At 72.0% G+C, this 56,501-nt stretch carries 53 protein-coding genes, 2 tRNA genes, 1 pseudogene and 1 riboswitch (2 of these 57 only partly in view); of the genes and pseudogenes, 37 read left to right on the top strand and 19 right to left on the bottom strand.

The window, feature by feature from the left end:
• From Saso_RS14800 to Saso_RS14790, 3 genes are all read left to right on the top strand, one after another.
• Positions 1 to 1,224 carry the 3' portion of a HelD family protein gene (locus Saso_RS14800; protein WP_189918360.1) on the top strand. 1,143 nt of this gene lie to the left of the window's left edge, so the window shows 1,224 of its 2,367 coding nt (coding positions 1,144-2,367); its start codon lies beyond the left edge, outside the window; its stop codon occupies positions 1,222 to 1,224.
• A 404-nt stretch (positions 1,225 to 1,628) separates the two neighbouring features.
• Entirely contained in the window at positions 1,629 to 3,047 is a 1,419-nt protein-coding gene (locus Saso_RS14795; protein WP_189918358.1) for an NAD-dependent malic enzyme, read from the top strand.
• Positions 3,048 to 3,341: 294 nt separating this feature from the next.
• On the top strand, positions 3,342 to 3,623 hold the full coding sequence (locus tag Saso_RS14790; protein WP_004000874.1) for an HU family DNA-binding protein: 282 nt from the start codon (positions 3,342 to 3,344) through the stop codon (positions 3,621 to 3,623).
• 176 nt (positions 3,624 to 3,799) lie between these two features.
• Here the strand turns inward: Saso_RS14790 and murA are convergent, their stop codons facing one another.
• Complete coding sequence (gene murA / locus Saso_RS14785; RefSeq protein WP_189918356.1) at positions 3,800 to 5,146, bottom strand: UDP-N-acetylglucosamine 1-carboxyvinyltransferase; 1,347 nt, start codon at positions 5,144 to 5,146, stop codon at positions 3,800 to 3,802.
• 290 nt (positions 5,147 to 5,436) lie between these two features.
• On the opposite strand from murA, the gene Saso_RS14780 reads away from it, so the two are divergent.
• The 10 genes from Saso_RS14780 (at position 5,437) to Saso_RS14735 (ending at position 17,157) form a co-directional block, all read left to right on the top strand.
• Complete coding sequence (locus Saso_RS14780; protein ID WP_189918354.1) at positions 5,437 to 6,009, top strand: YqgE/AlgH family protein; 573 nt, start codon at positions 5,437 to 5,439, stop codon at positions 6,007 to 6,009.
• Positions 6,010 to 6,048: 39 nt separating this feature from the next.
• Entirely contained in the window at positions 6,049 to 6,348 is a 300-nt protein-coding gene (locus Saso_RS14775) for a DUF3039 domain-containing protein (RefSeq protein WP_078616040.1), read from the top strand.
• A gap of 743 nt (positions 6,349 to 7,091) precedes the next feature.
• Positions 7,092 to 8,738 (top strand): beta-N-acetylhexosaminidase, encoded by a 1,647-nt coding sequence (locus tag Saso_RS14770; RefSeq protein ID WP_189918352.1) that lies wholly within the window; start codon positions 7,092 to 7,094, stop codon positions 8,736 to 8,738.
• 237 nt (positions 8,739 to 8,975) lie between these two features.
• Positions 8,976 to 9,869: an FAD binding domain-containing protein gene (locus Saso_RS14765; RefSeq protein ID WP_189918350.1), complete on the top strand. Its 894-nt coding sequence runs from the start codon at positions 8,976 to 8,978 to the stop codon at positions 9,867 to 9,869.
• Positions 9,866 to 11,740 (top strand): (2Fe-2S)-binding protein, encoded by a 1,875-nt coding sequence (locus Saso_RS14760; protein WP_189918348.1) that lies wholly within the window; start codon positions 9,866 to 9,868, stop codon positions 11,738 to 11,740. Before Saso_RS14765 ends, Saso_RS14760 begins: the two co-directional genes overlap by 4 nt.
• The gene (locus Saso_RS14755; protein WP_189918346.1) at positions 11,737 to 14,046 is read left to right on the top strand and encodes a xanthine dehydrogenase family protein molybdopterin-binding subunit; all 2,310 of its coding nucleotides are present in this window, start codon (positions 11,737 to 11,739) and stop codon (positions 14,044 to 14,046) included. Before Saso_RS14760 ends, Saso_RS14755 begins: the two co-directional genes overlap by 4 nt.
• Positions 14,043 to 14,219, top strand: a complete 177-nt coding sequence (locus Saso_RS14750) for a hypothetical protein (protein ID WP_189918344.1) — start codon at positions 14,043 to 14,045, stop codon at positions 14,217 to 14,219. Before Saso_RS14755 ends, Saso_RS14750 begins: the two co-directional genes overlap by 4 nt.
• 207 nt (positions 14,220 to 14,426) lie before the next feature.
• Positions 14,427 to 15,629: an SUKH-4 family immunity protein gene (locus Saso_RS14745; RefSeq protein ID WP_189918342.1), complete on the top strand. Its 1,203-nt coding sequence runs from the start codon at positions 14,427 to 14,429 to the stop codon at positions 15,627 to 15,629.
• A 338-nt stretch (positions 15,630 to 15,967) separates the two neighbouring features.
• Entirely contained in the window at positions 15,968 to 16,645 is a 678-nt protein-coding gene (locus Saso_RS14740) for a hypothetical protein (protein ID WP_189918340.1), read from the top strand.
• Entirely contained in the window at positions 16,642 to 17,157 is a 516-nt protein-coding gene (locus Saso_RS14735; RefSeq protein ID WP_189918338.1) for a hypothetical protein, read from the top strand. Before Saso_RS14740 ends, Saso_RS14735 begins: the two co-directional genes overlap by 4 nt.
• 85 nt (positions 17,158 to 17,242) lie before the next feature.
• On the opposite strand, the gene Saso_RS14730 is transcribed toward Saso_RS14735, so the two are convergent.
• A tRNA-Cys gene (locus Saso_RS14730) sits at positions 17,243 to 17,317 on the bottom strand.
• A gap of 221 nt (positions 17,318 to 17,538) precedes the next feature.
• Between Saso_RS14730 and Saso_RS14725 the strand changes: the two genes are divergently transcribed.
• The 4 genes from Saso_RS14725 to Saso_RS14710 all read left to right on the top strand — a co-directional run bounded on the left by Saso_RS14725 (position 17,539) and on the right by Saso_RS14710 (position 23,310).
• Positions 17,539 to 19,077 carry an MFS transporter gene (locus Saso_RS14725; protein WP_189918336.1) on the top strand — a complete coding sequence of 513 codons (1,539 nt, stop codon included), beginning with the start codon at positions 17,539 to 17,541 and terminating at the stop codon, positions 19,075 to 19,077.
• 595 nt (positions 19,078 to 19,672) lie between these two features.
• Positions 19,673 to 21,475 (top strand): DEAD/DEAH box helicase, encoded by a 1,803-nt coding sequence (locus tag Saso_RS14720; RefSeq protein ID WP_189918334.1) that lies wholly within the window; start codon positions 19,673 to 19,675, stop codon positions 21,473 to 21,475.
• A 345-nt stretch (positions 21,476 to 21,820) separates the two neighbouring features.
• Positions 21,821 to 22,468, top strand: a complete 648-nt coding sequence (locus Saso_RS14715) for an IclR family transcriptional regulator (protein ID WP_189918332.1) — start codon at positions 21,821 to 21,823, stop codon at positions 22,466 to 22,468.
• 50 nt (positions 22,469 to 22,518) lie between these two features.
• Positions 22,519 to 23,310 (top strand): S16 family serine protease, encoded by a 792-nt coding sequence (locus Saso_RS14710; RefSeq protein WP_189918330.1) that lies wholly within the window; start codon positions 22,519 to 22,521, stop codon positions 23,308 to 23,310.
• A gap of 107 nt (positions 23,311 to 23,417) precedes the next feature.
• Here the strand turns inward: Saso_RS14710 and Saso_RS14705 are convergent, their stop codons facing one another.
• From Saso_RS14705 to Saso_RS14685, 5 genes are all read right to left on the bottom strand, one after another.
• Entirely contained in the window at positions 23,418 to 24,389 is a 972-nt protein-coding gene (locus tag Saso_RS14705) for a glycine betaine ABC transporter substrate-binding protein (protein ID WP_189918328.1), read from the bottom strand.
• Positions 24,386 to 25,234 carry an ABC transporter permease gene (locus Saso_RS14700; protein WP_189918326.1) on the bottom strand — a complete coding sequence of 283 codons (849 nt, stop codon included), beginning with the start codon at positions 25,232 to 25,234 and terminating at the stop codon, positions 24,386 to 24,388. The genes Saso_RS14705 and Saso_RS14700 overlap by 4 nt, the downstream gene beginning before the upstream one ends.
• Entirely contained in the window at positions 25,231 to 26,493 is a 1,263-nt protein-coding gene (locus Saso_RS14695) for a betaine/proline/choline family ABC transporter ATP-binding protein (protein ID WP_189918325.1), read from the bottom strand. The genes Saso_RS14700 and Saso_RS14695 overlap by 4 nt, the downstream gene beginning before the upstream one ends.
• A complete protein-coding gene (locus tag Saso_RS14690) occupies positions 26,486 to 27,133 on the bottom strand; it encodes an ABC transporter permease (RefSeq protein ID WP_189918324.1) in 648 nt (215 codons plus the stop codon). The genes Saso_RS14695 and Saso_RS14690 overlap by 8 nt, the downstream gene beginning before the upstream one ends.
• A 68-nt stretch (positions 27,134 to 27,201) precedes the next feature.
• On the bottom strand, positions 27,202 to 27,684 hold the full coding sequence (locus Saso_RS14685) for an Lrp/AsnC family transcriptional regulator (protein WP_189918323.1): 483 nt from the start codon (positions 27,682 to 27,684) through the stop codon (positions 27,202 to 27,204).
• Positions 27,685 to 27,810: 126 nt separating this feature from the next.
• On the opposite strand from Saso_RS14685, the gene hppD reads away from it, so the two are divergent.
• On the top strand, positions 27,811 to 28,956 hold the full coding sequence (gene hppD, locus Saso_RS14680) for a 4-hydroxyphenylpyruvate dioxygenase (protein ID WP_189918322.1): 1,146 nt from the start codon (positions 27,811 to 27,813) through the stop codon (positions 28,954 to 28,956).
• A 33-nt stretch (positions 28,957 to 28,989) separates the two neighbouring features.
• Here the strand turns inward: hppD and Saso_RS14675 are convergent, their stop codons facing one another.
• Positions 28,990 to 30,366 carry a tetratricopeptide repeat protein gene (locus tag Saso_RS14675; RefSeq protein WP_189918576.1) on the bottom strand — a complete coding sequence of 459 codons (1,377 nt, stop codon included), beginning with the start codon at positions 30,364 to 30,366 and terminating at the stop codon, positions 28,990 to 28,992.
• 497 nt (positions 30,367 to 30,863) lie between these two features.
• Here Saso_RS14675 and Saso_RS14670 point away from each other — a divergent pair, with 497 nt between their 5' ends.
• The gene (locus Saso_RS14670) at positions 30,864 to 32,234 is read left to right on the top strand and encodes an FAD-binding oxidoreductase (protein WP_189918321.1); all 1,371 of its coding nucleotides are present in this window, start codon (positions 30,864 to 30,866) and stop codon (positions 32,232 to 32,234) included.
• A gap of 10 nt (positions 32,235 to 32,244) precedes the next feature.
• Here Saso_RS14670 and Saso_RS14665 read toward each other — a convergent pair whose 3' ends face one another.
• Positions 32,245 to 32,721 (bottom strand): SsgA family sporulation/cell division regulator, encoded by a 477-nt coding sequence (locus Saso_RS14665; RefSeq protein WP_189918320.1) that lies wholly within the window; start codon positions 32,719 to 32,721, stop codon positions 32,245 to 32,247.
• A 254-nt stretch (positions 32,722 to 32,975) separates the two neighbouring features.
• Here Saso_RS14665 and Saso_RS14660 point away from each other — a divergent pair, with 254 nt between their 5' ends.
• On the top strand, positions 32,976 to 34,652 hold the full coding sequence (locus Saso_RS14660) for an RDD family protein (protein WP_189918318.1): 1,677 nt from the start codon (positions 32,976 to 32,978) through the stop codon (positions 34,650 to 34,652).
• Positions 34,653 to 34,777: 125 nt separating this feature from the next.
• On the top strand, positions 34,778 to 35,566 hold the full coding sequence (locus Saso_RS14655; protein ID WP_189918316.1) for an RDD family protein: 789 nt from the start codon (positions 34,778 to 34,780) through the stop codon (positions 35,564 to 35,566).
• Between the two features lie 76 nt (positions 35,567 to 35,642).
• On the opposite strand, the gene Saso_RS14650 is transcribed toward Saso_RS14655, so the two are convergent.
• Positions 35,643 to 36,011 carry a hypothetical protein gene (locus tag Saso_RS14650; protein WP_189918314.1) on the bottom strand — a complete coding sequence of 123 codons (369 nt, stop codon included), beginning with the start codon at positions 36,009 to 36,011 and terminating at the stop codon, positions 35,643 to 35,645.
• Between the two features lie 368 nt (positions 36,012 to 36,379).
• Between Saso_RS14650 and Saso_RS14645 the strand changes: the two genes are divergently transcribed.
• Both Saso_RS14645 and Saso_RS14640 read left to right on the top strand, forming a co-directional pair.
• On the top strand, positions 36,380 to 38,728 hold the full coding sequence (locus tag Saso_RS14645; RefSeq protein ID WP_189918312.1) for an immune inhibitor A domain-containing protein: 2,349 nt from the start codon (positions 36,380 to 36,382) through the stop codon (positions 38,726 to 38,728).
• Positions 38,729 to 38,861: 133 nt separating this feature from the next.
• A complete protein-coding gene (locus Saso_RS14640; RefSeq protein ID WP_189918310.1) occupies positions 38,862 to 39,215 on the top strand; it encodes a hypothetical protein in 354 nt (117 codons plus the stop codon).
• Between the two features lie 94 nt (positions 39,216 to 39,309).
• Here the strand turns inward: Saso_RS14640 and Saso_RS14635 are convergent, their stop codons facing one another.
• The 4 genes from Saso_RS14635 to clpS all read right to left on the bottom strand — a co-directional run bounded on the left by Saso_RS14635 (position 39,310) and on the right by clpS (position 42,632).
• Positions 39,310 to 39,738 (bottom strand): M67 family metallopeptidase, encoded by a 429-nt coding sequence (locus Saso_RS14635; RefSeq protein ID WP_189918308.1) that lies wholly within the window; start codon positions 39,736 to 39,738, stop codon positions 39,310 to 39,312.
• 196 nt (positions 39,739 to 39,934) lie between these two features.
• Positions 39,935 to 41,368 carry an amino acid permease gene (locus tag Saso_RS14630; RefSeq protein WP_189918306.1) on the bottom strand — a complete coding sequence of 478 codons (1,434 nt, stop codon included), beginning with the start codon at positions 41,366 to 41,368 and terminating at the stop codon, positions 39,935 to 39,937.
• 335 nt (positions 41,369 to 41,703) lie between these two features.
• The gene (locus Saso_RS14625; protein ID WP_189918304.1) at positions 41,704 to 42,312 is read right to left on the bottom strand and encodes a DUF2017 domain-containing protein; all 609 of its coding nucleotides are present in this window, start codon (positions 42,310 to 42,312) and stop codon (positions 41,704 to 41,706) included.
• A gap of 11 nt (positions 42,313 to 42,323) precedes the next feature.
• Complete coding sequence (gene clpS / locus Saso_RS14620; RefSeq protein WP_020132202.1) at positions 42,324 to 42,632, bottom strand: ATP-dependent Clp protease adapter ClpS; 309 nt, start codon at positions 42,630 to 42,632, stop codon at positions 42,324 to 42,326.
• Between the two features lie 145 nt (positions 42,633 to 42,777).
• Here clpS and Saso_RS14615 point away from each other — a divergent pair.
• From Saso_RS14615 to Saso_RS14595, 6 genes and pseudogenes are all read left to right on the top strand, one after another.
• Positions 42,778 to 44,121: pseudogene (locus Saso_RS14615) on the top strand (nicotinate phosphoribosyltransferase); the annotation flags it as partial.
• Between the two features lie 97 nt (positions 44,122 to 44,218).
• On the top strand, positions 44,219 to 44,806 hold the full coding sequence (locus Saso_RS14610; protein WP_189918299.1) for an isochorismatase family protein: 588 nt from the start codon (positions 44,219 to 44,221) through the stop codon (positions 44,804 to 44,806).
• Between the two features lie 178 nt (positions 44,807 to 44,984).
• Complete coding sequence (locus tag Saso_RS14605; RefSeq protein WP_189918574.1) at positions 44,985 to 46,073, top strand: LacI family DNA-binding transcriptional regulator; 1,089 nt, start codon at positions 44,985 to 44,987, stop codon at positions 46,071 to 46,073.
• 116 nt (positions 46,074 to 46,189) lie between these two features.
• Positions 46,190 to 46,285, top strand: a complete 96-nt coding sequence (locus Saso_RS39060; RefSeq protein WP_020132206.1) for a putative leader peptide — start codon at positions 46,190 to 46,192, stop codon at positions 46,283 to 46,285.
• A gap of 127 nt (positions 46,286 to 46,412) precedes the next feature.
• Positions 46,413 to 46,691 carry a MoaD/ThiS family protein gene (locus Saso_RS14600; protein ID WP_189918298.1) on the top strand — a complete coding sequence of 93 codons (279 nt, stop codon included), beginning with the start codon at positions 46,413 to 46,415 and terminating at the stop codon, positions 46,689 to 46,691.
• 16 nt (positions 46,692 to 46,707) lie between these two features.
• Positions 46,708 to 47,658 (top strand): PLP-dependent cysteine synthase family protein, encoded by a 951-nt coding sequence (locus Saso_RS14595; protein ID WP_189918297.1) that lies wholly within the window; start codon positions 46,708 to 46,710, stop codon positions 47,656 to 47,658.
• Positions 47,659 to 47,698: 40 nt separating this feature from the next.
• Here Saso_RS14595 and Saso_RS14590 read toward each other — a convergent pair whose 3' ends face one another.
• The gene (locus tag Saso_RS14590; protein ID WP_189918296.1) at positions 47,699 to 48,181 is read right to left on the bottom strand and encodes a type II toxin-antitoxin system PemK/MazF family toxin; all 483 of its coding nucleotides are present in this window, start codon (positions 48,179 to 48,181) and stop codon (positions 47,699 to 47,701) included.
• Between the two features lie 276 nt (positions 48,182 to 48,457).
• On the opposite strand from Saso_RS14590, the gene Saso_RS14585 reads away from it, so the two are divergent.
• Positions 48,458 to 49,210: an MBL fold metallo-hydrolase gene (locus Saso_RS14585; RefSeq protein WP_189918295.1), complete on the top strand. Its 753-nt coding sequence runs from the start codon at positions 48,458 to 48,460 to the stop codon at positions 49,208 to 49,210.
• 96 nt (positions 49,211 to 49,306) lie between these two features.
• Here the strand turns inward: Saso_RS14585 and Saso_RS14580 are convergent, their stop codons facing one another.
• A complete protein-coding gene (locus tag Saso_RS14580; protein WP_189918294.1) occupies positions 49,307 to 50,557 on the bottom strand; it encodes a PTS transporter subunit EIIC in 1,251 nt (416 codons plus the stop codon).
• A gap of 185 nt (positions 50,558 to 50,742) precedes the next feature.
• The gene (locus tag Saso_RS14575; protein WP_189918293.1) at positions 50,743 to 52,041 is read right to left on the bottom strand and encodes a PTS transporter subunit EIIC; all 1,299 of its coding nucleotides are present in this window, start codon (positions 52,039 to 52,041) and stop codon (positions 50,743 to 50,745) included.
• A gap of 109 nt (positions 52,042 to 52,150) precedes the next feature.
• Between Saso_RS14575 and Saso_RS14570 the strand changes: the two genes are divergently transcribed.
• The 4 genes from Saso_RS14570 (at position 52,151) to rdgB (ending at position 54,471) form a co-directional block, all read left to right on the top strand.
• Positions 52,151 to 52,459 carry a glucose PTS transporter subunit EIIB gene (locus Saso_RS14570; protein WP_189918292.1) on the top strand — a complete coding sequence of 103 codons (309 nt, stop codon included), beginning with the start codon at positions 52,151 to 52,153 and terminating at the stop codon, positions 52,457 to 52,459.
• Positions 52,460 to 52,566: 107 nt separating this feature from the next.
• Complete coding sequence (gene rph, locus Saso_RS14565) at positions 52,567 to 53,304, top strand: ribonuclease PH (RefSeq protein WP_189918290.1); 738 nt, start codon at positions 52,567 to 52,569, stop codon at positions 53,302 to 53,304.
• A 110-nt stretch (positions 53,305 to 53,414) separates the two neighbouring features.
• Complete coding sequence (locus Saso_RS14560; protein ID WP_189918289.1) at positions 53,415 to 53,831, top strand: hypothetical protein; 417 nt, start codon at positions 53,415 to 53,417, stop codon at positions 53,829 to 53,831.
• A gap of 37 nt (positions 53,832 to 53,868) precedes the next feature.
• Positions 53,869 to 54,471 (top strand): RdgB/HAM1 family non-canonical purine NTP pyrophosphatase, encoded by a 603-nt coding sequence (gene rdgB / locus Saso_RS14555; protein ID WP_189918288.1) that lies wholly within the window; start codon positions 53,869 to 53,871, stop codon positions 54,469 to 54,471.
• A 45-nt stretch (positions 54,472 to 54,516) separates the two neighbouring features.
• On the opposite strand, the gene Saso_RS14550 is transcribed toward rdgB, so the two are convergent.
• A tRNA-Leu gene (locus Saso_RS14550) sits at positions 54,517 to 54,601 on the bottom strand.
• 131 nt (positions 54,602 to 54,732) lie between these two features.
• Complete coding sequence (bcp, locus tag Saso_RS14545) at positions 54,733 to 55,200, bottom strand: thioredoxin-dependent thiol peroxidase (protein WP_189918287.1); 468 nt, start codon at positions 55,198 to 55,200, stop codon at positions 54,733 to 54,735.
• Between the two features lie 94 nt (positions 55,201 to 55,294).
• Here bcp and Saso_RS14540 point away from each other — a divergent pair, with 94 nt between their 5' ends.
• The 3 genes from Saso_RS14540 to sugE all read left to right on the top strand — a co-directional run.
• The gene (locus Saso_RS14540) at positions 55,295 to 55,624 is read left to right on the top strand and encodes a DUF3618 domain-containing protein (protein ID WP_189918286.1); all 330 of its coding nucleotides are present in this window, start codon (positions 55,295 to 55,297) and stop codon (positions 55,622 to 55,624) included.
• Positions 55,625 to 55,744: 120 nt separating this feature from the next.
• Positions 55,745 to 56,047 carry a GroES family chaperonin gene (locus Saso_RS14535; RefSeq protein WP_234482940.1) on the top strand — a complete coding sequence of 101 codons (303 nt, stop codon included), beginning with the start codon at positions 55,745 to 55,747 and terminating at the stop codon, positions 56,045 to 56,047.
• 73 nt (positions 56,048 to 56,120) lie between these two features.
• A riboswitch (guanidine-III (ykkC-III) riboswitch) is annotated at positions 56,121 to 56,188 on the top strand.
• A gap of 37 nt (positions 56,189 to 56,225) precedes the next feature.
• Positions 56,226 to 56,501, top strand: the 5' portion of a protein-coding gene (gene sugE / locus Saso_RS14530) for a quaternary ammonium compound efflux SMR transporter SugE (protein ID WP_189918284.1). The gene runs 45 nt beyond the window's last position; only the first 276 of its 321 coding nucleotides appear in the window; the start codon lies at positions 56,226 to 56,228; the stop codon falls past the right edge of the window.

Below are 56,501 nucleotides of genomic sequence, written 5' to 3'. Positions count from 1 at the left end.
GTCGCCTTCGGCCGCCGCCTGGAACTGGAGGCCGCCGACCTGGACCGCGTCCGCCAGAGCGCCCTCAGCGGCACCGCCCCGGTGAACCTCCTGCGGCCCCGCGCCCGCAAACTCCTCCTGGACGCCCTGTGGGAGCGCTCCGGCGCGGCCGGCCGGCACAGCGACCCCGAACTCGCCGCCGAGCTGCGGTCCTCCTTCGACGAGGACGTGACCACCGAGGACTCGTTCATCGCGTTCCTGGACGCATGGTGGCCCGAGCTGACCCCGCAGGCGGTCCTGACGGCCATGGCCGACGAGCGGCGCCTTGGACGCTGGGCGCGGCGCGTCCTCAGCCCGGGCGAGGTCCGCAGGGTCGCCCGCGCGCTCAGGCGCGAAGGCCACTCGGTGCACGACATCGCCATGCTCGACGAGCTCCAGGCGATCCTGGGCGCCCCGCTGCGCCCGCGCAAACGGCGCGAGTACGACCCGCTGGACCAGCTCACCGGCCTGGAGGAGCTGATGCCGGTGCGCGAGGAGACCCAGCGCGAGCGCGCCGAGCGGCTCGCCCAGGAGCGCACCGAGTACGCGCACGTCATCGTCGACGAGGCCCAGGACCTCACCCCGATGCAGTGGCGCATGGTCGGCCGCCGCGGCAGACACGCCACCTGGACGGTCGTCGGCGACCCGGCCCAGTCCTCCTGGTCGGACCCGGACGAGGCCGCCGAGGCCCGTGACGAGGCACTGGGCACCCGCCCGCGCCGCCGCTTCGAGCTGACCGTGAACTACCGCAACCCCGCCGAGATCGCGGAGCTCGCGGCGAAGGTGCTGGCCCTGGCGATGCCGGGCGCGAAGTCCCCGTCGGCGGTCAGGTCGACGGGTGTCGTGCCCCGCTTCGAGGCCGTCACCGACACGCTGGGCGCCACCGTCCGGGCGGAGGCCGCGCGCCTCCTGGAGCGGGTCGACGGCACGGTCGGCGTCGTGGTCGCCATGAACCGCCGTGAGGAGGCGAGACGCTGGCTGGCCGGCCTCGGCGAGCGCGTGGTGGCCCTCGGCAGCCTGGAGGCGAAGGGCCTGGAGTACGACGCGACGGTCGTCGTCTCGCCCGCGGAGATCGCGGACGAGTCACCGGCCGGCCTGCGGGTGCTGTACGTGGCCCTCACCCGCGCCACCCAGCAGCTGACGGTCGTCTCCGGGGAGCGCGACGAGCCGGACGCGGACGGCGTGCCGGACCTTCTCAGGGACTGAGCCGCAGGTCCGGCCCCGGCGGGGACCGGGCCGCGCGGTCCGCCGGGGGAGCGCGCGGGCGGCCGCGCGGGCGACCGTTTCCTGTGAACCTGGCGGACGGGAATGGCCTTCGGGCATCCGTTTGTTAGCCTGGTCGTGACACCGGCTCGATCCAAGCCCCCGGGCCCAACCTTCGTCGCTACGAGCGACCACTTGCCGCGAGGCGAGCATGGCGGGCCGGTGTCATGAACGTCGGGAGAGGCCCGCACCACACCGTGGTGCGGGCCTCTCGCCGTGCCCGCCCCCTTCGTCGAGATTCATTGAGAACAAAACGATCGCAATCCGGGGCGGCTTTCACGTACTCGTCGGTAGGTGCGACGATCGGACGGCAAACCCGCGACCCAGCAGTGCAGAGGAAGTCGGCCATGGCAACGGCGCCCAGCGTCTCCTACTCGATCACGGTCCGTCTGGAGGTGCCCGCGAGCGGAACGGCGGTCTCCCAGATCACCACGGCCGTGGAGTCCCACGGAGGCTCGGTGACCGGCCTCGACGTCACCGCGTCCGGCCACGAGAAGCTGCGGATCGACGTCACCATCGCCGCCACCTCCACCGCGCACGCCGACGAGATCGTCGAGCAGCTGCGCGGCATCGAGGGCGTCACCCTGGGCAAGGTCTCCGACCGTACGTTCCTGATGCACCTCGGCGGCAAGATCGAGATGGCGTCCAAGCACCCCATCCGCAACCGTGACGACCTCTCCATGATCTACACGCCGGGTGTGGCCCGCGTCTGCATGGCGATCGCCGAGAACCCCGAGGACGCCCGCCGCCTCACCATCAAGCGCAACTCCGTTGCGGTCGTGACGGACGGCTCGGCCGTGCTGGGCCTGGGGAACATCGGTCCGAAGGCCGCGCTGCCGGTCATGGAGGGCAAGGCCGCGCTGTTCAAGCGCTTCGCGGGCATCGACGCCTGGCCGCTGTGCCTGGACACCCAGGACACCGACGCCATCGTCGAGATCGTCAAGGCGATCGCCCCCGGTTTCGCGGGCATCAACCTCGAGGACATCTCCGCGCCCCGCTGCTTCGAGATCGAGGCCCGGCTGCGCGAGGCCCTCGACATCCCCGTCTTCCACGACGACCAGCACGGCACCGCCATCGTCGTCCTCGCCTCCCTCACCAACGCCCTGCGCGTGGTGAACAAGGGCATCGGCGACGTGCGTGTCGTCATGTCCGGCGCCGGCGCGGCCGGCACCGCGATCCTCAAGCTGCTGCTCGCGGCCGGTGTGAAGAACGCGGTCGTCGCCGACATCCACGGCGTCGTCCACGCGGACCGCGAGGACCTGGTCGACGCGGCCCCCGACTCGGCGCTGTGCTGGATCGCCGACAACACCAACCCCGAGGGCCTCACCGGCACCCTGAAGGAGGCCGTGCGCGGCGCGGACGTCTTCATCGGCGTCTCCGCCCCGAACGTCCTCGACGGCGACGACGTGGCCGCCATGACCGACGACGCGATCGTGTTCGCGCTCGCGAACCCGGACCCCGAGGTCGACCCGGCGATCGCCCGTCAGACGGCCGCCGTGGTGGCCACCGGCCGCTCCGACTTCCCGAACCAGATCAACAACGTGCTGGTCTTCCCGGGCGTCTTCCGCGGCCTGCTCGACGCGCAGTCCCGCACGGTCAACACGGAGATGATGCTCGCGGCCGCGAAGGCCCTGGCGGACGTCGTCAGCGACGACGAGCTCAACCCGAACTACATCATCCCCAGCGTCTTCAACGACAAGGTCGCCGGCGCGGTGGCCGGCGCGGTCCGCGAGGCCGCGAAGGCCGCGGGAGTGTCGGCCTCCTAGTTCGGGGCACGCGTGGGGCGGGGGCTGTGAGTATCGCCACGGCGGCCCCCGCAACGGCGCGTCGCGGAACGTCGCGCCGGGAACAGCCCTCTAGGGTTGCGCCCGACCCAACCGCCCTCCGTGTGACTCCCAAGGGTTGTCTCACGGCTCCGTGCGGGTGCCGGATTGGCTTTCGCGCCGCTGGTAGGGGCAGGATGCGTCTCTGGGCGCGTGCACAACGACTTTCGCTGTGCCCAACATGCGGCTCCGCCGCGTGGCACGCCGCAACGGCAAGAAGAACACGGGAGTAACAACATGAACCGCAGTGAGCTGGTGGCCGCGCTGGCCGACCGCGCCGAGGTGACCCGCAAGGACGCCGACGCAGTGCTGGCCGCGTTCGCCGAGGTCGTCGGCGACATCGTCTCCAAGGGCGACGAGAAGGTCACGATCCCCGGCTTCCTGACCTTCGAGCGCACCCACCGTGCCGCTCGCACCGCCCGCAACCCGCAGACCGGCGACCCGATCCAGATCCCGGCCGGCTACAGCGTCAAGGTCTCCGCGGGCTCGAAGCTCAAGGAAGCGGCCAAGGGCAAGTAAGCACTCCCCGGGAGTGCCGTGGGTAGCTGCGGGCCGCCTGTGACCGGCCGCGCAGTTCCCCGCGCCCCTTCGGGGGCACGTCCGCCGCAGGGCGCGCACAACGCCGATGGGGCGGCCACCCGGATCCGGGTGGCCGCCCCATCGGCGTTCTCGCTGCGGCCGCGGGGCCGGGCGGGCTAGCCGAGTGCCTTGCCGGGCAGCTCGACCTTCGCGCCGAGCTCGACGAGCTTCTCCATGAAGTTCTCGTAGCCGCGGTTGATGAGGTCGATGCCGTGGACCCGGGAGGTGCCCTGGGCCGCGAGGGCGGCGATCAGGTACGAGAAGCCGCCGCGCAGGTCGGGGATGACCAGATCGGCGCCCTGGAGCTTCGTGGGGCCCGACACGACCGCGGAGTGCAGGAAGTTGCGCTGCCCGAAGCGGCAGTTCGAGCCGCCGAGGCACTCGCGGTACAGCTGGATGTGGGCGCCCATCTGGTTGAGCGCCGAGGTGAAGCCCAGCCGCGACTCGTACACCGTCTCGTGGATGATCGACAGGCCCGTGGCCTGCGTCAGGGCCACGACGAGCGGCTGCTGCCAGTCGGTCTGGAAGCCGGGGTGGACGTCCGTCTCCAGCGCGATCGACTTCAGCTGGCCGCCGGGGTGCCAGAAGCGGATGCCCTCGTCGTCGATCTCGAAGGCGCCGCCCACCTTCCGGTAGGTGTTCAGGAACGTCATCATCGAGCGCTGCTGGGCGCCGCGGACGTAGATGTTGCCCTCGGTCGCCAGCGCGGCGGACGCCCAGGAGGCGGCCTCCAGGCGGTCCGACAGGGCGGCGTGGTTGTAGCCGCCGAGCTTGTCGACACCGGTGATGCGGATGGTGCGGTCGGTGTCCATCGCGATGATGGCGCCCATCTTCTGGAGCACGCAGATGAGATCCTCGATCTCCGGCTCCACGGCCGCGTTCGAGAGCTCGGTGACGCCCTCGGCGAGCACGGCGGTCAGCAGGACCTGCTCGGTCGCGCCGACGGACGGGTACGGCAGCGTGATCTTCGTGCCGCGCAGCCGCTGCGGTGCCTCCAGGTACTGGCCGTCCTCCCGCTTCTCGATCTTCGCGCCGAACTGGCGCAGCACGTCGAAGTGGAAGTCGATGGGCCGGCCGCCGATGTCGCAGCCGCCCAGACCGGGGATGAACGCGTGCCCGAGGCGGTGCAGCAGGGGCCCGCAGAACAGGATCGGGATCCGGCTCGAGCCCGCGTGGGCATCGATGTCGGCGACGTTGGCGCTCTCCACGTAGGTCGGGTCGAGCACCAGCTCGCCCGGCTCCTCACCCGGACGGACCGTCACCCCGTGCAGTTGCAGCAGGCCGCGTACGACCCGCACGTCACGGATGTCGGGAACGTTGCGCAGCCGACTCGGCTCACTGCCCAGCAGGGCGGCGACCATGGCCTTGGGTACGAGGTTCTTCGCACCGCGGACACGGATCTCGCCCTCGAGCGGGGTGCCGCCGTGGACAAGCAGTACGTCGTCAGAGCCGTTGACGGTCATGTATCTCGCGTTCCATGGATGGTGGATTGGGGCAGGGGCCTTGGTGTCGGAGGCAGGGCCAGAGGAGACAGAGTAATCGCCGTCGCCCCCTGTCCCGTAAGCCCGAGGACCACCCAGGAACGTCATAGCTGTGTCACAACACGAACCGTTTCCCGTCGGGCACATGGGGTCACCGTCGGCCTCCTCGCGGGTGCGTGCGCCCGGACCGCTTCCGTGCGCCCGACCTGCCCTCACCCCGGTACCCCGGATTGCCGTCCCACTGCACGGGAAGATGCGGGATCATGTCAGGCATGACCGAGGTGTCCTCGCTCACAGGGCGGCTGCTCGTGGCAACGCCCGCCCTGGCGGACCCGAACTTCGACCGTGCGGTGGTGCTCCTTCTCGACCACGACGAGGAGGGCTCCCTCGGTGTCGTCCTCAACCGCCCCACGCCGGTGGGTGTCGGCGACATCCTGGAGGGCTGGGCCGACCTCACCGGTGAACCCGGCGTCGTCTTCCAGGGCGGCCCGGTGTCCCTCGACTCGGCCCTCGGGGTCGCCGTCGTCCCGGGCGGCGCGGCCGCGAACGGCACGCCGCTCGGCTGGCGCCGGGTGCACGGCGCGATCGGCCTCGTCGACCTGGAGGCCCCGCCGGAGCTCCTGGCCTCGGCCCTCGGCTCGTTGCGGATCTTCGCCGGATACGCCGGCTGGGGCCCCGGGCAGCTGGAGGACGAGCTGGGGGAGGGCGCCTGGTACGTCGTGGAGTCCGAGCCGGGCGATGTCTCCTCGCCGTCGCCCGAGCGGCTCTGGCGCGAGGTCCTGCGCCGTCAGCGCAACGAGCTGGCGATGGTGGCGACGTACCCGGACGACGCCTCGCTCAACTGACGGACGAGCTTCGCACCGGGTTTCAGTACCCTTGGCGCCATGAGCACTCTTGAGCCTGAGACCCAGCCCCAGCGAGGCACTGGGACGGGAACCCTCGTAGAGCCGACGCCGCAGGTGTCGCACGGCGACGGGGACCACGAGCGCTACGCCCACTACGTCCAGAAGGACAAGATCATGGCGAGCGCCCTCGACGGGACGCCCGTCGTGGCGCTGTGCGGCAAGGTCTGGGTGCCCGGCCGCGACCCGAAGAAGTACCCCGTGTGCCCCATGTGCAAGGAGATCTTCGAGTCCATGGCGGGCGGCGGCGACGACAAGGGCAAGGGCGGCGACAAGAAGTAGCCCCCTGGGATTTTCCGGGGCCCCCGGGACGCGCTGTGCCGCGTCCCGGGGGCTTTTGGCGTCCCGGCCCCTTGCCGGGACGCCCGGGCACTCCTTAGCCTTCGGGGTGTTGTGCGGTGCGAAACGCGCATTGCGCAGGGTGCAACGCCTGGAGGGCCGTGCCGTGGAGCTCCCCGTCCGGCCGGCCGCGCCGCGGGAGGGGGAGCGGTGAATCCTCCGCGGATGCCCGGCGGTCCGACCGCGGACTCCGGCGCCGTGCGGGAATTCCCTCCCCGGTGTTCCGCGGCGGCGCGAATTCGACCGCCCTACCCCCGCCGCCCCCGTGACCGGGGTCGCCGTGACGACCGCCCGGCGCCACCCCCGCGATTCCTCCCGCGGCCGCCGTCACCCCATTCCGGTTCGGCTTCCGGAGAGATCCGCCCGCCGTGTTTGCGGCGTCCCGGAAGGCGCCCGCAAGGGCGCTCGCGATCCGACGTTCTCCGCCTGCCGGACTTCGGCCGGCCGAACGCCCCGCAGGCCCTGATCCCGCCTCACATCGCCTTCTCGCCGCGCTTCACGACCTGGTTCCCGGAACGCGCCGGAAAGCGTTTCCCGGCGGGTCCGTTTCCCGCTCGCGCCGCCGTGTCCGGTACGCGTGAACGCGTTTTCCGTCATCTCCACCAGGAACCGCCCGGATCCCGGTGTTCTTCGTACTCGTACAGCGACGGCCGGTCCGCGACCGGACGGAGCGGTAAAGGACCGGCGTGATTTCCGAAACGGACCTCGTTCCCGCGCCACGCGTCGTGGAAGGCCCCGCGCGGGGTGCGTTCCTCCTCGGTGAGGACACCGTCCTGTGGGCCGCTCCCGGCACGCAGACCACCGAACGCTGGCTGCGCGGCACGCTCGGGGCGGCACTCGGTCTGCCCCTGCGACCGGGCCCGCAGGACGCCCGCCACTCCGTACGGCTGCGTCTGGACGACGCGTTCGGGGCCGAGGCGTACCGGCTGAGCGTCCTGCCCGACCAGGGCGTCGAGATCCGCGGCGGAGGCCCGGCCGGGGTGTTCTGGGGCGCCCAGACGCTGCGGCAGTTCCTCGGCGCCGACGCCTTCCGGCGCGCGCCCGTGCGGCCCGGGGCCGGCCGCGCCGTCCCGTACGGGGTCGTCGAGGACGGCCCCCGGTTCCGCTGGCGGGGCCTCATGCTCGACGTCGCCCGGCACTTCATGCCCAAGGACGGTGTGCTGCGCTACCTGGACCTGATGGCGGCGCACAAACTCAACGTCTTCCACTTTCATCTGACGGACGACCAGGGCTGGCGGATCGAGATCAGGAGGCATCCGCGGCTGACCGAGGTGGGTTCCTGGCGGGCGCGCACGAAATTCGGCCACCGCGCCTCACCCCTGTGGGAGGAGAAGCCGCACGGCGGCTTCTACACGCAGGACGACATCCGGGAGATCGTCGCCTACGCCTCCGAACGGCACATCACCGTCGTCCCCGAAATCGACGTCCCCGGCCACTCGCAGGCCGCGATCACCGCCTATCCGGAACTCGGCAACACCGACCTGGACACCGCCTCCGGCGAGCACGCCGCGGCCCTCTCCGTATGGGACACCTGGGGGATCAGCCCGCACGTACTCGCCCCCACCGACAACACCCTGCGCTTCTACGAAGGAGTCCTCGAAGAAGTACTGGAGCTGTTCCCCTCGGAGTTCGTCCACCTGGGCGGCGACGAATGCCCCAAGGACCAGTGGCGGCGCTCCCCGGCCGCGCAGGCCCGCATCGCGGAACTCGGACTCGCGGACGAGGACGGGCTCCAGTCCTGGTTCATCGGCCACTTCGACCGCTGGCTCACCGCGCGCGGACGCCGGCTCATCGGCTGGGACGAGATCCTCGAGGGCGGGCTCGCCGAGGGCGCGGCCGTGTCGTCCTGGCGCGGCTACGCGGGCGGGATCGCCGCCGCGCGGGCCGGGCACGACGTCGTGATGTGCCCCGAGCAGCACGTCTACCTGGACCACCGGCAGCACGGCGGCGCGGACGAGCCCGTGCCCATCGGGTTCGTGCGCACCCTGGAGGACGTCTACCGCTTCGAACCCGTTCCCGCGGAGCTGACGCACCGGGAGGCGCGGCACGTGCTCGGTACGCAGGCCAACCTCTGGACCGAGGTGATGGAGGACCACACGCGCGTGGACTACCAGGCCTTCCCCCGGCTCGCCGCCTTCGCCGAGGTCGCCTGGAGCGCCCTGCCCGCCCCGCGGGAGCGGGACTTCGCCGGCTTCGAGCGGCGGATGCGGTCCCACTACGGCCGGCTCGACGCGCTGGGCGTCGGCTACCGCCCGCCCGCCGGCCCCCGGCCGTGGCAGCGGCGGCCCGGTGTCCCGGGGCGGCCGATCGACGGCCCGCCTCCCGCGCGGTGACCCCGCGCGGCACGGAGAAATCCAGCCAGGATCACCGAAGAGTGGCAATCCGTACGCACCGGTGATGCCGTGCGAAAACGGACCATCTCCGCGATGAGGTGGGCGAATGCCTCCTAGCGGACCCCCGCGTTCGGGTGTTGCGAAGATGTGCCAGAGTTGCCACGTCCGCCCTGTCAGCACGTACCGTACGGCAGCACAGGTGGGACCAGGTGGGGCAGCGGGAAGGGGCAGCCGGTTTTGACCACGCACGCACCGCAGGCGGGGCAGGCCGTCACGCTGCCCACGACTCTGGACGAGGCCGTGGCGGCGCTGGCCGCCATGCCCGCAGCCGTGCCGGTGGCCGGCGGCACCGATCTGATGGCCGCCGTCAACTCCGGACAGCTCAGGCCCACCGCGCTGGTCGGCCTCGGCCGCATCAGCGAGATCCGCGGCTGGCAGTACCAGGACGGCCACGCGCTGCTCGGCGCCGGACTCACGCACGCGCGCATGGGCCGCCCCGACTTCGCCGCCCTGATCCCGGCGCTCGCCGCGGCCGCGCGCGCCGCCGGCCCGCCGCAGATCCGTAACGCGGGCACCCTCGGCGGCAACATCGCCTCGGCCGCCCCCACGGGCGACGCGCTGCCCGTGCTGGCCGCCCTGGAGGCGACCCTGATCATCGCGGGCCCGGGCGGAGCCCGCCGTGAGATGCCGGTGTCGCACCTGCTCGCCGGCATGGAGATGCTGCGCGGCGGTGAACTCATCGGCTACGTGCGTGTGCCGCTGCTGCACGCCCCGCAGATCTTCCTGAAGGCCACCGGACGCACCGGGCCGGGCCGCGCCGTGGCCTCCGTCGCCCTGGTCCTCGACCCCGCCCGGCGCGGCGTCAGATGCGCCGTCGGGGCCATAGCGCCGATGCCGCTGCGGCCGCTCGACGCCGAGCAGTGGGTCGCCCGGCTCATCGACTGGGACAACAACCGCACGATCGTCCCGGAGGCCCTGCACGCCTTCGGGGAGTACGTCGCCGCCGCCTGCATCCCCGACGCGGTGCCGGACGTGGACGGCTCCGTGCCGGAACTTCCGCCCGCCGTACTGCACCTGCGGCGCACCGTCGCCGCGCTGGCCCGACGAGCACTGGGGAGGGCGCTGTCGTGACCGACGACCAGCACGGACCCGGACACGGACCCGGACAGGAAGAGGGCCGTGGCCGCGGCACGCCGCCCGGCGGCAGCCGCTGGGACCCGCTGCCCCAGGGCGACTACGACGACGGCGCGACCGCCTTCGTCAAGCTGCCCGAGGGCGGCATCGACGCCTTCCTGGCCGCGCGCGGCGACAGCCCGCTCGCCGCGCCCGGACACGGGTACGTGCCGCCGCAGATAGCGGTGACGCCCCCCGCGGACACCGACGCGACCTGGGCCGCCCCGGCCGGCGGCTCCGACTGGCCCGCCCCGCAGGGCACCCCGCAGACGGTCGGCGACGACCGGTTCACGTACCACCCCGGTTCGACCGGCCAGTGGGCCTTCGAGGACACCGCGTCCGCGCAGGGCGCACCGCCGGCCGCCCCCGGGCACGACGTGACGGGCCAGTGGTCGATCCCCGTCGCGGGCGGCGACCTGCCCGACGAGTCCGGCGAGTTCACCACGTCGGCGCTGGTCGAGCAGTGGGGCGGCACGCCCCCGGCCACCCTGCCCGGCGGCGCGGCCGCTCCGTGGGCGACCGGCACCACGGACCACGGCGGCGCCGACCGCGCCTGGGAGACGCCCACCGGCGAGAGCGACGCGCTCGCGCCGCCGGCGACGGACCTGCCCGCCTACGGGCACACCGCGGACCACGGTCCCCTGACCGCGGACCTCGACGCGCGCCACCGGGCCGCGGAGTTCGACACCCGTCACCCCGTCGCGGACCCCGGGGGGAGCCACCCCGCGGGCGAGCACACCGGGCAGTACACCCACCTGACCGGGACGTACGCCCCGGAGGTCTCCGCCGAGGCCTACACCGTCGCCCCCGAAGGACCCGGCTCCGCCCCGGACGACGCCCGGCGGGCCGCTGAGGCCGACGGGACGGCCGCGACGCCCGAGGACCCCGCGCAGGCCCACGAGGCCCCGCAGGAGCCCGCGGAGGCCGCCCACGGCCCCGCGGAGCCCCCCGCCGGCCCCGCCGCCGCGCACGACGGCGCACACGGCCCCGCCGACCCGGACGAGGACCCGTCCGCCGCGCCCCTCGCGGACGCCCCGCACGACCCCGCCGCCGACCCGGCGCCCGCCGACACCGCACCGGAAGGCGCCGCGGACCCCGGGTCCGCCGGCACCGCCGAGCCGGGATCCGAGGAGCCCGCGGCCGAGGAGGCCGCCGGGGAGCCGGACGACGCCCCGGCGCCGCTCCTGGAGGAACACCCCCTCGCCGCCTACACGCTGCGCGTCAACGGCTCCGACCGGCCCGTCACCGACGCCTGGATCGGCGAGTCGCTGCTCTACGTCCTGCGCGAGCGGCTCGGCCTCGCGGGCGCCAAGGACGGCTGCTCGCAGGGCGAGTGCGGCGCCTGCAACGTCCAGGTCGACGGACGGCTCGTCGCCTCCTGCCTCGTCCCGGCCGTCACCACCGCCGGCAGCGAGATCCGCACGGTCGAGGGCCTGGCCGTCGACGGGCAGCCCTCCGACGTGCAGCGGGCGCTCGCCCGGTGCGGGGCCGTGCAGTGCGGCTTCTGCGTGCCCGGCATGGCGATGACCGTGCACGACCTGCTGGAGGGCAACCCGGCGCCTTCGGAGCTGGAGACCCGCCAGGCCCTGTGCGGCAACCTGTGCCGCTGCTCCGGGTACCGCGGCTTCCTGCGCGCCGTCCAGGACGTCGTCGCCGAACGCGAGGCGCACGCGGCCGCCGACGCCGAGGCCGACGGCGACGAGGCCCGCATCCCGCACCAGGCCGGACCCGGCGCCGGAGGCGTCCACGCGTCGGCCTTCGAGAACCCCGCGCAACCCCACCCGCACGACCCGTCGTACGGACAGGGCCAGGACGGAGGCCAGGCGTGAGCAACGAGACAGTCACCACGACGACGTCCGTCGATCCCGTCCCGGCCGCCGAGGCGGTCCCGCACGGCCTCGGCGTCTCCCTCCAGCCCGCCGACGCGCGGGCCAAGACCGAGGGCACCTTCCCGTACGCGGCCGACCTGTGGGCGGAGGGCCTGCTGTGGGCGGCCGTGCTGCGCTCACCGCACCCCCACGCGCGCATCGTGTCCATCGACACGACACACGCGCGTGAGATGCCCGGCGTCCGGGCCGTCGTCACCCACGAGGACGTGCCCGGCCGCGCCCTGCACGGCCGCGGCAAGGCCGACCGCCCGGTCTTCGCCTCCGACGTCGTACGCCACCACGGCGAGCCCCTCGCGGCCGTCGCCGCGGACCACCCGGACACCGCGCGCATGGCGGCGGCGGCCGTCATCGTCGAGTACGAGGTGCTCGACCCGGTCATCGACCCGGAGCAGGCCTTCGAGGCGGAGGCGCTGCACCCCGACGGCAACCTGATCCGGCACATCCCGCTGCACCACGGCGACCCGGCCGCGGCCGGCGAGATCGTCGTCGAGGGCCAGTACCGCATCGGCCGCGCCGACCCCGCCCCGATCGGCGCCGAGGCCGGCCTCGCCGTGCCCCGTCCCGACGGCGGCGTGGAGCTCTACCTCGCCTCCACCGACCCGCACTCCGACCGGGACACGGCCGCCGCCTGCTACGGCCTCGAACCCGAGCGCGTGAAGATCGTCGTCACCGGCGTGCCCGGCGCCACCGCCGACCGCGAGGACCAGGGCTTCCAGCTCCCGCTCGGCCTGCTCGCCCTGAAGACCGGCTGCCCGGTGAAGCTCACGGCCACGCGCGAGGAGTCCTTCCTCGGCCACGCCCACCGCCACCCCACGCTGCTGCGCTACCGCCACCACGCCGACGCCGAGGGGCGGCTGGTGAAGGTCGAGGCGCAGATCCTGCTCGACGCCGGCGCCTACGCCGACACCTCCGCCGAGGCGCTGGCCGCCGCCGTCTCCTTCGCCTGCGGCCCCTACGTCGTCCCCAACGCCTTCATCGAGGGCTGGGCGGTCCGCACGAACAACCCGCCGTCCGGCCATGTCCGCGGCGAGGGAGCGATGCAGGTCTGCGCCGCCTACGAGGCGCAGATGGACAAGCTCGCGAAGAAGCTCGGCGTGGACCCGGCGGAGCTGCGCCTGCGCAACGTCATGGCGACCGGCGACGTGCTGCCGACCGGCCAGACCGTGACCTGCCCGGCCCCCGTGGCCGAACTCCTCCAGGCCGTGCAGGAGTTCCCCCTGCCGCCGCTGCCCAAGGACACCCCCGAGGAGGACTGGCTGCTGCCCGGCGGCCCCGAGGGTGCGGGCGAACCCGGCGCGGTGCGGCGGGGCGTCGGCTACGGCCTGGGCATGGTGCACATGCTGGGCGCGGAGGGCGCCGACGAGGTCTCCACGGCGACCGTGAAGGTCCAGGACGGCATCGCCACGGTCCTGTGCGCGGCCGTCGAGACGGGCCAGGGCTTCACGACGCTGGCCCGCCAGATCGTCCAGGAGACGCTGGGCGTCGACGAGGTGCACGTGGCCCCCGTCGACACCGACCAGCCCCCCGCGGGACCCGGCTGCCGGGGCCGCCACACGTGGGTGTCGGGCGGCGCGGTCGAGCGCGCGGCGAAGATGGTCCGCACCCAGCTGCTCCAGCCCCTGGCGCACAAGTTCGGCATGTCCACGGAGCTGCTCCAGATCACCGACGGCAAGATCACCTCGTACGACGGCGTCCTGTCGACGACCGTCACGGAGGAGATGCACGGCAAGGAACTGTGGGCGACGGCCCAGTGCCGCCCGCACCCCACCGAGCCGCTGGACGCCGCGGGCCAGGGCGACGCCTTCGTCGGCCTCGCCTTCTGCGCGATCCGCGCGGTCGTGGACGTCGACATCGAACTCGGCTCGGTCCGGGTCGTCGAGCTCGCGGTCGCCCAGGACGTCGGCCGGATCCTGAACCCGGCGCAGCTCGCCGCGCGCATCGAGGCGGGCGTCACCCAGGGCGTCGGCATCGCCCTCACGGAGAACCTGCGCACCCCGAGGGGTCTCGTCCGGCACCCCGACCTCACCGGCTACGCGCTGCCCACGGCCCTGGACGCCCCGGACATCCGGATCGTCAAACTGGTCGAGGAACGCGACGTCGTCGCCCCGTTCGGCGCGAAGGCGGCCAGCGCGGTCCCGGTGGTGACCTCGCCGGCGGCCATCGCCTCCGCGGTGCGCGCGGCGACGGGACGTCCGGTGAACCGGCTGCCGATAAGGCCGCAGGCCGCGGTGGTGACGGACCGGTGAGCGACCGGGAGCCGGACCCGGCCGCGGCTCCGGTTGCGTCCGCGGACGGGGGCGTGGCGCCGGGTGTCCGGCAGTACGAACCAGCGCCCGGGGTGGGCAGGCTGCTGATCTGGGTCCTGCTCTTCGTGCTGGCGGCGGTGGCCGTGGTGCTCGGCGGCGTCTACTTCACCTGAGTTCACCTGAGCGGTGAACCCCCCTGCGGGTGATTTCGGCCGGATCCCGGCCCGAGCGGGAACGCACGGGGCCGCCCCGGCGTCTGTCAGTGCGGGACCTGTGTCGCGTGTGCTGGGCGCTGTCGCTGGTCAGAGCCGTTGTCAGTGGTGCCGCATAGGCTGCGGAGCAGTGGGACGGCGCACGCAACTTTCCGCACGGGGGACCCGATGGGCACGACCAGGACCACCACAGCCACGATGACGATCACCTTCACCGGGGACGAGCCGGGCCCGTACGTCACACACGCGCCGACGCGCCGCCCGCGCACCGGCCGCGGCCTGCCCGGACCGGCGGGCGACGGCGTCCGGCCGCCGTTCGCGGCCCTGCGCACGGACCTCTTCCGCACGGACGCCTTGCGCAGGGACGGCCTGCGCACGGACGCCCCGCGCACCCTCGGGGACGCGACCGGCGGCCCCGAAGCCCCCGGCGGCCGGGAGACGGCACCCGCCCCGCTCGGCTCCGTCGCCGGCGCGATCCCCGCGACGTACTTCCTGCACGACCGCCCCGGCCCGGCGGACCTCCGCCCGCTCGCGCCCGCCCTGGAGCTGCTGATGCGTCACGCGAGCGCGGTGGACGAACTGGCGGCACTGCGGGGCCAGTTCGCCTGCTACGCGCGCCGGCTCGGGCCGCGGGCGGTGGCGCAGGCGGCACACGGGCTGCCCGCCGTCCTGGAGGACGCGGGCGGCGACACCGGCGACGCGTCCGGTGCCCTCCGCCTGCTGGCCGCGGTGCTCCGCCCGCCGGCCCTGACGGCGGGCACCACGTCCGGCCTGGCCCTGGACCTGCCGGTCCGTCTGCTGGACGACGCGTTCGGCTTCGGCGCGATCGTCCGCTTCGAGGACATCGACTGCCCGCGGGCGCTCGTTCACGCCCCGACCCGCCGCTTCCTGCGCGAGGTGGGCCTGCCGGAGGAGGCGGTCCGCCTCTCCCTGGAGACGGACGCGCCCCTTCAGACCCTCACCGAGTACCTGGCGGACGACCCCATGGGCGACCTCGCTGGCTGCTCCACGGACGACACCGACGCCGGCGACCGCACGGGAAGGCGGCTGCCCGCCAACGCCGACCGCCTGATCCGTCTGGGCCGGCTCCACGAGGACACCAGCCTGCTCGTCGACGGCGCCACGGGCGCGGTGCTGTGCTGGAGCGAGCAGGACCCGGCCCCGCGCCCGGTCAGCACCGACCTCTCGACGCTGGCGCTCACCCTCTGGCTGATACGTCGTGAGCGCGCACTGGACGCGGTGCACCGACTGACCGAGGCCTGCGACCGCCTGACCGAGAACATGGGCCGCTCCCTGGCCGCGGTGGAGCCGGGCGCCTGCGACCCGACCCCGGCCCCGGGTTTCCCCACGGACGGCGGCCCGAACGCGTAGCCCCGCGCTCGCGGTCGATCAACATAGGTATTTTGCGAAAATCGGATCAATCTCGGTCGATCACTTCATGCAACCCGGATGACTCACCCGCACCAAAAGCGAGCAGTTGGCGAACAAGGTGCATATGCGCCCCCCTCGGAGATATATCCCCTCCAAGGAAACAGGTCGTACCGAGGGGGCCCCGAATGCCGGTCGAACCATGGTCCGTAGCGACGCTGGCAGCGCGCGCCACCCTGACAGCCTATGGTCAGCGGCAGCAAATAGCCTCCACCTGGCAGAAAATCCTCACGAAGATCATGCGCAGGCAGTCCTCGATAGCCATTACCGGCGTAGGAGGCGTGGGAAAGACCGTCCTCTCCGACCATCTGTCCGGAGAGGGGCTGCGGATCGACTACACGCCGCCGGGAAGGTCGGTGAACCAGGAGCGCAAGGAGCTCTACTCCGGCAAGAGGATGACGGCGCTGACCGTCGTTCCCGGCCAGGTGTCACCCCAGAAGGACAAGAGCCTCGACGAACTCTTCGACGGACAGCGCCGGGTGGACGGAGTCATCCACGTCGTCAGCAACGGATTCGTCACCCTGCGCGAGCAGGACGCGCGAGAGCTCGCGCAGGAGCACAACGACCTCGACAAATTCCGTGAGTTCCAGCGGAACAAGGAGGTGGAGGATTTCAAGGAACTCATCGGATACGTCAAGTCCTCGCACCGGAAGGGGAAAGGGCCCGCCTGGCTGCTGCTGGCCGTGAACAAGGTCGACCTGTACTACGAAGACACCAGCCTCAAGGACGCCTATCGGCACTACGCCGCTCCCGGCGGGCAGTTCTTCGCGTCCCTGAACCAACTGGGCGCGTCCCTGGGGCAGACCGACTTCGAGTGGGACGCCCTGCCCGTGTGCGCCGCGCTGGACCATTTCGTCTGGGAGGAGGAAGGCGTCCGGTCCACTCTGCTCCCGGGCCAGCGCAACAAGCTCCTCCTGGGCCTCCTCAAGGCCGTCGACGACCGGATCTCCACATCATGAACGCGGACGACGAGTGGTACGACGTGCAGAAGATGCTCGATCTCGCCGAGGAGATGCAGGAGAAGATCGACCGGAGCAGCCGGCTCTCCACGGTCGGCGAAAGTCTCTTCACGCTTCTGGCGGCCGCGTCGCTCGGCGGAGCCGCGTTCCTGACCTTCAACCCGAAGACGCGCGGGTCGATCGATCCCGCCTACTACGTCGCCTGGACACTCGCCCTGACCGCCTCCCTGTTCCAGTGGCTTCAGCGAAGAAGCATGAACAGGAGGGTCTTCCGCCGCGAGGGGCGGGCGATGGTGCGCGTACTCGACCTCCTGCACGAGGTCGACGCGTCCCTCAACCTGAGCAAACTGCAGAAGGCGGAGCTGCGCATCAGGCTGGCCAGACTGGACATGACGGCCAGCCCCGGCGAGGGGTTGATCAGCCGCACACTCCGCGTACTGCTCCAGACCGTCCCGTCCCCCGGCAGCCCGAGGCAGAGGGACCCCTACGACCGCACGGGCCCCCACCCGTGACCCGGACGGCACCGGAGCCCGGACGCCCGAGAGGGCGGCCCCCCTCTCGGGGTGCCGCCCTCTCGTTCTGCCTGGTCAGGCCAGATGGAGGCCGTGGCGGGAATTGAACCCACGTACCTCGCTTTGCAGGCGAGTCCCTAAGCCACTCGGGCACACGGCCAGGCCGGGAAGCGGGTCGGAGGCCCGTTCCGGACTTGGTACGTCGACCGTACGGGCGGGGTCGGGAGGGCCTCAAGGGCAATCGCGGCGCCGCAACGCGACTGCCACACGCCGTTCATGAAACGGCGCCGAGGGGCGGCGGCGGTCGTACGACCATCGTCCCGGTGGATACCCGCCCTCCGACAGGGGTCATCGCCGGTAGTGGCCCTTACGCTGACGACCATGGCTGCCCTCGAACCCCGCGACACCGGTGTCGCCGACGAAGACCTGCGCTCTCCCGACGCCGATGCCGACTCCGGCGGCGGCCTGGAGGCTTACGCCGGCGTCTGCGCCGACGCGCGAGTGGAGCCCGAGCCTGAGCGGGACGGCGGGACCGTGCTCGGGCGCTCCTACCGGGCTCTCACCGTGGGGATCGTCTCCGTCGTGCTGCTCATCGCCTTCGAGGCGACCGCCGTGGGGACCGCCATGCCGGTGGCGGCGCGGGAGCTCCACGGGGTCTCGCTGTACGCGTTCGCGTTCTCCGGGTACTTCACCACCAGCCTCTTCGGGATGGTGTTCGCCGGGCAGTGGTCGGACCGGCGCGGGCCCCTCGGCCCCCTGGGCGGGGGCATCGCGGCCTTCGCCGCCGGGCTGCTGCTCGCAGGGAGCGCGAACGGCATGTGGGTGTTCATCCTCGGGCGGGCCGTCCAGGGGCTCGGCGGGGGACTGGTGATCGTCGCGCTGTACGTCGTCGTCGGGCGGGCCTACCCGGAACGGCTGCGGCCCGCGATCATGGCCGCGTTCGCCGCCTGCTGGGTCGTGCCGTCCGTGGTGGGACCGCTGGCCGCCGGTGCGGTGACCGAGCAGCTGGGGTGGCGGTGGGTCTTCCTCGGCATCCCCGTCCTGGTCGTGCTGCCGCTCGCGCTCGCGCTGCCCCGGATACGGCAGCGGGCGAGCGGCCCCGTGGAGGGCGCGGCCGTCGCCCCCTTCGACCGGCGCCGGATCAGGCTCGCCCTCGGGATCTCCGTCGGCGCCGGGCTGTTGCAGTACGCGGCGCAGGACCTGCGGCCGCTCTCCCTCCTCCCCGGGGCCGCGGGCGTCGCGCTGCTCGTGCCCGCCGTGCTCGGGCTGCTTCCGCACGGCACCTGGCGGGCGGCCCGCGGGCTGCCGTCCGTCGTGCTGCTGCGCGGAGTGGCCGCCGGGTCCTTCATCGCCGCCGAGTCCTTCGTGCCGCTGATGCTCGTGACGCAGCGGGGGCTCAGCCCGACCCTCGCCGGGTTCTCCCTCGCGGCCGGCGGGGCGACCTGGGCGCTGGGGTCGTGGGTGCAGTCGCGGCCGTGGGCGGAGCCGTACCGCGAGCGGCTGATGGCTCTGGGGATGGTGCTGGCGGCTTCCGCCATCGCCACCGCGCCCAGTGTCCTTGTCCATGCCGTTCCCGTGTGGACGGTGGCCGTCGCCTGGGGCTTCGGCTGCCTGGGGATGGGGCTGGTGATCTCCTCCAGCAGCGTGCTGCTGTTGCAGCTGTCGGCTCCCGAGGAGGCCGGGACGAACTCCGCCGCCCTCCAGATCTCCGACGGGCTCTCCAACGTGCTGCTGCTGTCCGCCGGGGGCGCCGCGTTCGCCGCGCTGGGCGGGGGAAGCGTGGCGCACACGGCCGCGGCGACGGCCACCGCGTCCGGCGGCTCCCACCCGGCGGCCTTCGCCGCCGTCTTCCTGCCGATGGCGGCCGTCGCCCTGTTCGGCGCGTGGGTGACGACCCGCCTGCGGACGGACCCGCGGTGACATCCGGTGCCGGCGGGCGTCCTACGACCTGAGGACCCGTGCGCCGCGAGGGCCATCCGGCGGCCTGGGCCGCGCCGCGGGCGAGCAGTGGACAGGCCGGGGCCGGCGCCTGCACGGCACGCGCCGCGCCGTCCAGGCGCCGTCCCACCCGAGCCGCACGGGCCGTCGGGCCCCGACCGCACCGGCCGTGGCGCTCCGTCCACGTCGGCCGTCGGGCCCCGTCTGCAACCGGCGTCGGGCCCCGGCCGCCAACGGCGCCGGGCCACCTGAGCCGCCCCGGCGCTGTCCCAGCCGCACCCCGGTAGCGCCGGCGCCGTACCCGCCGATGTGCCCTGGCCATGCCCCGGACGCGTCCCTGGTCGCACTCCGGACACGCCCCCCACCCCGTCCCCGCCGCACCCCTGGTCGTGCCCGCGACGTACACCCGGCCGCCTCCCGGGGACCGGGACGCGCGGGGTCGTTCCGTCACGGTGTCGGGTTGTGACGTGGGTCCCACCCGTGGTGGGTCCGGCCTCGATGACACGTGGACAGCGGTGGGCCGCCGGTAGGGTGGCCCGGTTGTCGTACGCAGTCGAGAGCCCCGAACCCGGAGACCGTGACTACCACCGCCGCTTCCTCCACCGCCCACTCCCACCACCTGTCACCGGCCTTCCCGGGCCGCGCCCCCTGGGGCACCGCGAGCAAGCTGCGGGCCTGGCAGCAGGGGGCGATGGAGAAGTACCTCCAGGAACAGCCGCGGGACTTCCTCGCCGTGGCCACCCCGGGCGCCGGCAAGACGACGTTCGCGCTGACCCTCGCGTCCTGGCTGCTGCACCACCACGTCGTGCAGCAGGTGACCGTGGTCGCGCCGACCGAGCACCTGAAGAAGCAGTGGGCGGAGGCGGCCGCTCGGATAGGGATCCGGCTGGACCCGGAGTACAGCGCGGGCCCGCTCAGCAAGGACTACCACGGCGTCGCCGTGACGTACGCGGGTGTCGGCGTCCGTCCGATGCTGCACCGCAACCGGAGCGAGCAGCGCAAGACCCTCGTCATCCTCGACGAGATCCACCACGCCGGTGACTCCAAGTCCTGGGGCGAGGCCTGTCTGGAGGCGTTCGAGCCCGCGACCCGACGGCTGGCCCTCACCGGCACGCCGTTCCGCTCCGACACCAACCCGATCCCCTTCGTGACGTACGAGGAGGGCAACGACGGGATCCGGCGGTCGGCCGCCGACTACACCTACGGGTACGGGTCCGCGCTCGCCGACCAGGTCGTGCGGCCCGTCATCTTCCTCTCCTACAGCGGCAACATGCGCTGGCGCACCAAGGCGGGGGACGAGATCGCGGCGCGGCTCGGCGAGCCGATGACCAAGGACGCGATCAGCCAGGCCTGGCGTACGGCACTGGATCCGCGCGGCGAGTGGATGCCGAGCGTGCTGCGCGCGGCGGACCAGCGGCTCACCGAGGTCCGCAAGGCCATCCCGGACGCCGGCGCACTCGTCATCGCCTCGGACCAGGAGTCCGCCCGCGCCTACGCCAAGCTCATCCGGGAGATCACCGGGACGAAGGCGACCCTCGTCCTGTCCGACGACACCGGCGCCTCCAAGCGCATCGACGACTTCAGCGGGGGCAACGACCGCTGGATGGTCGCGGTGCGGATGGTGTCGGAGGGCGTCGACGTGCCGCGGCTCGCTGTCGGGGTGTACGCGACGACCATCTCCACCCCCCTCTTCTTCGCCCAGGCCGTCGGGCGTTTCGTGCGGTCCAGGCGCCGCGGCGAGACGGCCTCCGTGTTCCTCCCGACCGTGCCCGATCTGCTCACCTTCGCCAACGAGATGGAGGTCGAGCGCGACCACGCCCTCGACAAGCCCAAGAAGGAGGGCGAGGAGGATCCGTACGCCGAGTCCGAGAAGGAGATGGACGAGGCGAACAAGGAGCAGGACGAGGACACCGGCGAGCAGGAGCAGTTCGCCTTCGAGGCGCTGGAGTCCGAGGCCGTCTTCGACCGGGTGATGTACAACGGCGCCGAGTTCGGCATGCAGGCCCATCCGGGGAGCGAGGAGGAGCAGGACTACCTCGGCATCCCGGGCCTGCTGGAACCCGACCAGGTGCAGATGCTGCTCCAGAAGCGGCAGGCCAAGCAGATCGCGCACAGCAGGAAGCGGCCGGACGCCGAGGCCGACCTGCTGGAGCTGCCCGCCGAGCGGCGGCCGGTGGTCTCGCACAAGGAGCTGATGGAGCTGCGCAAGCAGCTCAACACGATGGTCGGCGCGTACGTCCACCAGAGCGGCAAGCCGCACGGGGTGATCCACACCGAGCTGCGGCGGGTGTGCGGCGGGCCGCCGAGCGCGGAGGCGACGGCGGGACAGCTGCGCCAGCGCATCGCCAAGGTCCAGGAGTGGGCCACCCGGATGAAGTGAGGGCGCCCGCCGCCCCGCGACACCGCACCTCCGCCCGCCGCCGCGGGGGCGCGAGCCCGTGCAGCGCGCGCTCCGTACGTTTCGGGATAAATGCAGGTAGTCCATACCGGCCACTGACCGGATTCTGGACGGAGCCTTCCGCTCAGCGAACCGGTTTCGCTACTGTCCCGCTACGCACACGCCCCGTGGCAGCGCCGCCGCGGAGCGCAGCCGTGAAGCGACTGGGCCCGGACACGCCGGGCCCATTTGTCGATCGGCGGCCTCTGTAGCGCGTCACTGACGGGACTCGGTGACGCATCCGCCGCGACGGAGGTTGCCGACCTCACCACTTAAGGAGTGGGCGTCGTGACCGCGGAGACCTCCCAGACGCTCGATCGAGGACTGAAGGTCCTCAAGCTGCTGGCCGACACCGACCACGGGCTGACCGTCACCGAACTTTCCAACAAACTGGGCGTCAACCGGACGGTCGTGTACCGGTTGCTCGCCACCCTGGAGCAGCACGCACTCGTACGACGTGACCTGGGCGGACGAGCCAGGGTCGGCCTCGGAGTGCTGCGGCTCGGCCGCCAGGTGCATCCGCTGGTGCGGGAGGCCGCACTGCCCGCGCTGCGCTCGCTCGCCGAGGACATAGGGGCGACCGCCCATCTGACCCTGGTCGACGGGACGGAGGCGCTCGCCGTCGCCGTCGTCGAGCCGACCTGGACCGACTACCACGTGGCCTACCGGGCCGGGTTCCGGCATCCGCTGGACCGCGGCGCCGCGGGCCGGGCGATCCTCTTCGCCCGGCAGAACCCGGCGCGTGCGGACGAACCGGGCTACACGCTGACGCACGGCGAGCTGGAGGCCGGCGCGAGCGGCGCCGCCGCCCCGCTGCTCGGCGTGACCGGCGTCGAGGGCAGCGTGGGCGTCGTGATGCTGGCCGACGCGGTGCCGGAGCGGGTGGGGCCGCGGGTCGTCGACGCGGCCCGGGAGGTCGCGGAGGCGTTGCGCTGACCGTGCGAGGGCCTTGGGGCCGGAATGCGCGGTCACGTTAGATTGACCCCGTGCTCTCTCGCCTCTCACGTCCCAAGGCCCTCACCGTCTGCGCTGTGCCCCTCGTGGCGCTGCTCGCGACGGCCGCTTTCGCGCCGCTGCCGTTCTCGGTCGCGCAGCCGGGCATGACGGCGAACGTGCTCGGCGAGAACAAGGGCACCCCGGTCATCACGATCACCGGCGCGCCCGTCCGCACGACGAGCGGGCAGCTGCGGATGACGACGATCGAGGCGACCAACCCCGACACCGACGTCAGGCTCGCGGACGTCGTCGACGGCTGGTTCCGCACCGACCAGGCGATCATGCCGCACGACTCCGTGTACCCCGGAGGGGAGAACACGAAGGAGATCGAGCGGCACAACACGCAGCAGATGCGCGAGTCGCAGGACGCCGCGACCGAGGCCGCGCTGAAGTACCTGGACCTGCGCGGCCAGGGCGTGAAGGTCACCCTGACCCTCGCCGACGTGGGCGGTCCCAGCGCCGGGCTGCTGTTCTCGCTCGGCATCGTCGACAAGCTCGACGGCGACGGCAGCGGCGGTGACCTCACCGGCGGCCGCACGATCGCCGGCACGGGCACCATCGACACCGACGGGAAGGTCGGCGCGGTCGGCGGGGTGGCCCTCAAGACGCAGGCCGCCCGGCGGGACGGGGCGACCGTGTTCCTGGTGCCCAGGGCCGAGTGCTCCGACGCCCGGGCCGACCTGCCCGAGGGGCTGCGCCTGATTCCGGTCAGCACGCTGAAGGGCGCCGTGGACGCGCTGGTCGCCCTGGAGAAGGGGAAGGGCTCGGTACCGAGCTGCTAGGGGATGTCCGGCGCATGCCCGCGGTGTCGCGGCGCCGACTCGTGAGGTGCGGCCGGTCCGGCCGCCTCGCGAACCCCTCCGGCCGGTCCGGCTGGTTCACCGTCCGGCTACTTCACGAAGCCCTCCTGCTTCATCCAGTCCAGCGCCACCTGGTGGGGGTCCTCCCCGTCGACGTCCACCTTGGCGTTCAGGTCCTGGGCGACCTTGTTGTCCAGCTTCCTCGTCACCGGGTCGATGACGGTGGCGATCGCCGGCCACTCCTTCAGCGTCCGGGAGTTGATCACGGGCGCCGCGTTGTAGTTGGGGAAGAACTTCTTGTCGTCCGCCATCACCACCAGGTTCATGGACTTGATGCGCCCGTCGGTGGTGAACACCTCCCCGTAGGTGCACGCCCCCTTCTGGATCTGGGTGTAGATGATCCCGGTGTCCATCTGCGTGACCCGGGACGCCGGCACGGACATCCCGTACGCCTTCTCCATGCCGGGCAGCCCGTCCGCCCGGTTGGCGAACTCGCCCTCCACGCAGAGCGTCACGGCGCTCGGGTCGGACTTGGACAGCGCGGCCACCTGTGACAGCGTCCTGGTGCGGTACTTCGCGAAGTTCGCCTGGTTCATGGCCAGCGCGTAGGTGTTGTTCAGCCGCGAGGGCGGCAGCCAGGTCACGCCGTTCTTCAGGTCGGCGTCGTGCACGGCCTGCCACTGCTGCTGCGGGTCGGGGATCGGCTCGCTGTTGCCCTGGTAGGTGATCCACGCGGTGCCGGTGTACTCGTACATGGCGTCGGCGTCACCGTTCCTGACCGCCTCGCGCGAGCCGATGGAGCCCTGGATGCCGGTGCGGTCCAGGACGTCCGCGCCGGCCGCCTGGAAGGCGATGCCCATCATCGCGCCGAGGACGAGGTTCTCGGTGAACGACTTGGACGTCACGGTGAGGTGCGCGCCCTTGAGGGGCTCGCCCTGTCCGATCGACCCGGGCGAGACGTCGTCCACCATGGGGGAGCCACTGGTGAGCCCGCAGCCGGCCGGCGCGCAGCAGGCCAGCAGCACCAGGGTCCCGGCGATCACCGGGCGGGCGCGCCTCATGCGTCCGCGTCCAGGCCCCGCGGCCGCAGCAGCACCTCGGCGAGCGAGGCCAGCCAGTCGACGAGCAGGGCCAGCGAGACGGTCAGGATCGAGCCGAGCACCAGCACCGGCATCCGCTGGTTGGTGATGCCGGTGGTGATCAGCACGCCCAGCCCGCCGCCCCCGCCGAAGGTCGCCAGGGTCGCCGTGCCGACGTTGAGGACCAGCGCCGTGCGCACACCGGCCAGGATCAGCGGGACGGCCAGCGGCAGCTCGACCCTGCGCAGCACCCCCAGGGGGGACATGCCGATGCCGCGGGCCGCCTCCAGCAGCGTCGGGTCGTTGGACTTCAGGCCCGCCACGGTGTTGGCGAGCACCGGCAGGATCGCGTAGGCGATGATGCCGACCAGGGCGGCCTTCGTCCCCGTGCCCAGCCAGATCACCAGCAGGGCGAGCAGACCGATCGCCGGGGTCGCCTGCCCCATGTTGGCGATGGCCATCGCGAACGGCGTGGCCCTGCGCAGCGCCCCGCGGGTCAGCAGGATGCCGAGCGGGATGGCGATGATCAGCACGAAGAAGGTGGAGATCGCGGTCAGCCGCACCTGCTGCCACAGGGCTTTCGACACCTGCCCGTTCGACAGCGCGTTCTCGGAGATCGGGTCCAGGTCCGCCTGCTGGAACCAGAGCCAGGTGGCGAGCAGCAGGGCGACGAGGAAGGCCGGCAGGAAGGTCAGCTTCTGCCAGCCGAGGCGGCGGCGGTGCGGTGCGGACGGCAGGGCGGGGGAAGCCTCCGGGCCGTCCTGCTCCCGCGGTCCGGACGTCCCGTCGGGGCCGGCGTCCACCTCCGCCCGGCCGGGGGCGCTCATGCCTTCGCCTCCCCGCCCGGGCCCTCCTGCTCGGCGTGCGTCTGCGCGGCCCGGGCCTCCTCCAGTTCGTGCTGCGCCTCCAGCGCCTCCAGCCGGTCCGCCTCCAGCAGTTCGTGCACGGAGTTCAGCAGCGTCTCCATGTCGACGACCCCGGTGTACTCGCCGCGCCGCCCGGTGACCGCGACGCGCCCGGTGTTGTCGGTGAGCACCGCCTCCAGCGCGTCCCGCAGGGTGGCGTCGCGGGTCACCGTGTCGCTGACCAGGGTCCCGGCGCGCGCGAGGGAGCCCCTGGCGCGCATCAGGTCCCCGCGGCGCAGCCACTTGTAGGGCCGCCGGCGCTGGTCGAGGAGGAGGATCTCGTTCGTCCCGCTGGAGCGGAGCCGGTTGAAGATCGTCTGGAGCGGGTCGTCGACGCTCACCGTCGGATACTCGGTGATCTCCACGTCCCGCACCCGGCTCAGATTGAGCCGCTTCAGCGCCGCCCCCGCCCCGACGAACCCGGAGACGAAGTCGTCCGCCGGGTTGGTGAGGATCGCCTCCGGGGTGTCGAACTGGGCGATGTGCGAGCGCTCGCGCAGCACCGCGATCCGGTCGCCCAGCTTGATGGCCTCGTCGAAGTCGTGGGTGACGAAGACGATCGTCTTGTGCAGCTCGTGCTGGAGCCGGATCAGCTCGTCCTGGAGGTGGTCGCGGGTGATCGGGTCGACCGCGCCGAACGGCTCGTCCATCAGCAGGACGGGCGGATCCGCGGCCAGGGCCCGCGCCACGCCCACCCGTTGCTGCTGTCCGCCGGACAGCTGGCGCGGATAGCGGCCGTGGAACTCGCCCGGGTCGAGTCCGACGAGGTCGAGCATCTCCTCCACCCGGTCCCGGATCCGCGCCTTCGGCCAGCCGGTCATCCGCGGCACGAGCGCGATGTTCTGGGCGACCGTCATGTGCGGGAAGAGCCCGGAGGACTGGATCGCATACCCGATCTTGCGGCGCAGCCGCACCGGGTCCATGTCGGTGACGTCCTCGCCGTCGATGCGGATACGGCCGCCGGTCGGCTCGATCAGCCGGTTGATCATCTTCAGGGTGGTCGACTTCCCGCAGCCCGACGGGCCGACGAAGATGACGGTCTCGCCCGCCTTGATCTCCATGGAGACGTTGTCGACGGCGGGCACGGAGTTGCCCGGGTAGCGCTTGGTGAGGTTGACCAGCTCGATCGTCGCCCCGTGGGCGCCCGCCCCGGAGCCGGCCCCGGACTCGGTCTCAGACACGGATCCCCCTGGGAATCGTCAGCCGTCCGATGAGGACGTACGCGGCGTCGAACAGCAGGGCCAGGACGATGATCCCGAGCGTGCCCGCCAGGACCTGGTTGAGCGCGTTCTTGCTGCCCAGGGAGGCGATGCCCCGGAAGATCTCGTTGCCGAGGCCGGGCCCGGAGGCGTACGCGGCGATGGCGGCGATGCCCATCAGCATCTGGGTGGAGACCCGGATCCCGGTCAGGATCGGCGGCCAGGCGAGCGGCAGCTCGACCCGCAGCAGCCGCGTCGCCGAGGACATCCCGATGCCCCGGGCCGCGTCCACGAGCGTGGGATCGACCCCGCGCAGCCCCACGATGGCGTTGCGCACCACCGGCAGCAGCCCGTACAGGGTCAGCGCGATCACCGTGGGCGGCACCCCGAGCCCCACGAGCGGGATCAGCAGACCGATCATCGCGAGCGACGGGACGGTGAGGATCGCGGAGGTGCCGACGGTGGCGAGGTTGCCCGCCCAGCCGCTGCGGTAGGTGACGACGCCGATCACGACACCCAGCAGGGTGGCCATGACCATGCACTGGAAGACGACGCTGGCGTGTTGGTAGGCGTCGGTGAGCAGCTGCTGGTGTCGGCTGCCGAGGTACTCCCAGAAGCTCACACGCCCTCACCGCCCCACGTCGTCCAGGCACTGACCCAGGGGACCCGGTCCGGAACGCGGCCCCTGGGTCAGGGCCTCGCCCGGTCGTCCTCGGCCGCCTGCTCCACCAGCGGGATGATCCGCAGCGGAACGGCGTTCTCCATCACGATCGCGGTGGAGGCCCGGACGATCCCATCAAAACCGACGACCAGGTCGATCACCCGCTGGAGATCGGCGTTGGAGCGGGCCACGAGCCGGCACAGCATGTCCCCGGTGCCGGTGGTGGTGTGCAGCTCCAGCACCTCCGGCACGGTCCCCAAGTGGGCCCGTACGTCGGCCCCTTGCCCCTGCCGGATCTGGAGGGTGGCGAACGCGGTGACCGGGTAGCCGAGCGCCGCCGGATCGACCTCGGGTCCGAATCCCCGGATGACTCCGTTCGACTGAAGCCGGTCCAGCCGCGCCTGCACCGTCCCGCGCGCCACGCCCAGCCGCCGGGACATCTCCAGCACCCCCAGGCGCGGCTCCCGGGCGAGCAGCACGATGATCCGTCCGTCCAGTCGATCGATCGCCACGGTCGTCCGCCTTCCCGATGGTCACCCTGTACACAAAGCCCGCCGCAACGGCCGTACCGCTGCACACATTGCCCAGCGATGGAGCGAACTATTGCGCACCTTGCAGCCCGGGGCGAGGCTTTCGTCATGACGCAGACCACACACCACACTCCCGACACCGCCCGGCAGGCCGATCCCTTCCCGGTCAAGGGAATGGACGCGGTCGTCTTCGCCGTGGGCAACGCCAAGCAGGCGGCGCACTACTACTCCACCGCCTTCGGCATGAAGCTGGTCGCCTACTCCGGACCGGAGACGGGCAGCCGCGAGACCGCCTCGTACGTGCTCACGAACGGCTCCGCCCGTTTCGTCCTGACGTCCGTCATCAAGCCCGCCACCCCGTGGGGCGAGTTCCTCGAACGGCACGTGGCCGAGCACGGCGACGGCGTCGTCGACCTCGCCATCGAGGTCCCGGACGCGCGGGCCGCGTACGCCTACGCGATCGAGCACGGCGCCCGCTCGGTCGCCGAGCCGTACGAGCTGAAGGACGAGCACGGCACCGTCGTCCTCGCCGCGATCGCCACCTACGGCGAGACCCGCCACACCCTCGTCGACCGCTCCGGCTACGACGGCCCCTACCTCCCCGGGTTCGCCGCCGCCGAGCCGATCGTCGCACCGCCGGCCCACCGCACCTTCCAGGCGATCGACCACTGCGTCGGCAACGTCGAGCTCGGCCGGATGAACGAGTGGGTCGGCTTCTACAACAAGGTCATGGGCTTCACGAACATGAAGGAGTTCGTGGGCGACGACATCGCCACCGAGTACTCCGCCCTGATGTCGAAGGTCGTCGCGGACGGGACCCTGAAGGTCAAGTTCCCGATCAACGAGCCCGCCATCGCCAAGAAGAAGTCCCAGATCGACGAGTACCTGGAGTTCTACGGCGGCGCCGGCGTCCAGCACATCGCGCTCAACACCAACGACATCGTGCAGACCGTACGGACGATGCGGGCGGCCGGGGTCCAGTTCCTCGACACCCCCGACTCCTACTACGACACCCTCGGCGAGTGGGTCGGCGACACCCGCGTCCCCGTCGACACCCTGCGCGAACTGAAGATCCTCGCCGACCGCGACGAGGACGGCTACCTGCTCCAGATCTTCACCAAGCCGGTCCAGGACAAGCCGACCGTCTTCTTCGAGATCATCGAACGGCACGGCTCGATGGGCTTCGGCAAGGGCAACTTCAAGGCCCTGTTCGAGGCCATCGAGCGCGAGCAGGACAAGCGCGGCAACCTCTAGGGGGTGCCGCCCCGCCCCGCACCCCGGGCCCCGCTACTCGGGCAGCTCGGCCGGGGCGGGCTCGCCGCCCAGCCGCGCCAGCGCCGCACGGGCCACCGGGACGGACAGCGGCGAGAACCAGGGGTTGATCCGCAGCGCCTCCGCGAGGTGACGCCGGGCCGGCCCCTCCCGCTCCAGATCCCGCTCGATCATGCCCAGGTGGTACATGTACGGCGCGCTGTAGACCGCGCCCCCGTGCACCCGGTCCGTGGCGATCATGGCGAACCGCAGCGCCTCGTGATCGTCCCCGGACCGGTGCAGCGCCCAGCCCAGCGCGTCCGCGACGGCGATCCCGGGCTGCCGCTGCCACTCGGCCCGCAGCCGCCGTACCGCCGACGCCGGATCCCCGTGGTCCGCCTCGAACCGGCCGAGCACCAGCTCCCCGTCCACCCCGCCCGCCGACTCCTGCCGGACCCGCTCCCGCAGCAGGTCGTACTGCACGCGCGCCGCCTGGGTGAGCCCCAGCGACTCGTACAGCTCGCCCAGCTCCAGCGCGTACTGCGGCAGCGGCTGCCCGGCGAGCGCCACCTGGTAGGCGCTCAGCGCCTCCGACGTCCGCCCGAGGGCCGCCAGTGCCCTGCCCTGCCCGGCGTGTGCGGCCCGCTGGTCCGGATCGGTCCTGACCGCCTCCTTGAAGTGCCGCAGCGCGTCCTCGCGCTCACCGCGCTCCCACGCCAGCTGTCCCGCCCGCTCCAGCCAGGCGGCCCGCTCGGCGGGGGACGGGGCGCCGGCCGCCGCGTCGGCCAGCGCGGCCTGGGCGTCCTCGCGCAGCCCCCGGTCCCAGTAGACGCCCGCCGCCCGGGCCCGCACGGCGGGACCCGAGTGCAGCGCCGTCAGCCGGTCCAGGGCCTTGCGGGCGTTCTTGTACTCGCCGAGCCCGGTGTACGCGTCGACGAGCTGCGCGTACGTCGTCCAGCGGGCGGGCGCCTGAGCGCGCGCGGCCTCGCCCCAGGAGCGGGCCGCCCGGAAGTCGCGGCGCGCGTTGGCCAGCGCCGCCAGACCGTCGAGGGCCTCGGCGTTGGCCTTCGGACGGACCTTCAGCGAGGTCCGCAGTGCCCGCTCCGCCTTCGGGTACAGCGCGGCGGCGTCGGCGGTGCGCCGGCCCTGCTCGACATAGGCCGTGCCGAGCACCGCCCAGGACCGCGCGTCCCGTGGATGCGCCCGCACCCGGCTCTCGCGTTCGCCGATCAGCACCGCCAGATCCGGCAGCGCGGCCGGCACCCCGGCCCGGACCGCGCTGCCCGCCTGCGCCCCCGGCGCCGGCGCGGGCGCCCGCCGGGGCCCGGACTCCCCGCCGGGCAGCAGCAGCAGCGCTCCGCAGCCCAGCACGAGACACCCCACGAGCGCCCCGACAACCACCCACCGCCCCAACCGAGATCCCCGCCCGTTGGACCCGACGGCCTCGGCAGGTTCGACGGATCCAGCGACCCCGCTGGGCCCGGCGGCTTCGGCGGCCTCGGTGGGTCCTGCGGTCCCGACGGCCCCCGCGGTCTCGGTGGCTCCGACGGGGCTCGCGGCCCCGGCGGACCCCGCGGTCTCGGCCGGGGGAGCCGGGGGGCCCGCCGGGGCCGCTGACGGCACCGATGCCGGGCCCGTCGACGGCAGCGGGGTCGGGTCGGCCGACGGTGCCGGGGTCGGGCCTGTCGACGGCGCCCGGCCGGTCGGCGGTGCCGGGGTTGTGGGGCCCTTCGTGGGCATGGAAGCCGCGGGAGCCTCGGCGGCCTCCGCGGGGGCGGTGCGCTTCTCGGCGGCGCGCTCTGCGTTCTCCATGGCGCTCACTGTGCGCCAGTACGACGACCGAGCGACGTCAGCCGAAGGGCCGGGCGGACGGGGTTCACACCGATGGCCCCGGGTGCGAACCTGTGATCATGAGCCGTCACCTCGCCGACCGTCTGCTCGCCGGCCTGCCCGCCGAGGCCGTCCTCACCGACCCGGACGTCACGGTCTCCTACGCCAACGACATGGCCGGCTTCTGCCCCGCCGGGACCCCCGCCGTCGTCGTGCTGCCCCGTACCGTCGAAGAGGTCCAGCACGTCATGCGCACGGCGACCGAGCTGCGCGTGCCGGTCGTCCCGCAGGGTGCCCGCACCGGACTGTCCGGGGGCGCCAACGCCTCCGAGGGCTGTGTCGTCCTGTCCCTGACGAAGATGGACCGCATCCTCGAGATCAACCCCGTCGACCGCGTCGCCGTGGTCGAACCGGGCGTCGTCAACGCCGCCCTGTCACGCGCCGTGAACGAGCACGGCCTGTACTACCCGCCCGACCCCTCCAGCTGGGAGACCTGCACGATCGGCGGCAACATCGGCACCGCCTCGGGCGGCCTGTGCTGCGTGAAGTACGGCGTGACGGCCGAGTACGTCCTCGGTCTGGACGTCGTGCTCGCCGACGGCCGGCTGATGTCCACCGGCCGCCGCACGGCCAAGGGCGTCGCCGGATACGACCTCACCCGCCTCTTCGTGGGCTCGGAGGGCTCGCTGGGCATCGTCGTCCGGGCGGTCCTGGCGCTGCGCCCGCAGCCGCCGGCGCAGCTGGTGCTGGCCGCCGAGTTCGCCTCCGGCGCCGCCGCCTGCGACGCCGTGTGCCGGATCATGGCGGGCGGGCACGTGCCGTCCCTCCTCGAACTGATGGACCGTACGACGGTCCGGGCCGTCAACGACCTGACCCGCATGGGCCTGCCGGACACCACCGAGGCCCTGCTGCTGGTGGCCTTCGACACCCCCGACCCGGCCGCCGACCTCGCCGCCGTCGGCGCCCTGTGCGAGGCCGCCGGCGCCACCCAGGTGGTCCCGGCCGAGGACTTCGCCGAGTCCGAACTCCTGCTCCAGGCACGGCGCTCCTCGCTGGTCGCGCTGGAGGCCGTCAAGGGCACGACGATGATCGACGACGTGTGCGTGCCCCGGTCGCGGCTCGGCGAGATGCTCGACGGCGTCGAGCACATCGCTCACAAGCACGGCCTGACCATCGGGGTCGTCGCCCACGCCGGCGACGGCAACACCCACCCCACGGTCTGCTTCGACGCGGCGGACCCCGACGAGTGCCGGCGCGCCCGGGAGTCCTTCGACGAGATCATGGGCCTCGGCCTGGAACTGGGCGGGACCATCACCGGCGAACACGGCGTCGGCGTGCTGAAGAAGGAGTGGCTGGCACGCGAGATCGGCCCGGTCGGGGTCGAGATGCAGCGGGCGGTCAAGGCGGCCTTCGACCCCCTGGGCATCCTGAACCCGGGCAAGCTGTTCTGACCGCTCCCGCTCACTCCCCGTCCCGGGACTCGTCCGACGGCCAGGGGTCGGACAGCCACAGGTCGTCCAGCGGGGCAGGGGCCAGCAGTTCGGCCAGGCCGTCGTCGATGCCGAGCTGCCCGGCCTCGGTCCCCGGGGGCACCACCCGAAGGGTGCGCTCCAGCCAGGCCGAGAGCTGGGCCGCCGGCGCCTCCAGGAGGGCGTCCCCGTCGGGTGAACTGAGCGCCATCAGCACCACGCTGCGCCCCTCCACCTTCGTCGGCCACACCCGGACGTCCCCGTGCCCGCACGGGCGGAACACCCCCTCCACGAGCAGCTCGCGGGCGAACGTCCAGTCCACCGGGTGCTCGGAATTGATGTGGAAGGCGACGTGGACGGCGAACGGGTCGTCGCTGCGGTAGCCCAGCCGGGCCGGGACCGGGACGCTGCGCTCCGGCGACAGGATGAGGTTGAGCTCCAGTTCGCGCTCCACCACGGTGTGATGCATGCCGGTTCTCCTCTCGATACGGACCTCGCGCCCGCCCGCGGCGGGCCCGTACGAGTGGAGAGGGGCGGGACCCGTGACCATTACGCGGGTCCGGAGGACTTTCTTCGCCGGCGGGCGGTTCCGAACGTGTGAAGAGCGTGCACGGGGTTGCCCGGAAAGGGGCGGGTCCGTCGGGACTGGCAGTGGGGCTTGCGTCGGTCTGATAGATGTGGAGCCCCTCAACCCACCCCCGAGCAGATACGGGACGACGGACCATGAGCGCCCCCACCCCGGCACCCGGCGACGACAGGCCCCGCGAGGGGTACTACCCGGACCCGTCCATCCCTGGATACGTCCGGTACTGGAACGGTGCCTCCTGGGTACCGGGCACCAGCAGGCCGGCGCCCTCCGACGGCCGATCGCTCACACCCCCGTCCGCCGGGGCGCCGTCCGCGGGGTCGCCCCCGGCCTCCGTCGAGGAGACCGGCCCGCACTTCTTCGACGAGGACCCGGTGCCAGCGGCGGATCCGCCCGCCGGCCCTCCCGGGCCCGCCCCCTCCTGGGGCGCCGACCGCGCCCACCAGTCGGGCTTCGGCGGCGATCAGGACCGCAGGGTCTCCTGGGGCGCCCCGGGCGGTGCCGACCCGAGGGTGCCCACGCCCGCCCCGGCGCCGCCCGACGGCCGCTCGACGAGCACGGACGGCACGACGACGATCCCGCCCGCCGAGCCGGAGGACGGTGCCGGGGACGCGATCCCCGGGGGCACGTTCGTCTTCCGCCGCCCGACCGCCGGCGCCGGGCCCGCCCCCGCTCCGGGCACCGCAGGCCCGGTCCCCGACGGGGGCGCGGCCGCTGTCCGCCCGCCTGCCCCGCGCGCCGCCCAGCAGGGCGAAGGACCGGGCGCCGCGCCGGTGTTCCCAGCCGCCGCCCAGGGGCCCGCGCCGGCCCCGGGCGGCCCCGCCGCGGGGGCCTTCGGACCGCAGGGGCCGGTCGGGTCCGGGACCCCCGGCGGGCCCGCTCCCGCCGAGCCCGGCTTCGGCGCCGGCAAGGCGGCCGCCGAGCGTGCGGCGGCCCCGGCCCCGGCCGTACCGGCCCCGCAGGGCCCCGCGCCCGCCCCGGCCGCAGCACCCGCACCTGTACCCGCCCCGGCTCCCGCTTCCGTGCCGCAGGGCTCCGCCGGGTACCCGGCCCCGCAGGCCGGCGTCCAGCCGGGTGCCCAGGCGCCCGCCGCGGCGGGCCCCGGCCCTGTGCGGGGTGCACCGGGCGTGCCGCAGCAGGCCGGCGGTCCTCCGCCGCAGCCCGCCGCGGCCGCCGCGCAGCCTGCCGCACCGATGGCCGCGGGTCCGGGTGGCGGGCAGCCCTCGTGGGCCCAGCAGGTGCACCAGCTGGCGGGCGCCGAGGACGGCCCCGTCACGCCCTGGAAGCCACCGGTCGAGGACGTCTTCCAGGCGGCCGCCCGGCGCCAGGCCGAGGCCCGTCCGGCGGGGATCGGCAAGCGGCTGGCCGCCCGTCTCGTCGACACCCTGGTCCTCGCGGCCGTCACCGGCGCCGCCGCCGTCCCGCTGGGCGCGAAGGCCGTCGACCACGTGAACGAGAAGGTGGACGCGGCCAAGCTCACCGGACGCACCGTCACCGTCTGGCTGCTCGACGGCACGACGTCGGTGTACCTCGGCATCGTGCTCGCGGTCCTGCTGGGCTTCGGGGTCGTGTACGAAGCGCTGCCGACCGCCAAGTGGGGCCGCACGCTCGGCAAGAAGCTGTTCGGCCTGGAGGTGCGGGACATCGGCGGCGGCGAGCCCCCGTCGTTCGGCGCGGCCCTGCGCCGCTGGCTCGTCTACAGCGTGCCGGGACTGCTCGCCGTCGGCGTCGTGGGCGTCTTCTGGGGCCTGTTCGACAAGCCGTGGCGTCAGTGCTGGCACGACAAGGCGGCCCACACCTTCGTCGCGGGCTGACCCGCACCCACAGCACCCGCACCCGCACCCCGACCCGCACTCGGACTCCGCCCCCGCCCGCTCGCCGTCCCCCGTACGGCCGCTCGCCGGATGCGGGGTGCGGGGGTTCGCGGTCGACTCGGGGCATGACCAGCGAACCGCCCCCCGGTTCCGGCGGCGAGCCGCCGGAGGACGATCCGTTCAGGAAGCAGCCGCCGGGGCAGCAGCCCCCGCAGCCCCCGCCCGGTCCGGGAGAGGGTTCGCCGTACGACGCCCCGCGTGGGCCGTACAGCGGCGGCCCCGGCGCCGGCGGACCCGGTCAGCCGCCACCCGCCGGGGGCGGCCCCTACGGAGGCGGCCCCCAGGGCGGCGACCCGTACGGCGGCGGTCCCCAGGGCCCGTACGGCGGCGGTCCCCAAGGCCCCTACGGTGGCGGCCCGCAGGGCGGCGACCCCTACGGGGGATACCCCGCCGACCCGCTCGCCGGGATGCCCCCGCTCGCCGACAGCGGCAAGCGCACGCTGGCCCGGATCATCGACATGATCCTGGTCTTCATCGTGGTGTCGCTGATCTCGTGGGCCTTCGGCGTCGCCCAGTACACGGTGGACGCGGACCGGATCGAGTTCGGCAAGACCTTCGGCCGGGAACTGGTCGCCGCGATCCTGTACGTCGCCTACGACACGATCCTGATCGCGAAGACCGGTCAGACCCTGGGCAAGAAGTGGCTCGGCATGCGGGTGGCGAACCTCGACAACGGTTCCACGCCGTCCACGCAGACGTCCCTGGTGCGCGCCCTGGTGCTGTGGGTGCCGTTCGCGTTCTGCTGTGCCTGTCTGTGGACGGCGATCTGCGGCGGCTGGAGCTACTTCGACAAGCCGTACAAGCAGGGCCTGCACGACAAGGCGGCCAAGACGGTGGTGGTCGGCACGCGGTGAGCCGGAGCGACCGGCGCGCCGCACATGGTGAAGGGCCCGCGCCACCGGCGCGGGCCCTTCACCATGGACGCGTGTGTCAGGGGGCCGTGGTCTCCCTGACGGGCTCGGAGGCCGCGGCGACCGAGGCCGGGACCGGCGCGTGCACGCTCGCGCGCGCCGGGACGGACACGGGCTCGGGCCTGCCGATCCCCGAACGGGCCGTCGCCGTACGGGTCGTGGGACGGAGCGCGGAACGGGCACGGGTCGCCGGGCGCCCCATGGGGGCGCGTGACGCCTTGGGCACCGGTACCGTCATCGCGACGAGCACCCCGAGCGCGACCGCGGCGACGACGACGACCGCGATGCCGGGGCCCGAACTCGTCTGTGACAGCAGCAGCATGGCGAGCGTCGAGAAGATGACGGTGCAGGTACCGTACGTGAGCTGTGCGACAGTCGGACGAGGCATGGCAATCGGTGTCCTCGGAAGCGGGGGCGGTCTCGACTCTATTCGGCTGCATGCCCGAGCGGAACCAACGGTAAGCGTGACCTAACCCACGGTGCCGGTGCACAGGGGGCGCACGGAGTCATGACGTCCACCCAGTGGACCGTCCCGCGCGCCCGTCGGGGCGGCCGCCTCGTTACGGTTTCGTGTCCGCAATGCGAACACCTCCTCCCAATAATGCAGTTGACTTGTCCAAGTCAAGGTCTGTCTTTTCTCGTAAACCAGTAGTCAAATGGCGTCACTTGACTACACGCGTATAACAGCGCGCGGACCTTCCTTGACAGGGATCCCCCCTTTCCGCGCGTACGGGCGCGTGCGTGGGAGGACATCAAGTGACCAGTAGATCCTGGACGTTCAGGACCGCCTCGACGGTCGTCGCACTCGCGGCGGCCTCGGCGACGTTCTCGACGTTCGCCGTGGCACAGGCCGCCGACAACACCTCGGCGAAGGCCCCGGCGGTGGACCGGCGGGACCCGCAGCCGGCCAAGGCCAAGGAGCACGACTTCGACGGCCCGCTCAGCAAGACCCAGGAGGCGCAGCGCGAGGAGGCCCTCAAGCAGGTCATATCCGGCCAGGCCTCGGTCAAGGACCGGGACGGCTCGAAGGTCGTACAGCTGAAGAGCCGCAAGGGCGACAGCAAGTACGTCGAGCTCGGCCGGGAGAAGACCGACAAGATCTTCACGATCCTCGTCGAGTTCGGCGACCAGGTCGACAGCCGCTACGGCGGCACGGCCGGGCCGCTGCACAACCAGATAGCCGCGCCGGACCGGACCAAGGACAACTCCACGGCCTGGCAGGCGGACTACAACCAGAAGCACTTCCAGGAGCTGTACTTCGGCACCGGGAAGAACACCGAGTCGCTGAAGAAGTACTACGAGAAGCAGTCCTCGGGCCGCTACTCGGTCGACGGCGAGGTGACCGACTGGGTCAAGGTCCCCTACAACGAGGCCCGGTACGGCTCCAACAAGGCCTCCACCGGCGCCTGGTACGCGGTGCAGGACGGCGTCAGGGCCTGGGTCGCCCAGCGTGAGGCCGCCGGCGCCACCGCCGCCCAGATCAAGGCGGAGCTCGCCACGTTCGACCAGTGGGACCGCTACGACTACGACGGCGACGGCGACTTCAACGAGCCGGACGGCTACATCGACCACTTCCAGATCGTGCACGCCGGTGAGGACGAGTCCGCGGGCGGCGGCGCCCAGGGCGAGGACGCCATCTGGGCCCACCGCTGGTACGCCTTCGGCACCGACGCCGGCGCCACCGGCCCGGACACCAACAAGCTCGGCGGCACCCAGGTCGGCGACACCGGCATCTGGGTCGGCGACTACACCATCCAGCCGGAGAACGGCGGACTCGGCGTCTACGCGCACGAGTACGGCCACGACCTCGGTCTGCCGGACGAGTACGACACCTCCGGCGGCGGCGAGAACTCCACCGGTTTCTGGACCCTGATGTCCTCCGGTTCCTGGCTCGGCACCGGCAAGAACGCCATCGGCGACCTGCCCGGCGACATGAACGCCTGGGACAAGCTCCAGCTGGGCTGGCTCGACTACGACGTCGCCGCGGCGGGCCGCAAGTCCAGCCACACCCTCGGTGTCGCGGAGTACAACACCAAGGAAGCCCAGGCCCTCGTGGTCCAGCTGCCGGAGAAGAAGGTCACCACCGAGGTGGTCGCCCCGGCCGAGGGCGCCACGCAGTGGTGGAGCGGCAGCGGCGACGACCTGCGCAACACCCTGACCCGCGCGGTCGACCTGACCGGCAAGACGTCGGCCTCGCTGTCCCTGGACGGCTGGTGGGACATCGAGCAGGACTACGACTACCTGTACACCGAGGTCTCCACCGACGGCTCCAACTGGACGCCGATCGACGGCACGCTGGCCGACGGCACCGCCGTCCCGCGTGACGGCAGCGGCAAGCCCGCCCTCACCGGCACGGTCGACGCCTACCAGAAGCTGACGTTCCCGCTGAACGCCTACGCGGGCCAGAAGATCAGCATCCGCTTCCGGTACGCCACCGACGGGGGCGTGGCCCAGAAGGGCTTCGCGGCCGACGAGATCAAGGTGACGGCGGACGGCGCCACCCTGTTCTCCGACAACGCCGAGACGGCGGACGCCGCTTGGACCGCGACCGGCTTCTCGCGCATCGGCGCGTCCATCACGGACGACTACGCCCAGTACTACATCGCCGAGAACCGCCAGTACGTGTCGTACGACAAGACCCTCCAGGTCGGCCCGTACAACTTCGGCTTCTCGACCACGCGTCCGGACTGGGTGGAGCACTACCCGTACCAGAACGGTCTGCTGATCTGGAAGTGGGACACCTCCCAGGCGGACGACAACACCAGCCAGCACCCGGGTGAGGGCCTGATCCTCCCGATCGACTCGCACCCGACCCCGCTGAAGTGGGCCGACGGCACCGTGATGAACGCCCGTCTCCAGAGCTTCGACTCGCCCTTCAGCCTGTCCCGCACGGACGCGGTGACGCTGCACCGCGCCGACGTCGCGGTCAAGATCAAGTCGGCCGCGGGCGTGCCCGTCTTCGACGACCGCAAGTCGACGTACTACGACGCGACGACCCCGCTCGCGGGCGTCAAGGTCACTGACACCAACACCACGATCAAGATCGTCTACGAGGCCACCGATGGCTCGAAGATCAAGGTGAAGGTCGGTCCCTCGACCAAGTAGTCAGCATTTTCGCAGGTCAGACACACATCGGCGGCAACCCCCTGGCGGGTTGCCGCCGATCGTGTTTAGGTGCGTCCTGTGCACTTCTTATTGACACCGACCTCGATACCGACACACGCGGGGGTGTGACCGCATGGCCGCAGGAGGGTTCTGCAAGCTGCCCAACGGCAGAGTGGTGGTGGCGCTGAACCTGCCCAGCCCCGCCGCCCGCGAGGGCCTCACGGGGCCGTTCGCGGACGTCCGCGTGCTGGTCCACGCCCACAACCGCGCACGCGCCCTGACCCGGCTGCGCAACCTGGGCCTGCGCGCCGTCTACCTGCGCGGCAACGCGGCGCCCCCCACCCCGGACGAGATCACGGCGGTGCTGCACCACCCCGACGGCCTGATCTGGCGCACGGCGCCTGACAACGGTGTCCCGGCGGGCCCCGTCGCCGTACCGGAGCTGTGGCGTCCCATCAGGGCCCTCCTGCGGGGCGCGGCGGCCTGACCGCGGCGGCCCGGGCACGGCGGCCCGACCGGGGCCGCCGGACCACGGGAGCCCGGCCGCGGCGGCCCGGCGGCGGCGTCCCGGCCGCGGGGCGTCAGTACGCCTCGACCACCCGGACCTCGTCCTCGGTGACCTCGCCGTCCACGATGGTGAACGAGCGGAACTGGAACTCGCCGAGTCCGTCGGTGTCGGCGGTCGAGACCAGGACGTAGTGCGCGCCCGGCTCGTTCGCGTAGGAGATGTCCGTGCGGGACGGATACGCGTGCGTCGCGGTGTGGGAGTGGTAGACGACCACCGGCTCCTCGTCGCGGTCGTCCATCTCGCGGTAGAGCCTGAGCAGGTCGCCCGAGTCGAACTCGTAGAACGTGGGGGACATGGCCGCGTTCAGCATCGGGACGAAGCGCTCCGGCCGGTCCGTGCCCGCGGGGCCCGCGATCACGCCGCAGGCCTCGTCCGGGTGGTCCTTGCGCGCGTGGGCGACGATCTGGTCGTGCAGGGCCCGCGTGATGGTCAGTGTCCGCATGGTCGCCAGGATAAGCAACGGCCGGGACGCCGTGAGCGGCGCGTCGGGCGGGGCCCGGGGCGGACGACGGACGGGCCGTCCCCCACCGCGGGGCGGTGGGGGACGGCCCGTGTCGCGGACGTCCTGAGCGGCCGGCGCAGGGGGCGCCACGAGTGCTCCCTGCGGCCGGACGTCCCGGGGGTGGCCGTGCGGCCGGTCAGCCGACCTTCTCGAACTCCGGCTCGCGCCGCTCGGTGATCTGCGGGTTGCGGCCCTTGAGGACCGCCCAGCCGATGCCGAGCGCGGCCGCCCAGCCCGCCATCACGTACAGGCAGACCCGGGAGTCGGCGTCGTACGCGATCAGACCGGTGACGAACAGCAGGAAGGCGATGGCCACCCAGCTGAAGACCGAGCCGCCGGGAGCCGGGAAGGGCGAGGCGGGCAGCCGGCCCGCGACGACCGCGCGGCGGTAGAGGACGTGGCTGATCAGGATCATCAGCCAGGTCCAGATGCCGGCCGCGGTGGCCACCGAGGTGACGTAGCCGAAGGCCTTCTCGGGGACGACGTAGTTCAGGACCACGCCGATGCCCATGAACAGGACCGAGACCGTGATGCCCAGGGCGGGCGTCTTGGTCGAGGACAGCTTGCGGAAGGCCGCGGGGGCCTCGCCGCTGTCGGCCAGGTTGCGCAGCATGCGGCCGGTGGAGTACATGCCCGAGTTGCAGGAGGACAGGGCCGCCGTCAGCACCACGAAGTTCACGATGCCGGCGCCTGCCGGGATGCCGATCTTCGCGAACGCCTCGACGAACGGGGAGACGCCCGGTGCGAACTCGGTCCACTTCACCACGCACAGGATGACCGTGAGCGCGCCGACGTAGAACAGCGCGATACGCCACGGCAGGGTGTTGATCGCCTTGGGGAGGGTCTTCTCCGGATCCTGCGACTCGCCGGCCGTGACACCGACCAGCTCGACGGCGAGGTAGGCGAACATGACGCCCTGGAGGGTCATCAGGGACGAGCCGACTCCCTTGGGGAAGAAGCCGTCGAAGGCCCACAGGTTGGAGACCGCGGCCGTGTCGCCGGCGCTGCTGAAGCCGAAGGTCAGGACGCCGAGGCCGATGACGATCATGCCGATCAGCGCGGTGACCTTCACCATCGAGAACCAGAACTCCAGCTCGCCGAAGAGCTTCACGGAGATCAGGTTCACCCCGAAGAGGATCACCAGGAAGACCAGCGCGGTGACCCACTGGGGGACGGCCGGGAACCAGTAGTTGACGTAGATCGCGGCGGCCGTCAGCTCGGCCATCCCGGTGACGACCCACATCAGCCAGTACGTCCAGCCGGTGAAGTAGCCGAAGAACGGGCCGAGGAACTCGCGCGAGTACTCGGCGAAGGAGCCCGAGACCGGGCGGTAGAGCAGCAGCTCGCCCAGGGCGCGCATGATGAAGAAGATGATCCCGCCCGCGAGGGCGTACATCAGGATGAGACTGGGGCCGGCCTTGGCGATGTTCGCCCCGGCGCCCAGGAAGAGCCCGACGCCGATGGCGCCGCCGATCGCGATCATCTGGACCTGGCGGCTGCCGAGTCCGCGTTCGTAGCCCTCTTCGGGAGTGTCCGTGACAGCGGTGTCAGTGACCTTCTCGGAGGTCATGTGTGGTGCGCCTTTCTCCATGCCGAACCGGGCCTCTCGTCGGCCGCGGATCGGGTTTCGATCCCCCCGGATTGATGGAGCGATGCCTGGCCGGCGATCAACCGGCTCGGTGGCGCACCCGGCCGAACATGCGGGTGGTGTTCGCCGGGCGGTCGTGAAGATTTATCACGCCCGCAATATCGATCACCCGGGCGGGCTGTGGCGCACGACACAAGAAGAAGTGGATGAACGAGGCACAAAGAGGACACTCCCGGCCGTCGCGGTGATGCGATCGTTATCCGGATCTGAGCGTCCTCTGAGCGAACGGGAAACCGTACGAACTACGGCATTGCGGCCTACGGCAGGAGGGTGGTCACGAGGGTCTCCTGGAGCCCGCCGAGCCACAGGTAGGCCATCACCATCGGCTTGCGCGGGTCCGTGTCCGGCAGCCGGTAGAGGAGGTCCGTGTCGTCCTCGTCGGTGATCTCCAGGCGTGAGCCGATCGCCAGGCGCAGATCGTTCAGGGCGCGCAGCCACTGCTGGGACTCCTGCGGGGCCAGCTTCAGCACCGCCCCGCCCTCGCCGGCCGCCTCGGCGGCCAGGGCGTCCAGCGAGCGGACCACCGCGAGGGCGTTCTCGCGCTTGCCGGCCCGCAGGTCGTTCTCGGTGAAGCGGCGGAACTCGGCGGAGTGGGCCTTCTGCTCGTCCGCCTGCTGCGGCCCCGGGGTGCCCTCGGGGTCGGTGTAGGCGTCCGGGAAGAGGCGGCGCAGCACGGGATCGGCGGGCGGCTCGCTCGGTCCCTCGGCGAAGAGCTCGGCGAGCGGGTCGTCTGGCGCGTCCTCGGCGGGGCCGGGGCCGATGAGCTCCAGGAGCTGCACGGCGAGCGACCTGATGATCGAGATCTCGACGTCGTCGAGGGCGACGGCCGCGCCGCCGCCGGGGAGCGGTTCGAAGTGTCCGGGCATGGGAGGGGAGACTACTTCCGGTCCTGCTGGAGGGTGGCCCACAGGCCGTATCCATGCATCGCCTGCACGTCGCGCTCCATCTCCTCGCGGCTGCCGCTGGAGACGACCGCCCGGCCCTTGTGGTGGACGTCCATCATGAGCTTCGTGGCCTTGTCCTTGGAGTACCCGAAGTACGACTGGAAGACGTACGTCACGTAGCTCATGAGGTTGACCGGGTCGTTGTGGACGATCGTGACCCAGGGGACGTCCGGCTCGGGTACGGCGAAGACCTCCTCCGCCGACTCGGTGCGTTCGATCTCAAGGGGAGCGGGTGACGTCACACAGCCATGCTGCCACGCGGGGCGGATATCGTCACACCGACGAAAAGGCGGTACTATCGCTTCCGTGCTGCAAATCCCGGGGGAGGTGCCCCCGGGCCCCGGCCATGCCCGGGGCGGCCGCGGAGTCACGGACTGGGTGAGGCAAGTGGACGTAGCGGACCTTGGACTGCCGGTGGATGTCCCCTCGACGGCGCTCTTCACGGACCAGTACGAACTGACGATGCTCCAGGCGGCCCTGAAGGCGGGCACGGCCGAGCGGCGCAGCGTGTTCGAGGTCTTCACCCGGCGGCTGCCGGACGGACGGCGCTACGGCGTCGTCGCCGGCACCGGACGGGTCCTGGACGCCATCGAGAACTTCCGCTTCGACGCGGCCGTCCTCGCCTTCCTGCGGGAACGGGGCATCGTCGACGAGGTGACGCTGGACTGGCTCGACCAATACCGCTTCTCGGGTGACGTGTGGGGCTACCCGGAGGGCGAGGTCTACTTCCCCGGCTCACCGATCATGCGGGTGGAGGGCTCCTTCGCCGAGTGCGTGCTCCTCGAGACCGTGATCCTCTCCATCCTCAACCACGACTCCGCGATCGCCGCCGCGGCCTCCCGGATGTCCTCCGCCGCGGGCGGCCGCCCCCTCATCGAGATGGGCGCCCGCCGCACCCACGAACTGGCCGCCGTCGCCGCCTCCCGCGCCGCCTACGTCGGCGGCTTCGCCACCACCTCCGACCTGGCCGCCGGCTTCCGCTACGGCATCCCCACCGTGGGCACCAGCGCACACGCCTTCACCCTGCTCCACGACACCGAGCGGGGGGCGTTCCGGGCCCAGGTCGACTCGCTCGGCCGCGGCACCACGCTCCTCGTGGACACCTACGACGTCACCGAGGCCGTCCGGACCGCCGTCGAGGTCGCGGGACCCGAGCTCGGCGCGGTCCGCATCGACTCCGGCGACCTGCTCCTCGTCGCCCACCGGGTCCGCCGGCAGCTCGACGAGCTCGGCGCCACCGGCACCCGCATCATCGTCACCTCCGATCTCGACGAGTACGCCATCGCCTCCCTGGCCGCCGCCCCCGTCGACGCCTACGGCGTCGGCACCCAGCTGGTCACCGGCTCCGGCCACCCGACCGCCTCGATGGTCTACAAGCTCGTCGCCCGCGCCGAGTCGTCCGACCCGCAGGCGCCGCTGGTGGCGGTGGCCAAGAAGTCCACCGGAGGCAAGACCTCCGTCGGCGGACGCAAGTGGGCGGCCCGCAGGCCCGACGCGCAGGGGGTCGCCGAGGCCGAGGTCGTCGGCACCGGCCCGGTCCCCGCCGCCCTGGCCGACCACCAGCTGCTCGTCCAGCTCGTCAAGGGCGGCGAGGTCGTCGCCCGCGAGCCCCTGGACGTCGTCCGCGACCGGCACGCGGCGGCCCGCGCCCGGCTGCCCCTCTCCGCGACCCAGCTCTCCCGCGGCGAACCCGTCATCCCCACGGAGTATGTACACGCCCCGTCGGGTAGCCAGGAGGTGCCCGGCGCCGCCGGGCGCCGACCCCTCCCGCGGGGGCCGCAAAGTCTCTAGGCTCAATTACTTCACCCTCAGTCGAAGGACACCGACCATGCGCCGCGCCTTGATCGTCGTAGACGTGCAGAACGACTTCTGCGAAGGGGGCAGCCTCGCGGTGGCCGGTGGCGCCGACGTGGCCGCCGCCATCACCGAACTGATCGGACAGGCGCCCGCCGGATACCGGCACGTGGTGGCCACCCGCGACCACCACATCGCGCCCGGCGGCCACTTCGCCGACAACCCCGACTACGTCCACTCCTGGCCCGCGCACTGTGTCGCGGGCACGGAGGGCGTCGGCTTCCACCCCAACTTCGCGCCCGCCGTCGCCTCGGGCGCCATCGACGCCGTCTTCGACAAGGGCGCCTACTCCGCCGCGTACAGCGGCTTCGAGGGCGCCGACGAGAACGGCGCCGCACTCGGCGACTGGCTGCGCGACCGGAAGATCGACGAGGTGGACGTCGTCGGCATCGCCACCGACCACTGCGTACGGGCCACCGCCCTGGACGCGGTCCGGGCCGGTTTCCGCACCCAGGTCCTGCTCGACCTCACCGCAGGCGTCGCCAAGGAGAGCACCGACCGGGCCCTGGAGGAACTGCGCGCGGCCGGGGTGGAACTGACCGGGAAACCGGTCGTCGTCTAGACGCCCCGCCACCCGCCCGGCCCCGGGCCGGACCGGCCCCGGACCGTCTCCGGCCCCGCATCGGCACCGGTGCCGGCCGCGCACGGTCTCCGCACGGTCTCCGGCACCGGATCCGGCGGGGCCACCGTCCGCCGGTTACCGTTTCCGCAAGGTGCACGCACAACTCGCCCCCACGGAGATGGTGTTGACGCAACGCTCGCACGCACGGCGGCCCACGCTCGAGGACGTCGCCCGGCAGTCGGGGGTCTCCAAGTCGACCGTGTCCCGGGTGATCAACGGCGAGGACCGGGTCCGGGCGGAGGTCGTGAGCCGGGTCCGCCACGCGATCTCCGAGCTGGGGTACGTCCCCAACCAGGCCGCCAGGCAACTCGTCACCCACCGCACCGGCGCCGTCGCCGTGGTCGCCGCCCAGCCCGAGAACCGGCTCTTCCTCGACCCGTTCTTCGACCTCCTCCTGCGCGGCGTCCGCCGCGAACTCGCGCTCCACGCAGCCCAGGCCGTCCTGCTCTTCGTGGAGGAGGACGACGACTACCCGCGGGTGGCCGACTACCTCGGCGGCGGCCACGTCGACGGCGCGATCCTGTTCTCCCTGCGCCCCGGCGACCGGCTGGCCGAGATCGTCGACCGGCTCGGCGTCCCCGCCGTGTTCGGCGGCCGCCCGCTGCCCGGCGACCGCGCCGGCGAGCACCCGGGCCAGGCCCGGGTCGACGGCGACAACCGCGGCGGGGCCCGGCTGGCCGTGCGGCACCTGGTCTCCCTCGGACGGCGGCGGATCGCCACCGTCGCCGGACCCTACGACCAGGAGAACTCCGCCGCCGACCGGCTGGCCGGGTACCGGGACGTGCTGCCCGACGACGCCTCGCCGCACCTCGTCGAACGGGCCGACTACACCCGGCAGGGCGGCGCCGACGCCATGGCCGCGCTGCTCGACCGCAGCCCCGGACTCGACGCCGTCTTCGTCGCCTCCGACCTCATGGCCTCCGGCGCCCTCCAGACCCTGCGCGAGCGCGGCCGCCGGGTCCCCGAGGACGTCGCCGTCGTCGGCTTCGACGACCTCACCTCCATCGCCGAGACCACCGACCCGCCCCTGACCACCGTCCACCAGGACGCCGAGGAGATGGGCCGCCTCATGGTCCGGCTCCTGCTCGACCCCGCCACCGGCCGCACCGGCCCGGCCGACGGGAGCCCGCGGCGCTCTCCGGACGGGCCGCCCGGCGCGCCCTCCGTGATCGTCCCGACCCGGCTGGTGCGCCGCGCGTCGGCCTGAGCGCCCGCCGCGTCCGAGTCGCCCCACTCGCGCGCCGTCTCACTCACCGGCCGGGATCCGTCCGCGATGTGGGATCACATTCCAGGAGGCGGACCGGGAATCGATACGATGAGCCCATGGTTCTGAACGACGTGAGCGAGAAGACGCCGGGCGCACTGCTCGTGGCGCGGCTGCACGTCGACCTGTGCAGGCTCGCCAGCGCCATCTGTTGACGCCGTACCCCCGCCGTACGGCCGTGCGCCGACAGGGGGTACCCGCCCGCGCGAGCACGGCCGAGCGCGGGGAGCCTCGCCCGCACCACCCCGCGCCGCCCACACCTTCCGACAGGAGCCCTGAGCCATGGCCATCGAGGTCCGCATCCCCACCATCCTCCGCCAGTACACCGACGGTCAGAAGGCGGTGGAGGGCAACGGTGAGACCCTCGCCGACCTGTTCAACGACCTCGAGACCCGGCACGCGGGAATCCACGCCCGCATCGTGGACGACGGAAAGCTGCGCCGCTTCGTCAACGTGTACCTCAACGACGAGGACGTCCGCTTCGTCGACGGCATCGGCACCAAGCTGTCCGACGGCGACACCGTGACCATCCTGCCGGCCGTGGCCGGCGGCATGGCCTGATCGGCCACCGGACCCCATGCGTTACGACTCCCCGCTGGCCGCGGTGGGCAACACCCCTCTGGTGCGCCTGCCGCGGCTCTCGCCGTCCGACGACGTCCGCATCTGGGCGAAGCTCGAGGACCGCAACCCCACCGGTTCGGTCAAGGACCGCCCCGCCCTGCACATGGTCGAGCAGGCCGAGAAGGACGGCCGCCTCAGCCCCGGCTGCACCATCCTGGAGCCCACGAGCGGCAACACCGGCATCTCCCTCGCCATGGCGGCCAGGCTCAAGGGCTACCGCATGGTCTGCGTGATGCCCGAGAACACCTCGCAGGAGCGCCGGGAACTGCTCGCGATGTGGGGCGCCGAGATCATCCCCTCCCCGGCCGCGGGCGGCTCCAACACCGCCGTGCGCGTCGCCAAGGAGCTCGCCGCCGAGCACCCCGACTGGGTGATGCTCTACCAGTACGGCAACCCCGACAACGCCGGCGCCCACTACGCCACCACCGGCCCCGAGATCCTCGCCGACCTCCCGTCCGTCACGCACTTCGTCGCGGGCCTCGGCACCACGGGCACCCTGATGGGAGTCGGCCGGTTCCTGCGCGAGAACAAGCCCGACGTGAAGATCGTCGCCGCCGAACCGCGCTACGACGACCTGGTCTACGGCCTGCGCAACCTCGACGAGGGGTTCGTGCCCGAGCTGTACGACGCCTCCGTCCTCACCACCCGCTTCTCGGTCGGCTCCGCGGACGCCGTGACCCGCACCCGGGAGCTCCTCCAGCAGGAGGGCATCTTCGCGGGCGTCTCCACCGGCGCCGCCCTGCACGCCGCGATCGGCGTGGGCAAGAAGGCGCTGAAGGCGGGCGAGAGCGCCGACATCGTGTTCGTCGTCGCGGACGGCGGCTGGAAGTACCTCTCGACGGGCGTCTACACCGCGGCCACCACCGAGGAAGCGATCGAGACCCTCCAGGGTCAGCTCTGGGCGTGACGCCCCGCCCGCCCGGAGGGCGCCACCACCGGGAGCGGGCTCAGCCGGCCAGGTGACGGACCTGGTCCCACAGGACCGGGTCCACCACACCCACCCGGCGCCGGAAGTCCGCCACCGGCACCTGGCGCAGCTCGTCCGTCTCCAGGAAACTCGGCCGCCCCCGCGCGTCCCCGACGGTGCCCGGCGGCAGCGGGATCACCCCGGCCCGCTCGTCGTGGTACTTGCTGGTGATCTTCGCGACGGTCACCCGGTCACCGCGCACCGTCAGCACCAGACACGGGCGGTCCTTCACCTCCGGCGAGTCCTCGAACGGCACGTTCGCCCACCAGATCTCCGCGGGCCGGGGATGCCCGGCCCGGCCCCGCTTCCCGGCCGGCCGGCCCGGCGGACGGCCCGTGGCGCGCCCCGGCGGCCGGGTCCCGCGCGCCTTCGGCCGCCGCCCCCGCCCCCAGCCGTCCACGAGCGTCGCGACCAGCGCGAGCAGTATCACCGCCGCGAGCGCGAGCCACCAGGACGTGTCCATACGACGACGTTACCGGCGCGCGAGCGCCGTCGCGCGCCCTCTCGCGCACTTCATGTGCCCCGGGTCCAGCCGAACCGGTGACACCACAGGTGAGTTCCCCCACAACGGCCCCTGGCGGAGGAGCGACCCGGGGTTTCGCGCCTTACGCTCGACGCACCGCACGACCCACGTCGCCCCCCATATCGACGATCATTTCCGACGAACATTCGCCCCACGATCCGTACCCCGGACCCACCCGGTACTTCTCGGTTTCCCGCCAGCGGAGGTTTCTGCTTTATGAAGCTCACCGTCGTCGGCTGCTCAGGGTCGTTCCCGTCCGCGGAATCGGCCTGCTCGAGCTACCTCGTCGAGGCCGACGGCTTCCGGCTGCTTCTCGACATGGGCAACGGCGCCCTGGGCGAGTTGCAGCGCCACTGCGGTCTCTACGACCTCGACGCGATCTTCCTGAGCCATCTGCACGCCGACCACTGCATCGACATGTGCGCCTACTTCGTCGCGCGCTACTACCGCCACGACGGCGGCCGCTGCGACCCCATCCCGGTCTACGGCCCGGAGGGCACGGAGCACCGCCTGACCACGGCGTACGCCGACACCCCGTCGGCCTCCTCCATGAGCGAGGTCTTCGACTTCCACACGGTCAAGCCGTCCACCTTCGACATCGGTCCCTTCACCGTGCACACCGAACGCGTGGCGCACCCGGTGGAGGCGTACGGCATCCGCGTCGAACACGGCGGCAGCTCGCTGACCTACTCCGGCGACACCGGCGTCAGCCCCGCACTGGAGCAACTCGCCCGTGACACCGACCTGTTCCTGTGCGAGGCCGCCTTCACGCACGGCAAGGAGAACATCCCCGACCTGCACCTCAACGGCCGCGAGGCGGGTGCGGCGGCGGGCAGGGCGGGTGCGCGCAGGCTCGTGCTGACCCACATCCCGCCGTGGACCGACCCCCAGGTCAACCTGGCGGACGCCCGCGCGGTGTTCGACGGTCCGGTGGAGCTGGCCGCGCCGCGCAAGACGTACGAGATCTAGGCCCACCCCCACGCACAGGCCACGCGAAAGGCCCCCGGAGCGGTTCAGGGCTCCGGGGGCCTTCGCGTGCCGTGCGACGGCGGGCGGGGTGTGCGCCTACGCCTTGGTGAGGTCCTCGACCTCCTCCTCGGGCTCACGGCCCGGGGTGGGCAGGTTGAACTTCGTGATCGCGAAGCGGAAGACGAAGTAGTAGATCGCGCCGAAGACCAGACCGATCGGGATGATCAGCCACGGCTTGGTGGCGAGGTTCCAGTTCAGCGCGTAGTCGATGAAGCCCGCGGAGAAGGTGAAGCCCGCGTGGACGCCGAGCGCCCAGGTGATCGCCATCGACAGGGCCGTCAGCACCGCGTGGATCGCGTAGAGCAGCGGGGCGATGAACATGAACGAGAACTCGATGGGCTCGGTCACACCCGTGACGAAGGAGGTCAGCGCGAGCGAGATCATCATGCCCAGGACGGCCTTGCGGCGCTCGGGGCGGGCGGTGTGCGCGATGGCCAGGGCGGCGGCCGGCAGACCGAACATCATGATGGGGAAGAAGCCGGACATGAACTGACCGGCGGTCGGGTCACCGGCGAAGAAGCGGGTGAGGTCGCCGTGCACGACGGCGCCGGTGGCGTCCTTGAAGTCGCCGATCTGGAACCAGGCGACGGAGTTCACGAACTGGTGCATGCCGACCGGGATCAGCGCGCGGTTGATCAGACCGAACAGACCGGCGCCGAACGCGCCCAGACCCGTCATCCACTCGCCGAAGTCGGAGATGACCTCACCGATCGGCTCCCAGACCAGACCGAAGAAGACACCGATGAGCGTGCCGACGAACGCCATGATGATCGGCACCAGGCGGCGGCCGTTGAAGAAGCCGAGCCAGTCCACCAGCCTCGTGCGGTGGAACCGCTGCCAGACCACCGCGCTCAGCAGACCCATGACGATGCCGCCGAGGACACCGGGGTTGTTGTAGGTCGCGGCTATGTCCGCACCCGCCTGGACCTTGGCCTCGGTGACCGGGAACGCCTTCAGGACGTTGCTGTAGACCAGGAAGCCGACCAGCGCGGCCAGCGCGGTGGAGCCGTCGGCCTTCTTCGCGAAGCCGATCGCCACACCGATACAGAACAGCATCGGGAGGTTGTCGAAGATGGCACCGCCGGCCGTGGCGAAGACCGCCGTGACCTTGTCGGGCAGATGCAGCTTGTCCTGGACGTCCGACTGTCCGAGGCGCAGCAGCAGGCCCGCCGCCGGCAGCACGGCGATCGGGAGCTGAAGGCTGCGGCCGACCTTTTGCAGACCCTGCAACAGGCCGGATCCCCATCTCTTCTGGGGAGCCGCCGTGGGCGCGGTGGCGGTGCTCATAGACTTCCTCCATCGGGTGGTGGTCTACACCACTCAGTGGTGTAGACCATGTTGTAGCACGATGAAGGTGGCATAAGGAACCCACGATTCTCGTAATCGTGGTATTACGCTCGGCTACCCCCCGAGGGCCCTCCGCCCGACCCCCTCGCCACGCCCTGGGACCTGCCCGCGAACAGGCCCCCCGACTACGCCTTGGTGACGTCCTCCCGCTCCTCCTCCGGCTCCCGCCCGGGCGTCTTCAGATCGAACCGCGTGATCGCGAAACGGAAGATCACGTAATAGAGGACGGCGAAAGCCAGCCCGATCGGGATCATCGCCCACGGCCGCGTCGCCAGGTTCCAGTTGATGACGTAGTCGATCAGCCCCGCCGAGAAACTGAAGCCGTCGTGCACCCCCAGCCCCCACGTCACCGCCATCGACACCCCCGTCAGCACCGCGTGCACCACGTACAGCAGCGGCGCCACGAACAGGAACGAGTACTCGATCGGCTCGGTGATCCCCGTCACGAACGACGTCAGCGCCACCGACAGCATCAGACCGCCCACCTCCTTGCGGCGGGACGGCCTCGCGCAGTGCGTCATCGCCAGCGCCGCCGCCGGCAGCGCGAACATCATGATCGGGAAGAACCCCGACGTGAACTGACCCGCGTCCGGGTCACCCGCCAGGAACATGTTGATGTCACCGTGCACCACCGTGCCGTCCGGCTTCGTGAAACTCCCGAACTGGAACCAGATGGGCACGTTCAGGAACTGGTGCAGACCGATCACCAGCAACGCCCGGTTCGCCAGGCCGAAGATGCCCGCACCCCATGCGTCCAGCCCGTCCAGCCAGTCGCTGAAGTTCTCCAGCGCGTCACCGATCGGCGGCCACACCCACAGGCACAGCGCGGCGAACCCGATCGCCACGAACGCCATGATGATCGGCACCAGCCGCCGCCCGTTGAAGAACCCCAGCCAGTCCACCAGCTTCGTCCGGTGGTACCGCTGCCAGAAGAAAGCCGCCAGCAACCCCATCACGATCCCGCCGAACACCCCCGGATTCTGATAGGTGAACGCCCCCACCGTGCTGTCCGTCGCCTGACACCCGATCCCCGGGACCACCTTCGAACCCGGCGCACAGTCCTCCGGGAACTGCCGCAGCACGTTGTAGTAGACGAGGAAGCCCGCCACCGCCGCCAGCGCCGTCGAACCGTCCGCCTTCTTCGCCATGCCGATGGCCACACCGATGCAGAACAACAGCGGCAGCCCCAGCGAGCTGTCCAGCAGCGCGGCCCCCGCGCCCGCCATCACCTTCGCCACGTCCGTCCAGCCCAGCCCGTCGTCCCCGAACACATCGGGCTGGCCCAGCCGGTTGAGGATGCCCGCCGCCGGCAGCACCGCGATCGGCAGCTGAAGACTGCGCCCCATCTTCTGGAGCCCCTGGAACGCGCTGTGCCAGTGCCGGCGCGCGGCGCTGACCTGGGTCGGGGCGCTCTCGGCACTCATCGTTTGGCGACCGCCTGTCAGGTGGTGTAGACCAGCTACGGACGATTGGGTTGCTACGACGTCTCCTCGACGTCATCCTTCGGCACACCCGCCACAATCGCTCGCGAAGATGGGCCAACTGTGGGTTACTGCGACCGACGCGCGTCACCGCGCGGGGCGCACCAGGCAATTCAGGGAGACGGAAATGGCCACCAAGGCTGAGAAGATCGTCGCCGGACTCGGCGGCCTCGACAACATCGAAGAGATCGAAGGCTGCATCACCCGGCTGCGCACCGAGGTCAACGACCCCTCGCTCGTCGACGAAGCCGCCCTGAAGGCCGCCGGTGCCCACGGCGTCGTCAAGATGGGCACCGCCATCCAGGTCGTCATCGGCACCGACGCCGACCCCATCGCCGCGGAGATCGAGGACATGATGTGAGCCTCGGTGCCCACCTCTGAGGGCCCCCACCCGGGCACTCACTCCTGAGGGGCTCCTCCCCACCCGTGGGAGGAGCCCCTCGCGCCGCTACGGCTAGGCTCAGCGCCATGTCTCGAATCGACGGCCGCACCCCCGAACAACTCCGCCCGGTCACCATCGAACGCGGCTGGAGCAAGCACGCCGAGGGCTCCGTCCTCGTCTCCTTCGGCGACACGAAGGTCTTCTGCACCGCCTCCGTCACCGAGGGCGTCCCGCGCTGGCGCAAGGGCAGCGGCGAAGGCTGGGTCACCGCCGAGTACTCCATGCTGCCCCGCGCCACCAACACCCGCGGCGACCGCGAATCCGTCCGCGGCAAGATCGGCGGCCGCACCCACGAGATCTCCCGCCTCATCGGTCGCTCCCTGCGCGCCGTCATCGACTACAAGGCGCTCGGCGAGAACACCATCGTCCTCGACTGCGACGTCCTCCAGGCCGACGGCGGCACCCGCACCGCCGCCATCACCGGCGCCTACGTCGCCCTCGCGGACGCGATCACCTGGGCCCAGGGCAGGAAGCTCGTCAAGGCCGGCCGCCGGCCGCTCACCGGCACCGTGTCCGCCGTCTCGGTCGGCATCGTCGACGGAGTCCCGCTCCTCGACCTCCGCTACGAGGAGGACGTCCGCGCCGAGACCGACATGAACGTCGTCTGCACCGGCGACGGCCGCTTCGTCGAGGTCCAAGGCACCGCCGAGGCCGAGCCGTTCGCCCGCGACGAACTCAACTCCCTGCTGGACCTGGCCGTTTCCGGCTGCACGGAACTCGCTGTCCTCCAGCGCAAGGCACTTGATACCGTCCTCGAAAAGTAAAGGGGACACCAAGAAGGGTGGCGGGCGCGGGCAACCGGCCCGCCCGCCCGTGCGTCTTGGTGAGTACGCCGACGGGGGCCCCTGGGCCTGACAAGGGGAGGAACACACTGATGTCCACGGCCGAGAGCCGACGCCCGCACCGGCGTCGCCGTACCCTCATAGCCGCCGCCACCGCGGCCGTCGCCCTCACCGTGGGGCTGACGGCGACCGGGTGCGACGCGGTCAACAAGGCCCTGGACTGCGTCCAGACCGCCGACTCCATCGCCGACAGCGTCACCGACCTCCAGCAGGCCGTGGAGAACGCCGCGAACGACCCCACACAGACGCAGGAATCGCTGACCTCCATCGAGAACAACCTCGACAACATCGGCGACAAGACGGACAACGCCGACGTCAACAAGGCGGTCGACGACCTCCGCACCGCCGTCGGGAACGTCCGCACCGCCGTCGAGAACGGCGACAACACCCCCGACCTCAGCCCCGTCACCGACGCGGCGGGCGAACTGACGAAGGTCTGCACCCCGTAGCGCCGGACCGGCCCGGGCGGCCGGGATACTGGGTGCCATGACCCGCCTGATCCTCGCCACCCGCAACGCCGGAAAGATCACCGAACTCAGGGCGATCCTCGCCGACGCAGGCCTGCCCCACGACCTCGTCGGCGCGGACGCCTACCCCGACATCCCGGACGTCAAGGAGACCGGCGTCACCTTCGCGGAGAACGCGCTCCTCAAGGCGCACGCCCTCGCCCGGGCCACCGGACACCCGGCCGTCGCCGACGACTCCGGCCTCTGCGTCGACGTCCTCAACGGCGCCCCCGGCATCTTCTCCGCCCGCTGGTCCGGCAAGCACGGCGACGACCGGGCCAACCTGGACCTGCTCCTCGCACAGCTCTCCGACATCGCCGCGGAACACCGCGGCGCCCACTTCGCCTGCGCCGCCGCCCTGGCCCTCCCCGACGGTACGGAGCGCGTGGTCGAGGGCCGCCTGACCGGCACCCTGCGGCACACCCCGTCCGGCACGAACGGCTTCGGCTACGACCCGATCCTCCAGCCCGACGGCGAAACCCGCACCTGCGCGGAACTGACGGCCCCGGAAAAGAACGCCATCAGCCACCGAGGCAAGGCCTTCAGAGAACTGATCCCGGTGGTGCGGGAACTGCTGGGCTGAGGCAGGGGACAAGGGCCGCGCTTGCGGGCGGCCCTTGTCCTCGCGTGCGGCCGGTGGGACTCGAACCCACACGGGTGTTAACCCACTGGGACCTAAACCCAGCATGACTGCCAAATTCCATCACGGCCGCTCAAAAACGGTCATCGCGCTCGACCGGCGGCACTCAGTGTACGGGCCTGCCGGGTCGCCCGGCGAGTGTGCGCGGAATGTGGGGCGGCCCGGGTCGGGGGTCCGACTCGGGCCGTGGGGGAGGGGGAGGGGTCAGATGCCCAGGTCTTTGATGATCTTGGCTACGTGGCCTGTCGCCCGGACGTTGTACAGGGCTCGTTCGACCTTGCCCTGCTCGTCGACCACGATCGTGGAGCGGATGACGCCCATGTACGTCTTGCCGTAGTTCTTCTTCTCGCCGTACGCGGCGTAGGCCTCGGTGACGGTCTTCTCGGGGTCCGCCAGGAGGGTGACCTTCAGGGACTCTTTGTCGCGGAACCTGCCCAGTTTCTCGGGGCTGTCCGGGGAGATGCCGATGACGTCGTATCCGGCGCCGGCCAGGAGTTCCAGGTTGTCGGTGAAGTCGCAGGCCTGCTTCGTGCAGCCGGGGGTAAGCGCGGCCGGGTAGAAGTAGACGATGACCTTGCGGCCCTTGTGGTCCGACAGGGAGACCTGGTTGCCGTCGGCGTCGGGGAGGGTGAAGGCGGGGGCCACGTCCCCGGGCTGGAGTCGCTCGCTCATCGGTCCAGCGTAACCGGGGGTCCTGACAGTGCGGCGGCGGGCAGAGCTGACAGACTGTCCGGAACAAGACACAGCTGACTTCGGAGGCCTTACCGTGGCGGAGACGTCGGACACCAGAACCCCGGCGCAGATCGAGGCGGACATCAGGGCCCGTCGCGAGGTGCTGGCGGAGACGCTGGACGAGATCGGGGTGCGGGTGCACCCGAAGACCATCGTCGGGGACGCCAAGGCCAAGGTCGTGGCCAACGTCGATCACACGCTCGGGAGGGCCTACGTGCAGGTCAACCGTGCGGTGGGTGAGGTGCGGTCGCGGTTCGTGGACGAGGACGGCGCGCCCCGGCTGGAGCGGGTGGTGCCGGTGGCGCTGGTCGTCGTCGGTGTCGTGGGGCTGCTCGCGTTCGGCGGGCGCCGCCGCAGGCGCTGACCGCCCGGGGCCGCGGCCGGGCCCCACTCGCGTACGGATCCGCTCCGGGCAGGTAGGTTCATCGGTGTGAGCGCCAAGAGAGACGACCTCAGTACCCCGCACGACAAGCTGCCCATCCGGATGCTGCACGACCGTGTGCTCGTGCGGCAGGAGACCGGTGAGGGCGAGCGGCGTTCGGGTGGCGGCATCCTGATCCCCGCCACCGCGGCCGTCGGCCGCCGGCTGGCCTGGGCGGCGGTCGTCGCGGTGGGGCAGAACGTGCGGACGGTGGAGCCGGGGGACCGGGTGCTGTACGACCCCGAGGACCGTGCGGAGGTCGAGGTGCGGGGTGTCGCGTACGTGCTGATGCGCGAGCGCGACCTGCACGCGGTGGCGGCCGACCGGTTCGAGGGGTCGGAGGACTCGACGGGCCTGTACCTGTAACGGGCGGGCCGTGGTGCCCGACGAGGCGTGCAAAAGGGGCTGGTGACCATGGTCACCAGCCCCTTTTGCCGTCTCTTTGCTACGTTGGGGGGAAGCCCGACGAGACGCGCCGTACCGGGACGCAGGAAAAGACGACGCACCGCTGTGTCAGTGCGTTCGCGTCCCGGAGGTGTCCCCCATGGCCTGGGTTCTGCTCGTCGTCGCCGGTCTGCTCGAGGTCGGCTGGTCGGTCGGGATGAAGTACACGGACGGTTTCACCCGGCTCGTCCCCAGTCTGTTCACCGGCGCCGGCATCGTCGCCAGCATGCTGCTGCTGTCGTACGCCGCCCGTTCCCTGCCGATCGGTACCGCCTACGGCGTGTGGGTGGGGATCGGGGCGGCCGGTGCGGCGGTGGTCGGCATGGTCTTGCTGGGTGAGCCGGCGACCGCCGCCCGGATCTTCTTCGTGTGTCTG

This window comes from Streptomyces asoensis, from assembly GCF_016860545.1.
GTDB classification, from domain to species: Bacteria; Actinomycetota; Actinomycetes; order Streptomycetales; family Streptomycetaceae; genus Streptomyces; species Streptomyces asoensis.
This window is presented reverse-complemented; position numbering and strand designations above follow the sequence as displayed.

Coding starts and splice junctions, on each gene's coding strand:
- Saso_RS14585 (WP_189918295.1), top strand. CDS start 48,458: ATGAAGCTCACCGTCGTCGGCTGCTCAGGGTCGTTCCCGTCCGCGGAA.
- Saso_RS14560 (WP_189918289.1), top strand. CDS start 53,415: ATGTCCACGGCCGAGAGCCGACGCCCGCACCGGCGTCGCCGTACCCTC.
- Saso_RS39060 (WP_020132206.1), top strand. CDS start 46,190: ATGGTTCTGAACGACGTGAGCGAGAAGACGCCGGGCGCACTGCTCGTG.
- Saso_RS14655 (WP_189918316.1), top strand. CDS start 34,778: ATGACCAGCGAACCGCCCCCCGGTTCCGGCGGCGAGCCGCCGGAGGAC.
- Saso_RS14745 (WP_189918342.1), top strand. CDS start 14,427: ATGGGCACGACCAGGACCACCACAGCCACGATGACGATCACCTTCACC.
- Saso_RS14705 (WP_189918328.1), bottom strand. CDS start 24,389: ATGAGGCGCGCCCGCCCGGTGATCGCCGGGACCCTGGTGCTGCTGGCC.
- Saso_RS14575 (WP_189918293.1), bottom strand. CDS start 52,041: ATGAGTGCCGAGAGCGCCCCGACCCAGGTCAGCGCCGCGCGCCGGCAC.
- Saso_RS14735 (WP_189918338.1), top strand. CDS start 16,642: ATGAACGCGGACGACGAGTGGTACGACGTGCAGAAGATGCTCGATCTC.
- Saso_RS14650 (WP_189918314.1), bottom strand. CDS start 36,011: ATGCCTCGTCCGACTGTCGCACAGCTCACGTACGGTACCTGCACCGTC.
- Saso_RS14660 (WP_189918318.1), top strand. CDS start 32,976: ATGAGCGCCCCCACCCCGGCACCCGGCGACGACAGGCCCCGCGAGGGG.
- Saso_RS14595 (WP_189918297.1), top strand. CDS start 46,708: ATGCGTTACGACTCCCCGCTGGCCGCGGTGGGCAACACCCCTCTGGTG.
- Saso_RS14630 (WP_189918306.1), bottom strand. CDS start 41,368: ATGACCTCCGAGAAGGTCACTGACACCGCTGTCACGGACACTCCCGAA.
- Saso_RS14700 (WP_189918326.1), bottom strand. CDS start 25,234: ATGAGCGCCCCCGGCCGGGCGGAGGTGGACGCCGGCCCCGACGGGACG.
- rph (WP_189918290.1), top strand. CDS start 52,567: ATGTCTCGAATCGACGGCCGCACCCCCGAACAACTCCGCCCGGTCACC.
- Saso_RS14635 (WP_189918308.1), bottom strand. CDS start 39,738: ATGCGGACACTGACCATCACGCGGGCCCTGCACGACCAGATCGTCGCC.
- Saso_RS14535 (WP_234482940.1), top strand. CDS start 55,745: ATGCTGCACGACCGTGTGCTCGTGCGGCAGGAGACCGGTGAGGGCGAG.
- Saso_RS14610 (WP_189918299.1), top strand. CDS start 44,219: ATGCGCCGCGCCTTGATCGTCGTAGACGTGCAGAACGACTTCTGCGAA.
- Saso_RS14670 (WP_189918321.1), top strand. CDS start 30,864: ATGAGCCGTCACCTCGCCGACCGTCTGCTCGCCGGCCTGCCCGCCGAG.
- Saso_RS14605 (WP_189918574.1), top strand. CDS start 44,985: ATGGTGTTGACGCAACGCTCGCACGCACGGCGGCCCACGCTCGAGGAC.
- Saso_RS14795 (WP_189918358.1), top strand. CDS start 1,629: ATGGCAACGGCGCCCAGCGTCTCCTACTCGATCACGGTCCGTCTGGAG.
- rdgB (WP_189918288.1), top strand. CDS start 53,869: ATGACCCGCCTGATCCTCGCCACCCGCAACGCCGGAAAGATCACCGAA.
- Saso_RS14590 (WP_189918296.1), bottom strand. CDS start 48,181: ATGGACACGTCCTGGTGGCTCGCGCTCGCGGCGGTGATACTGCTCGCG.
- Saso_RS14780 (WP_189918354.1), top strand. CDS start 5,437: ATGACCGAGGTGTCCTCGCTCACAGGGCGGCTGCTCGTGGCAACGCCC.
- Saso_RS14570 (WP_189918292.1), top strand. CDS start 52,151: ATGGGCCAACTGTGGGTTACTGCGACCGACGCGCGTCACCGCGCGGGG.
- Saso_RS14725 (WP_189918336.1), top strand. CDS start 17,539: ATGGCTGCCCTCGAACCCCGCGACACCGGTGTCGCCGACGAAGACCTG.
- Saso_RS14625 (WP_189918304.1), bottom strand. CDS start 42,312: ATGCCCGGACACTTCGAACCGCTCCCCGGCGGCGGCGCGGCCGTCGCC.
- Saso_RS14775 (WP_078616040.1), top strand. CDS start 6,049: ATGAGCACTCTTGAGCCTGAGACCCAGCCCCAGCGAGGCACTGGGACG.
- Saso_RS14640 (WP_189918310.1), top strand. CDS start 38,862: ATGGCCGCAGGAGGGTTCTGCAAGCTGCCCAACGGCAGAGTGGTGGTG.
- Saso_RS14600 (WP_189918298.1), top strand. CDS start 46,413: ATGGCCATCGAGGTCCGCATCCCCACCATCCTCCGCCAGTACACCGAC.
- Saso_RS14580 (WP_189918294.1), bottom strand. CDS start 50,557: ATGAGCACCGCCACCGCGCCCACGGCGGCTCCCCAGAAGAGATGGGGA.
- Saso_RS14790 (WP_004000874.1), top strand. CDS start 3,342: ATGAACCGCAGTGAGCTGGTGGCCGCGCTGGCCGACCGCGCCGAGGTG.
- murA (WP_189918356.1), bottom strand. CDS start 5,146: ATGACCGTCAACGGCTCTGACGACGTACTGCTTGTCCACGGCGGCACC.
- hppD (WP_189918322.1), top strand. CDS start 27,811: ATGACGCAGACCACACACCACACTCCCGACACCGCCCGGCAGGCCGAT.
- bcp (WP_189918287.1), bottom strand. CDS start 55,200: ATGAGCGAGCGACTCCAGCCCGGGGACGTGGCCCCCGCCTTCACCCTC.
- Saso_RS14665 (WP_189918320.1), bottom strand. CDS start 32,721: ATGCATCACACCGTGGTGGAGCGCGAACTGGAGCTCAACCTCATCCTG.